Source organism: Pantoea sp. y20, from assembly GCF_054903455.1.
Genome location: NZ_CM142816.1, coordinates 461,373 through 519,043, shown reverse-complemented (window position 1 = coordinate 519,043; position 57,671 = coordinate 461,373). Strand labels below are relative to the sequence as shown.

53 protein-coding genes, 1 tRNA gene and 1 pseudogene (2 of these 55 cut by a window edge) are annotated in these 57,671 nt (G+C 55.0%); 31 read left to right on the top strand and 24 right to left on the bottom strand.

All coding sequences use genetic code 11. From position 1 onward, the window contains the following. From ACYAC5_RS02315 to ACYAC5_RS02295, 5 genes are all read left to right on the top strand, one after another. Positions 1 to 487 carry the end of an anaerobic C4-dicarboxylate transporter gene (locus ACYAC5_RS02315; protein ID WP_101762301.1) on the top strand. 815 nt of this gene lie to the left of the window's left edge, so only the last 487 of its 1,302 coding nucleotides appear in the window; its start codon lies beyond the left edge, outside the window; it ends in the stop codon at positions 485 to 487. Between the two features lie 83 nt (positions 488 to 570). Beyond that, entirely contained in the window at positions 571 to 2,271 is a 1,701-nt protein-coding gene (locus tag ACYAC5_RS02310; RefSeq protein ID WP_462062356.1) for a protein-disulfide reductase DsbD, read from the top strand. 66 nt (positions 2,272 to 2,337) lie between these two features. Further along, positions 2,338 to 2,916: a division control transcriptional repressor DicD gene (dicD, locus tag ACYAC5_RS02305; RefSeq protein WP_101762303.1), complete on the top strand. Its 579-nt coding sequence runs from the start codon at positions 2,338 to 2,340 to the stop codon at positions 2,914 to 2,916. Between the two features lie 108 nt (positions 2,917 to 3,024). Then, a tRNA-Phe gene (locus ACYAC5_RS02300) sits at positions 3,025 to 3,100 on the top strand. A 441-nt stretch (positions 3,101 to 3,541) separates the two neighbouring features. Beyond that, positions 3,542 to 4,237 (top strand): RraA family protein, encoded by a 696-nt coding sequence (locus tag ACYAC5_RS02295; protein ID WP_101762304.1) that lies wholly within the window; start codon positions 3,542 to 3,544, stop codon positions 4,235 to 4,237. 134 nt (positions 4,238 to 4,371) lie between these two features. On the opposite strand, the gene ACYAC5_RS02290 is transcribed toward ACYAC5_RS02295, so the two are convergent. Then, positions 4,372 to 5,292 (bottom strand): DMT family transporter, encoded by a 921-nt coding sequence (locus ACYAC5_RS02290; RefSeq protein WP_462062355.1) that lies wholly within the window; start codon positions 5,290 to 5,292, stop codon positions 4,372 to 4,374. 270 nt (positions 5,293 to 5,562) lie between these two features. Between ACYAC5_RS02290 and ACYAC5_RS02285 the strand changes: the two genes are divergently transcribed. The 9 genes from ACYAC5_RS02285 to ACYAC5_RS02245 all read left to right on the top strand — a co-directional run bounded on the left by ACYAC5_RS02285 (position 5,563) and on the right by ACYAC5_RS02245 (position 15,067). Next, complete coding sequence (locus ACYAC5_RS02285) at positions 5,563 to 6,402, top strand: transporter substrate-binding domain-containing protein (protein WP_309836147.1); 840 nt, start codon at positions 5,563 to 5,565, stop codon at positions 6,400 to 6,402. 2 nt (positions 6,403 to 6,404) lie between these two features. Further along, a complete protein-coding gene (pxpB, locus tag ACYAC5_RS02280) occupies positions 6,405 to 7,115 on the top strand; it encodes a 5-oxoprolinase subunit PxpB (RefSeq protein WP_192412580.1) in 711 nt (236 codons plus the stop codon). After that, entirely contained in the window at positions 7,112 to 8,098 is a 987-nt protein-coding gene (locus ACYAC5_RS02275; RefSeq protein WP_462062354.1) for a 5-oxoprolinase subunit C family protein, read from the top strand. The genes pxpB and ACYAC5_RS02275 overlap by 4 nt, the downstream gene beginning before the upstream one ends. A gap of 20 nt (positions 8,099 to 8,118) precedes the next feature. Beyond that, on the top strand, positions 8,119 to 8,889 hold the full coding sequence (locus ACYAC5_RS02270) for a 5-oxoprolinase subunit PxpA (protein WP_462062352.1): 771 nt from the start codon (positions 8,119 to 8,121) through the stop codon (positions 8,887 to 8,889). 205 nt (positions 8,890 to 9,094) lie between these two features. Then, a complete protein-coding gene (locus tag ACYAC5_RS02265; RefSeq protein WP_462062351.1) occupies positions 9,095 to 11,545 on the top strand; it encodes a type VI secretion system Vgr family protein in 2,451 nt (816 codons plus the stop codon). Then, complete coding sequence (locus ACYAC5_RS02260; RefSeq protein ID WP_462062350.1) at positions 11,545 to 12,408, top strand: DUF6402 family protein; 864 nt, start codon at positions 11,545 to 11,547, stop codon at positions 12,406 to 12,408. The genes ACYAC5_RS02265 and ACYAC5_RS02260 overlap by 1 nt, the downstream gene beginning before the upstream one ends. Further along, positions 12,405 to 12,773: a DUF6201 family protein gene (locus ACYAC5_RS02255; RefSeq protein ID WP_271461516.1), complete on the top strand. Its 369-nt coding sequence runs from the start codon at positions 12,405 to 12,407 to the stop codon at positions 12,771 to 12,773. The genes ACYAC5_RS02260 and ACYAC5_RS02255 overlap by 4 nt, the downstream gene beginning before the upstream one ends. A gap of 48 nt (positions 12,774 to 12,821) precedes the next feature. Next, positions 12,822 to 13,883 carry a phospholipase D-like domain-containing protein gene (locus tag ACYAC5_RS02250; RefSeq protein ID WP_462062349.1) on the top strand — a complete coding sequence of 354 codons (1,062 nt, stop codon included), beginning with the start codon at positions 12,822 to 12,824 and terminating at the stop codon, positions 13,881 to 13,883. Beyond that, positions 13,880 to 15,067, top strand: a complete 1,188-nt coding sequence (locus ACYAC5_RS02245; protein ID WP_462062347.1) for a T6SS immunity protein Tli4 family protein — start codon at positions 13,880 to 13,882, stop codon at positions 15,065 to 15,067. The genes ACYAC5_RS02250 and ACYAC5_RS02245 overlap by 4 nt, the downstream gene beginning before the upstream one ends. 71 nt (positions 15,068 to 15,138) lie before the next feature. On the opposite strand, the gene ACYAC5_RS02240 is transcribed toward ACYAC5_RS02245, so the two are convergent. After that, positions 15,139 to 16,341: a pyridoxal phosphate-dependent aminotransferase gene (locus ACYAC5_RS02240; protein WP_309836152.1), complete on the bottom strand. Its 1,203-nt coding sequence runs from the start codon at positions 16,339 to 16,341 to the stop codon at positions 15,139 to 15,141. A 486-nt stretch (positions 16,342 to 16,827) separates the two neighbouring features. On the opposite strand from ACYAC5_RS02240, the gene nac reads away from it, so the two are divergent. The 7 genes from nac to ACYAC5_RS02205 all read left to right on the top strand — a co-directional run bounded on the left by nac (position 16,828) and on the right by ACYAC5_RS02205 (position 21,741). After that, on the top strand, positions 16,828 to 17,751 hold the full coding sequence (gene nac / locus ACYAC5_RS02235; RefSeq protein ID WP_049851333.1) for a nitrogen assimilation transcriptional regulator NAC: 924 nt from the start codon (positions 16,828 to 16,830) through the stop codon (positions 17,749 to 17,751). A gap of 109 nt (positions 17,752 to 17,860) precedes the next feature. Continuing rightward, positions 17,861 to 18,286, top strand: coding sequence for an acetyl-CoA carboxylase biotin carboxyl carrier protein (locus ACYAC5_RS02230; protein WP_277974431.1), 426 nt, complete (start codon positions 17,861 to 17,863; stop codon positions 18,284 to 18,286). Between the two features lie 112 nt (positions 18,287 to 18,398). Next, positions 18,399 to 19,151 carry an SDR family oxidoreductase gene (locus ACYAC5_RS02225; RefSeq protein WP_137385023.1) on the top strand — a complete coding sequence of 251 codons (753 nt, stop codon included), beginning with the start codon at positions 18,399 to 18,401 and terminating at the stop codon, positions 19,149 to 19,151. A gap of 22 nt (positions 19,152 to 19,173) precedes the next feature. Then, a complete protein-coding gene (locus tag ACYAC5_RS02220; RefSeq protein WP_061718311.1) occupies positions 19,174 to 19,869 on the top strand; it encodes an amino acid ABC transporter permease in 696 nt (231 codons plus the stop codon). A 5-nt stretch (positions 19,870 to 19,874) separates the two neighbouring features. After that, entirely contained in the window at positions 19,875 to 20,630 is a 756-nt protein-coding gene (locus ACYAC5_RS02215; protein ID WP_137385021.1) for an amino acid ABC transporter permease, read from the top strand. A 9-nt stretch (positions 20,631 to 20,639) separates the two neighbouring features. Beyond that, positions 20,640 to 21,377 carry an amino acid ABC transporter ATP-binding protein gene (locus tag ACYAC5_RS02210; RefSeq protein ID WP_101762314.1) on the top strand — a complete coding sequence of 246 codons (738 nt, stop codon included), beginning with the start codon at positions 20,640 to 20,642 and terminating at the stop codon, positions 21,375 to 21,377. Between the two features lie 88 nt (positions 21,378 to 21,465). Further along, positions 21,466 to 21,741: a fimbrial protein gene (locus ACYAC5_RS02205; protein ID WP_101762315.1), complete on the top strand. Its 276-nt coding sequence runs from the start codon at positions 21,466 to 21,468 to the stop codon at positions 21,739 to 21,741. 40 nt (positions 21,742 to 21,781) lie between these two features. On the opposite strand, the gene ACYAC5_RS02200 is transcribed toward ACYAC5_RS02205, so the two are convergent. The 7 genes from ACYAC5_RS02200 to ACYAC5_RS02170 form a co-directional block, all read right to left on the bottom strand. Continuing rightward, positions 21,782 to 22,792, bottom strand: coding sequence for a fimbrial protein (locus tag ACYAC5_RS02200; RefSeq protein ID WP_462062346.1), 1,011 nt, complete (start codon positions 22,790 to 22,792; stop codon positions 21,782 to 21,784). An 11-nt stretch (positions 22,793 to 22,803) separates the two neighbouring features. Then, a complete protein-coding gene (locus ACYAC5_RS02195) occupies positions 22,804 to 25,362 on the bottom strand; it encodes a fimbria/pilus outer membrane usher protein (RefSeq protein WP_462062345.1) in 2,559 nt (852 codons plus the stop codon). Positions 25,363 to 25,373: 11 nt separating this feature from the next. Then, positions 25,374 to 26,060 (bottom strand): fimbrial biogenesis chaperone, encoded by a 687-nt coding sequence (locus ACYAC5_RS02190; protein ID WP_462062343.1) that lies wholly within the window; start codon positions 26,058 to 26,060, stop codon positions 25,374 to 25,376. Between the two features lie 53 nt (positions 26,061 to 26,113). Further along, positions 26,114 to 26,638, bottom strand: a complete 525-nt coding sequence (locus ACYAC5_RS02185) for a fimbrial protein (RefSeq protein WP_101762319.1) — start codon at positions 26,636 to 26,638, stop codon at positions 26,114 to 26,116. Between the two features lie 692 nt (positions 26,639 to 27,330). Continuing rightward, complete coding sequence (locus ACYAC5_RS02180) at positions 27,331 to 28,500, bottom strand: Gfo/Idh/MocA family protein (protein ID WP_462062342.1); 1,170 nt, start codon at positions 28,498 to 28,500, stop codon at positions 27,331 to 27,333. A gap of 10 nt (positions 28,501 to 28,510) precedes the next feature. Beyond that, positions 28,511 to 29,434, bottom strand: a complete 924-nt coding sequence (locus ACYAC5_RS02175; RefSeq protein WP_110868105.1) for a TIM barrel protein — start codon at positions 29,432 to 29,434, stop codon at positions 28,511 to 28,513. Between the two features lie 147 nt (positions 29,435 to 29,581). After that, positions 29,582 to 30,610: a LacI family DNA-binding transcriptional regulator gene (locus tag ACYAC5_RS02170; protein ID WP_101762324.1), complete on the bottom strand. Its 1,029-nt coding sequence runs from the start codon at positions 30,608 to 30,610 to the stop codon at positions 29,582 to 29,584. A 317-nt stretch (positions 30,611 to 30,927) separates the two neighbouring features. On the opposite strand from ACYAC5_RS02170, the gene ACYAC5_RS02165 reads away from it, so the two are divergent. The 4 genes from ACYAC5_RS02165 to ACYAC5_RS02150 all read left to right on the top strand — a co-directional run bounded on the left by ACYAC5_RS02165 (position 30,928) and on the right by ACYAC5_RS02150 (position 34,243). Beyond that, positions 30,928 to 31,809, top strand: a complete 882-nt coding sequence (locus tag ACYAC5_RS02165) for a sugar phosphate isomerase/epimerase family protein (protein WP_007888450.1) — start codon at positions 30,928 to 30,930, stop codon at positions 31,807 to 31,809. A gap of 141 nt (positions 31,810 to 31,950) precedes the next feature. Further along, the gene (locus ACYAC5_RS02160; RefSeq protein ID WP_280172379.1) at positions 31,951 to 32,970 is read left to right on the top strand and encodes a LacI family DNA-binding transcriptional regulator; all 1,020 of its coding nucleotides are present in this window, start codon (positions 31,951 to 31,953) and stop codon (positions 32,968 to 32,970) included. A gap of 101 nt (positions 32,971 to 33,071) precedes the next feature. Then, the gene (gene yghU, locus ACYAC5_RS02155; protein ID WP_462062341.1) at positions 33,072 to 33,953 is read left to right on the top strand and encodes a glutathione-dependent disulfide-bond oxidoreductase; all 882 of its coding nucleotides are present in this window, start codon (positions 33,072 to 33,074) and stop codon (positions 33,951 to 33,953) included. Further along, positions 33,953 to 34,243: a DUF1330 domain-containing protein gene (locus tag ACYAC5_RS02150; RefSeq protein WP_309836177.1), complete on the top strand. Its 291-nt coding sequence runs from the start codon at positions 33,953 to 33,955 to the stop codon at positions 34,241 to 34,243. Before yghU ends, ACYAC5_RS02150 begins: the two co-directional genes overlap by 1 nt. 45 nt (positions 34,244 to 34,288) lie before the next feature. On the opposite strand, the gene ACYAC5_RS02145 is transcribed toward ACYAC5_RS02150, so the two are convergent. Then, a complete protein-coding gene (locus ACYAC5_RS02145; protein WP_462062340.1) occupies positions 34,289 to 35,740 on the bottom strand; it encodes a methyl-accepting chemotaxis protein in 1,452 nt (483 codons plus the stop codon). Positions 35,741 to 35,973: 233 nt separating this feature from the next. On the opposite strand from ACYAC5_RS02145, the gene ACYAC5_RS02140 reads away from it, so the two are divergent. After that, on the top strand, positions 35,974 to 36,909 hold the full coding sequence (locus ACYAC5_RS02140) for a glycosyltransferase family 2 protein (RefSeq protein ID WP_312464383.1): 936 nt from the start codon (positions 35,974 to 35,976) through the stop codon (positions 36,907 to 36,909). 44 nt (positions 36,910 to 36,953) lie between these two features. Here ACYAC5_RS02140 and ACYAC5_RS02135 read toward each other — a convergent pair whose 3' ends face one another. From ACYAC5_RS02135 to ACYAC5_RS02115, 5 genes are all read right to left on the bottom strand, one after another. Further along, positions 36,954 to 38,201: an O-antigen ligase family protein gene (locus ACYAC5_RS02135; protein ID WP_280172376.1), complete on the bottom strand. Its 1,248-nt coding sequence runs from the start codon at positions 38,199 to 38,201 to the stop codon at positions 36,954 to 36,956. Further along, entirely contained in the window at positions 38,202 to 39,170 is a 969-nt protein-coding gene (locus ACYAC5_RS02130) for a glycosyltransferase family 8 protein (RefSeq protein WP_462062339.1), read from the bottom strand. A gap of 197 nt (positions 39,171 to 39,367) precedes the next feature. After that, a complete protein-coding gene (locus ACYAC5_RS02125; RefSeq protein WP_101762333.1) occupies positions 39,368 to 40,282 on the bottom strand; it encodes a substrate-binding domain-containing protein in 915 nt (304 codons plus the stop codon). A gap of 85 nt (positions 40,283 to 40,367) precedes the next feature. Further along, entirely contained in the window at positions 40,368 to 41,147 is a 780-nt protein-coding gene (locus ACYAC5_RS02120; protein ID WP_309836188.1) for a TIM barrel protein, read from the bottom strand. Then, positions 41,147 to 42,166 (bottom strand): Gfo/Idh/MocA family oxidoreductase, encoded by a 1,020-nt coding sequence (locus ACYAC5_RS02115; RefSeq protein ID WP_309836190.1) that lies wholly within the window; start codon positions 42,164 to 42,166, stop codon positions 41,147 to 41,149. The genes ACYAC5_RS02120 and ACYAC5_RS02115 overlap by 1 nt, the downstream gene beginning before the upstream one ends. A 197-nt stretch (positions 42,167 to 42,363) precedes the next feature. Here ACYAC5_RS02115 and ACYAC5_RS02110 point away from each other — a divergent pair, with 197 nt between their 5' ends. Beyond that, on the top strand, positions 42,364 to 44,319 hold the full coding sequence (locus tag ACYAC5_RS02110) for a sigma-54-dependent Fis family transcriptional regulator (RefSeq protein WP_462062338.1): 1,956 nt from the start codon (positions 42,364 to 42,366) through the stop codon (positions 44,317 to 44,319). A 154-nt stretch (positions 44,320 to 44,473) separates the two neighbouring features. Here the strand turns inward: ACYAC5_RS02110 and ACYAC5_RS02105 are convergent, their stop codons facing one another. The 3 genes from ACYAC5_RS02105 to ACYAC5_RS02095 are packed head-to-tail and all read right to left on the bottom strand — an operon-like array spanning position 44,474 to position 47,764. Beyond that, complete coding sequence (locus tag ACYAC5_RS02105; protein ID WP_192412616.1) at positions 44,474 to 45,157, bottom strand: SDR family NAD(P)-dependent oxidoreductase; 684 nt, start codon at positions 45,155 to 45,157, stop codon at positions 44,474 to 44,476. Beyond that, positions 45,154 to 46,341 (bottom strand): sialidase family protein, encoded by a 1,188-nt coding sequence (locus tag ACYAC5_RS02100; protein ID WP_309836195.1) that lies wholly within the window; start codon positions 46,339 to 46,341, stop codon positions 45,154 to 45,156. Before ACYAC5_RS02100 ends, ACYAC5_RS02105 begins: the two co-directional genes overlap by 4 nt. A 1-nt stretch (position 46,342) precedes the next feature. Further along, on the bottom strand, positions 46,343 to 47,764 hold the full coding sequence (locus ACYAC5_RS02095; protein ID WP_101762339.1) for a sodium:solute symporter family protein: 1,422 nt from the start codon (positions 47,762 to 47,764) through the stop codon (positions 46,343 to 46,345). Positions 47,765 to 48,033: 269 nt separating this feature from the next. On the opposite strand from ACYAC5_RS02095, the pseudogene ACYAC5_RS02090 reads away from it, so the two are divergent. Continuing rightward, positions 48,034 to 48,249 (top strand): annotated as a pseudogene (locus ACYAC5_RS02090) (isocitrate/isopropylmalate family dehydrogenase); the annotation flags it as partial. 14 nt (positions 48,250 to 48,263) lie between these two features. Here the strand turns inward: ACYAC5_RS02090 and ACYAC5_RS02085 are convergent. From ACYAC5_RS02085 to ACYAC5_RS02070, 4 genes are all read right to left on the bottom strand, one after another. Continuing rightward, positions 48,264 to 49,592: a glycoside hydrolase family 28 protein gene (locus tag ACYAC5_RS02085; protein ID WP_462062337.1), complete on the bottom strand. Its 1,329-nt coding sequence runs from the start codon at positions 49,590 to 49,592 to the stop codon at positions 48,264 to 48,266. A gap of 79 nt (positions 49,593 to 49,671) precedes the next feature. Beyond that, entirely contained in the window at positions 49,672 to 50,487 is an 816-nt protein-coding gene (locus ACYAC5_RS02080) for a carbohydrate ABC transporter permease (RefSeq protein WP_462062944.1), read from the bottom strand. Then, positions 50,487 to 51,359, bottom strand: a complete 873-nt coding sequence (locus tag ACYAC5_RS02075; protein ID WP_101762375.1) for a carbohydrate ABC transporter permease — start codon at positions 51,357 to 51,359, stop codon at positions 50,487 to 50,489. Before ACYAC5_RS02075 ends, ACYAC5_RS02080 begins: the two co-directional genes overlap by 1 nt. Positions 51,360 to 51,418: 59 nt before the next feature. Further along, a complete protein-coding gene (locus ACYAC5_RS02070) occupies positions 51,419 to 52,762 on the bottom strand; it encodes an ABC transporter substrate-binding protein (protein WP_192412622.1) in 1,344 nt (447 codons plus the stop codon). Positions 52,763 to 53,290: 528 nt separating this feature from the next. On the opposite strand from ACYAC5_RS02070, the gene ACYAC5_RS02065 reads away from it, so the two are divergent. Then, positions 53,291 to 53,890, top strand: coding sequence for a GNAT family N-acetyltransferase (locus tag ACYAC5_RS02065; protein WP_192412624.1), 600 nt, complete (start codon positions 53,291 to 53,293; stop codon positions 53,888 to 53,890). A gap of 13 nt (positions 53,891 to 53,903) precedes the next feature. Then, positions 53,904 to 54,995 (top strand): ABC transporter ATP-binding protein, encoded by a 1,092-nt coding sequence (locus tag ACYAC5_RS02060; RefSeq protein ID WP_192412626.1) that lies wholly within the window; start codon positions 53,904 to 53,906, stop codon positions 54,993 to 54,995. 78 nt (positions 54,996 to 55,073) lie between these two features. Here ACYAC5_RS02060 and ACYAC5_RS02055 read toward each other — a convergent pair whose 3' ends face one another. Beyond that, positions 55,074 to 56,198, bottom strand: coding sequence for an ROK family transcriptional regulator (locus tag ACYAC5_RS02055; protein ID WP_280172364.1), 1,125 nt, complete (start codon positions 56,196 to 56,198; stop codon positions 55,074 to 55,076). Between the two features lie 18 nt (positions 56,199 to 56,216). After that, the gene (locus tag ACYAC5_RS02050) at positions 56,217 to 57,095 is read right to left on the bottom strand and encodes a glucosamine kinase nucleotide-binding domain-containing protein (protein ID WP_280172363.1); all 879 of its coding nucleotides are present in this window, start codon (positions 57,093 to 57,095) and stop codon (positions 56,217 to 56,219) included. Between the two features lie 267 nt (positions 57,096 to 57,362). Here ACYAC5_RS02050 and ACYAC5_RS02045 point away from each other — a divergent pair, with 267 nt between their 5' ends. Beyond that, positions 57,363 to 57,671: the 5' end (the start) of a Gfo/Idh/MocA family protein gene (locus ACYAC5_RS02045; protein ID WP_280172362.1), read on the top strand. The gene runs 852 nt beyond the window's last position; 309 of the gene's 1,161 nt are visible here — the first part of the coding sequence; it begins with the start codon at positions 57,363 to 57,365; its stop codon lies beyond the right edge, outside the window.

The window sequence follows — 57,671 nt, the reverse complement described above, 5'->3', positions numbered from 1 at the left end:
GATCTGCCTGACCTGTAAAGTCGATACCGGTGAAATCCTCAGCGCCAGCACCTTTAAATCGGGCATGAGCGCCTGTATCTGCGTGATGGGCGTAGCGTGGCTGGGCGATACCTTTGTCAAAGCGCACCTCAACGATATCCAGGCGTTAGCCGGTGACATGCTGCAAGGTTATCCGTGGATGCTGGCGCTGGTGCTGTTCTTCGCCGCCACGCTGCTCTATTCGCAAGCCGCCACCACCAAAGCGTTGATGCCTGCCGCGTTGATGCTGGGCGTCTCGCCGCTGGCCGCCGTGGCGTCCTTTGCGGCGGTTTCCGCGCTGTTTGTGCTGCCAACCTATCCTACGCTGCTGGCCGCGGTGGAAATGGATGACACCGGATCAACCCGTATCGGCAAGTTTGTGTTTAATCACTCCTTTATTATTCCCGGCGTGTTAGCGATTGCCTTCTCGGTGGCGTTTGGCTTCCTGTTTGGCAGCCTGATTCTGTAGCGCGTTTACATCCTGAAAACCTCGTGGCGAAGCGGTCGTGCTATTATCGCGGCCTATTCGCCACCGGAGCTCACTCATTCGCTATGGCTGCACGACTCTTTCGCCTTGCCGGCTTTTGCCTGGCGCTGGTTTTCTGCCTTTCGGCACAAGCCTCACTCTTCTCCCCGAACAACAACAGCCGCTTTGTGCCGGTTGATCAGGCGTTTGGCTTCGATTTCACTCAGCAAGGCAATCAGCTGACGTTCAGCTGGAAAGTGAAGGATGGCTACTATCTCTATCGCCAGCAAATCCACGTCACGCCGCAAAAAGCGCAAATTGCTCCACTCACGCTGCCGCCGGGCCAGCCGCACGAAGATGAGTTCTACGGCAAAAGTGAAATCTATCCGCAGGATCTGCAACTGCCGATCACGCTGCGCCAGGCCGCTGCCGGCGCGACCGTCACCGTGACCTATCAGGGCTGTGCGGCTGCGGGCTTCTGCTATCCGCCGGAAACCCGCGCGGTGCCGCTGAGCGCGGTTGCCGCCAATCAGGCTGCGCCTGCGGTCAGCGCGCAGCCCACCAATCACAGCACGCCGCTGCCGTTTTCACCGCTTTGGGCGCTGCTGATTGGTATTGGCGTCGCTTTCACGCCGTGTGTGCTGCCGATGTATCCGCTGATCTCCAGCATCATTTTAGGAGGCCCGCGCCGCTATTCGATGGGGCGATTGTTCGCGCTGGCGATGGTGTATGTGCAAGGTATGGCATTGACTTACACCGTGCTCGGCATGGTTGTGGCAGCGGCCGGATTACGCTTCCAGGCGGCGCTGCAGCATCCTTACGTGCTGATTGGCTTGTCGGCGCTGTTTATCGTGCTGGCGCTGTCGATGTTTGGCCTGTTCTCGCTGCAATTGCCTGCCAGCCTGCAAACGCGCCTCACGCTGTGGAGCAATCGCCAGCAAGGTGGCTCGCTGCCGGGCGTATTTATGATGGGCGCACTGGCCGGATTGATCTGCTCGCCCTGCACCACCGCACCGCTCAGCGCCATTCTGCTGTACATCGCGCAGAGCGGTAATCTGTGGGCCGGAGCAGGTACGCTGTGGCTCTATGCCTTCGGCATGGGCCTGCCGCTGATTGCCGTGACGATGTTTGGCAACAAGCTGCTGCCAAAAAGTGGGCCGTGGATGCAAACCGTCAAAGAGGGTTTTGGCTTTGTGATTCTGGCGCTGCCGGTATTCCTGCTGGAGCGCGTGATTGGCGATCTGTGGGGCATCCGTCTGTGGAGCCTGCTCGGCGTGGCGTTTTTTGCCTGGGCATTCAGCCTCAGCCTGCGCGCCAGCGGCAAATGGCGCGTGCTGCAAATCATCATGCTCGCCGCCGCGCTGGTCAGTGCGCGCCCGCTACAGGATTGGGCGTTTGGCAGCAGCAACAGTGCGCAAGCCGTGGCGCATCTGCCGTTCCACACCATCACCAGCAGCGAGCAGCTCGACAGCGCGCTGCAGCAGGCGCAAGGCCGTATCACCATGGTTGATCTCTACGCCGACTGGTGTGTGGCCTGCAAAGAGTTCGAGAAATACACTTTTAGCGATGAGGGCGTGCGTAACGCCCTAAGTCAGGTACAACTGCTGCAAGCCAATGTCACCGCCAATAATGCGCAGGACAACGCGCTGTTGCAGCATCTGCAGGTTTTAGGTTTGCCCACCATTCTGTTCTTCGATACGCAAGGCAAAGAGATCCCCGATTCGCGCGTCACCGGCTTCCTCAACGCCGCCGATTTCCGCGCGCATTTGCAGAATGTGTCACGTTAAACGACACTGTCAGCAGGACACTGCCCGTTCGTCCGCGAGCGGGCCCGCATTCCAGAGGAGAGTCACTTGCAACGTGAACAAATACTCGAGCATGCGTTGAATGTGCTCGAACAAAGTGGCCTGGCCGCCACCACTTCCCTAACTCAGCTGGCTGGCGCAACCGGTCTTGAAGCCGAACAACTCACGCGTTTCTGGCCCGATCGTGATGCTTTGCTGTATGACGCGCTGCGCTATCACGGCCAGCAGATTGACAGCTGGCGTCGTCAGGTGCAGCTTGATGAACACCTCAGCGCCGAACAAAAGCTGTTAGCCCGCTACGAAGTGCTGAGTGAGCACGTCAGCAAAGGTCGTTTTCCCGGCTGCCTGTTTATCGCCGCCTGCAGCTTCTATCCGCAACCCGATCAGCCGGTGCATCAGCTAGCCGAACAGCAAAAGCGCAGTTCCTGGCAATTCACCCATGAAATTCTGGTCGATTTAGCGCTGGATAATCCCAGCATGGTGGCCGATCAGATGGAGCTGATTCTGGAAGGTTGCCTGAGCAAACTGCTGGTGAAACGCAACGTACAGGATGTCGCGACGGCGCGCCGTCTGGCGGAAGATGTACTCGGTATCGCGCTGTGCCGCAAAAATGGTGCGCTAGCGTAGCCTTTTTGTTCACCTTGTCTGAAAAGCAAGCAATCAATCACGATTGCACCGCTTTTTTGACGAAAGCCGTTGACGGCTGTAAGCCATTAGGGTTTAATGCGCCCCGTTGCCCGGATAGCTCAGTCGGTAGAGCAGGGGATTGAAAATCCCCGTGTCCGTGGTTCGATTCCGCGTCCGGGCACCAACATTCTGAAAACCCAGCTTATGGCTGGGTTTTTGCTTTTCTGCGTTTGCTCATCTCAGCTACTGCCTCCCTTCCCTCTATACATGCTGATTATCCAGCATTGATCGATGCCAATATATTTATCTCCAGCTAATACTATTAATCTATCTCCCCATAATAAAATCCAATAAAATTAATTATCAGTGAGTTAAATTCATCCGGAATAGTAATTCGTGATCCTGTCTCGGTTAGCCGTAACATCCTCTGCGTAACATCTGCGTAATCGCGTAAGCTTAATCACGTTCCAGTAATCATCCGATGATTCAGCTTGTTAGCTGAACACCCTATTCAATGAAGTAATGACTCATCACAACCAAAAATAAAAACGCTTACTTTTACATTTAATTATTTATCCAGGAACACAACGCGATTAATTAAATCACTCCCTACAGGAAAATAACCATGAGCGCAGGAAACCGAATCTATTTACGTCGTCCCGCCGATGCCGAACCGCTGTTGGAAGCTTTTCGCCGGTTACCGGCTGCGGTGGTGGCGGATTGCATGAGCCGTTTGCCCGCCTTGTCGGCCGAGATCAGCCTGAAAACCGCGCCGCGTCAGCCGATCATGTGCGGCCTGGCGGTGACGGTTAAAGCGCGTTCCGGTGACAACCTGATGTTGCACAAAGCGCTGGATATGGCGGGCCGAAACGATGTAATTATTCTGTCGAACGAGGGCGATCGCAGTCAGTCGCTGATGGGCGAAGTGATGGCGACCTATGCCAGACAGCGCGGTATGGAAGGCATTGTGCTGGACGGACCGGTCCGCGATATCGAAGGGTTGTCACGCATGGACTTCCCCATCTACGCCGCCGGTCACACGCCGGGCGGCCCGTTCAAGGATGGTCCGGGCGAGATCAACGTGCCAATTGCCTGCGGTAAAATTCACGTTTCACCGGGCGATATCGTGCTGGGCGATGCGGATGGTGTGATTGTGATTCCTCGCCAGGATGCAGCGCGCATTCTCGAAGCGGCGCAGGCGTATTTAATCGTTGATGAACACAACTTCGAGCTGGCGAAAACCGGCTCACTCGAACGCAGCTGGCTGGATGAAACACTGCGCACCAAGCAGGTTGAAATCATTGATGATGTGTTTCGTTAGAAACAAAACTGCGCGATAAATCGCGCCGCTACCGATGCGTGCACCTATGTGTAGCGGCGCAATTCATTGCGCGATAAATCGCGCCGCTACGGATGCGTGCACCTATTTGTCGCAGCGCTAATTACTGCGCAACGCTAAGGCGTACTGCTCACCATCGCCAGTTTGCGCTGGCGATTCTCACGCCACACCGCAAATATCCCGGCCAGCGCTACAATCGATGCGCCCAGCAAGGTGGTGCTGCCCGGCAGGCTGTTCAGGAACAGATAACCAATCAGCATCGACCACACCAGCGTGGTGTAATCGAACGGTGCCAGCAGTGATGCATCGGCGTAACGCAGGCTCAGCGTCACCAGAATCTGCGCCAGCCCCCCAAACAGGCCGCAGCCCACCAGCAACAGCAGCTGTATCGCGCTGGGTTTGCTCCAGCCAAACAGCGCCGTTGCCAGGCCAATTACGGTAGTCATCAGTGAGAAATAAAACACGATCGCGCCCGGCTTCTCGATGCCGTTGAGGAAGCGAATTTGCACGTTAGAGGTTGCGGAGCACAGCGCCGCCAGCAACGCACATGCCACACCAATGCTCGTCATCGCGTTGCTGGCCCCATGGGAAAACAGCGCGCCGCTGGTGCTCAGGCTGGAAGAGAGCATGATCAAAATGCCGGATAATCCCACCACCACCGCGACCCAACGCGAAACCCGCACCCGCTCTTTCAACAACATCGCCGCCAGGATTACGGTAAACAGCGGCGCCGCATAGCTCAGCGCGGTGGCATCGGCCAGCGAAATATAGACCAGCGCCAGATAGTTAAAATACATGCCGCCAGTGCCGGAGAAGCCGCGAATAAAGTGACCAAACAGGTTACGCGTCTTGAGATTGTCCAGCACGTTGCCCTGCATTTTCAGCCAAATCAGCAGCGGCAACAGCGCGATAAAACTGCGGAAAAAAATCACTTCGCCGGTGGGAATGGCGCCGTTCAGCCCCTTCACACACGCCAGCATCAAGGTGGCGCACAGCGCGGCCAGTATCTTCAGTAACACGCCTAATCGGGCATTCATGCTTTTTCACTTCTCTCTACCACATGCAATCGGCGGGATTGCCGAGAGGACTTGCAATCAGCCTGGCGAGAAAAGTGTGCGCTGGATAACACTTTTTTGCTCTGCCCGAATAGAAAGAACTTATGCGCCGCTTAGCCATATTTTTTTGCTATTGCACGACAGGGTTTCCCTCTTTTTCGCCTGAAAACAAAGCCGATATAGTCCAGAAAAGCGAGAACGCAGGCGCTCCGTCCCGGTGACGCCGTGGTATTCATCATTGAGGAAGTTCACATGACCATGAAAAGACTTACCACCATCGGGCTGGCACTGCTGCCGCTGCTGGCTATTTCGGCTGCGCATGCCGACATGATGGCCAACATCAAATCCAGCGGCGAGCTAAAGTGCGCGGTCTATTCGGACGTGCCGCCCTTCTCTTCTCCGGATCCGAAAACACGTCAGTTGGCGGGCATGGATATCGATCTATGTAACGCGCTGGCGAAGCAGATGAACGTCAAACTGACGCTGGTGCCCACCTCGGTGGAAGCGCGTATTGCGGTGATTGCTACCGGCCGCGCCGACGTGCTGATCGCCAATCTGGCCTACACCAAAACGCGCGGCAACCAGATTCAATTCAGCGATCCCTATTACGTCGCCAAAGAGATGCTGCTGGTCAAAGCACCGCTGGCTGACAAGCCGCTGAGCTATTTCCAGGGCAAACGCATCAGCGCCACCAAAGGCACCACTTCTGAGCAATCAATCCATATCAAAGGCGGCAAAGCGGTGACCTTCCAGGATTCAGCCTCCGCGTTCCTCGCGCTGGAGCAGAACAAATCGGTGGGCTTCGTCACCAACACCATGACCGGCATCAAAACCATTTCGCAGGCAAAAAAAGACGGCATCAATCTGGCGATGATCAAAGAACCGATGGCGCTGGAGCCGATTGGTGTCGGCATGAAGCGTGATGAACCGGCGTTGCTGGCCAGCGTCAACAGCAGCCTGAAGGCGATGGACGATGACGGCACCATCGACAAAATCTGGGATACGTGGATTGGGCCCAACACCGAATACAAAATGGTGCGCGAAGAGCGCGTACAGCCGCTCTCCAGTCTGAAATTTGAACCGCTGGAATAACCATGCCCGTGACGTCGCACTCTGCTCTCCAGCCTGCCAGCGTTCCCGCGCTGGCTTGCTCCTCTGCTATCAAGCTCTCCACCATCGGCGCACGCGCGTGGCTGGTGGAAGCGCCAGGCGGTTTCGATCTCCCGGCGCAGCGCCGCATCTGGTCGCTGGCGCGCCTGCTGCATGCCGATGAAGCGATTGAAGCGCTGATTCCCGGCGTCACCAATCTGCTGGTACTGTTCCGCCATATTCCAGCTGATGAAATCGCCGTGCGTATGCAGCTGCATGCCGCATGGGATCAGGCGCAGGCGATCAGTCCGCAGGGCAAACTGATTGAAATTCCGGTGCATTACGGCGGTGAACACGCCACCGATCTCGAGGCGGTGTGCCGCCATACCGGTTTGAGCCCACGCGAGGTGGTGCGTCTGCACCATCAAAGCGAATACACGGTGTTTGCATTGGGCAGCGCGCCGGGCTTCGGCTATCTGCACGGCTTGGATCCGCTGCTGGCGACACCGCGCAAGAAAGTGCCGTCGCTTAGCATGTTGAAAGGCACCGTCACCATCGGTGGCGCGCAGGCGGGCGTTTCGGCGCTGACCGGCCCGAACGGCTGGAATGCGATTGGTTTTGCCGAGCTGGTGGTGTTTGACCCGCTGGCCGCATCGCCCGCGCTGATGGCACCGGGCGATCGCATCCGTTTTCTGCCGCAGAGGATTGAGCTGTGATTGAGATCGAACAGAGCGGTGCGCTCAACACGGTGCAGGATTTAGGTCGCTTCAACTATCGCCACATCGGCGTGTCGGTGAGCGGCGCGATGGATCCGCTGGCGCTGCGTGCCGGTAATTTACTCCTCGGCAACGACGAAAATGCGGCGGCAATTGAAGTGCAGCTGTTCCCGTTCCGCGTACGTTTTCTGCAAAACAGCAGCATCGCGGTGACCGGCGCGGATTGCCGCGCCACGCTGGATGGCACGCCGCTGCCGCCGTGGTGGGGCTGCAGCGTGCGTGCCGGGCAAGTGCTGGAGCTGCGTTACCCGCGCAGCGGCGCGCGTGGCTATCTGTGTGTTGCTGGCGGCATTGATGTGCCGCTGGTGCTTGGCTCGCGCAGTACCGCGCTGCGCGGTGGCTTCGGCGGCGTTGAAGGACGTCCGCTGCAGCGTGGCGATCGGCTGGCACTCGGCGAAAATCGCGGCCCGGCACTTCCGCGCAGCGGCATCGGTATTGAACCGCCAGACAGCGCATTACACGCCAGTTTTCCCCGCAACAGCGCCGGAGACATTCAGCTGCGCGCCATTCCCTCCGGCGAATACCCACTGTTTGCCGCCGATGCCGCGCGCTTCTGGCAGCAATCCTGGCAGGTATCAAATCAAAGCAATCGCACCGGCTATCGGCTATCAGGCGATCCTATCTTCCCGTCAGAAACCGTTGAGATGCGATCGTACGGGCTGATCCCCGGCATTGTGCAGGTGCCGCCGGGTGGTGAACCGATCATCCAGCTAAGCGATGCCAATACCGCCGGCGGTTATCCGAAGATCGCTGGCGTGATCGAGCAGGATCTGTGGCGGCTTGGGCAAGTGCTGCCGGGCCAATCGATCCAGCTGATTCACAGCGATGTGCGTGAAGCGATCGCCATCGAACAGGAAGTGGCGCGCTGGCTGAGCCGTCTGCGCTTCAGCTGCCAGCCACTGCGTAAAGCGCTTACCGTTTAATCCGCACAAGGAAACCAGACATGAAGATTGATGTGAATTCCGATATGGGCGAAGGCTTCGGCATTTACCAGCTGTGCGATGACGCCGCGCTAATGAAAGTGGTGTCATCCGCCAATATCGCCTGTGGTTTCCACGCTGGCGATCCGGCGATCATGACCAACATGGTGCGGCTGGCGAAGGCACATGGCGTGGGCATTGGCGCGCATCCCGGCTTGCCGGATCGCCAGGGTTTTGGCCGCCGCGAACTGCCGTTTAGCGCCGAAGAGATTTGTCAGCAGGTGGCCTATCAACTCGGCGCGCTGACGGCGATTGCCCGCGCGGAAGGCACCCACGTTTCCCACTTCAGTTTCCACGCCGCGATGGGCAACATCGTCAACCGCGATGCCGACCTGGCGCAACAGGTGATGGAGTTAGTGGCGCGCATCAATAGCGAGCTGATCATCTTCGCCCAGCCCGATACGATCATTGAAGTCGCGGCGCAGGCGGCTGGCCTGAAAACGCTGACGCTGTTCCTGGCCGACCGCGCCTATGACGCGCAAGGCCGTCTGGTGCCGCGCGGCATTGCCGGTGCGGTGATCAACGAGGAAAGCGCGCTGCGCGCCCGCGTGCGCCAGTTTTTGCAGCACGGCACGGTGACGACGATTGAAAGTGAAGAGATAGCGGTGCGTGCGCGCTCGATTCTGGTTCACAGCGACACGCCAGGTTCCCTGGCGCTCGCCACCATTGTGCGCAGCGAAATCGAAGCCAGCGGTCATCAGGTCGCCCCGGCAGCAGAGGTTGTCGCGCAATAAAACTTTTTCACTCTCAATCGCACCGTTTAATCGCAGTGCGATTGAGCGTTTATCTGGCTATAAAGCAACTATTTACGCCATCACATTGTGCATAAAAGACACAATAAAGTAGTTGCCCATCCTGATTATTTACCACAGAATCACCCTTCTCAATTTGTGGATTAACCGTCATCTGACGGCTAAACGGAACCAGGAAGGTGCCACGTTGAAAGATTTCATTGCCACTGCTTCACTTTCCCTTTACACCCTCACTATCAACAACACGTCAGTGCGCCCCGACGTGCTGCGTTTTCGCGGTCGCGAGGCGCTAAGTGAGCCGTTCCGCTGGGACATCGAGTTCACCACCAATTTGCCGGTTAAAGACGAGCTGCTGAACAAATTTGCCAGCCTGAGGATGCGCAGCGGCAAGGTGGTGCACGGCGTCATCACCCGCATGGAGTGGCTGAGCCAGAGCGCCGACCAGACGCACTACCGCGTCTTTCTTGAATCGCGCCTTGCGCTGATGAAGCTAACCTGCGAGAGCCGGATATTCCAGAACCTCAGCGCGCCGGAGCTGGCGGAACAGCTGCTGCGCCAGCACGGTTTTGAAGGGCCGGATTTTGATTTCCGCCTGACGCGTGAATACCCGGCGCGCGAGCTGATTACCCAGTGGCAGGAGAGTGATTTGCAATTCCTGCAGCGCATTCTGGCGGAGGTCGGCATCTGGTTCCGTTCCGAGATGAATGCGGTTACCGAACAGGAAACGCTGATTTTTGCTGATTCGCAGCAGGGCTATCAGTTTGACATGGCGCTGCCGTACGCCGAGCTTTCGGGCCTGCACGATGGAGCTCGTGAGTCGGTGTGGGGCGTGCGCACCTGGCACAACGTGGTGACCGGCAGCGTGCGCGTGCGCGACTACAACTATCGCCAGGCTGGCGAACCGGGCGATGCCGATGCGGCTGTAGGTAGCGATGCCACTACCACCGGCGGGCACTATCGCTATATCGGCCCATATCGGAATCCCGGTGAAGAGGACGAAACCGAGTCAGGACGGTTTTACGCGCGCATCGCCCACGAGCGCGAGCTGAAGCGTGCCGACTACGTGCACCTGTTCAGCAACGCCTCGCACCTGACGCCGGGCGCGGTGCTGGAGCCGCAGGGCAACGTCATCCGCGCGCTGCAAAACGGCGTGGTGATGACGCTGGTGACCTTCATCGCTTCGCGCGATTCGCGCCTGCACGTCTCCGTCTGGGGCATGCCGTATAGCGAGGCGTTCTGCTTTCGGCCAGCTACGGTGCCACGTCCGGAAGTCGTCGGCACCCATCCGGCGCGCATTGAAAGCCGCAACGCCGATGATATCTATGCCCATCTCGACGAGCTGGGCCGCTATCGGGTGAAGCTCGACGTGGACCGCCTGTTCAGCGAATCCGGCTACAGCTATTTGTGGGTGCGGCTGGCAAAACCATACGCTGGCAGAGATTACGGCTTTCACGCGCCGCTGATTCAGGGCACTGAAGTCGGTATCGCCTTTGACGGCGGCGACCCGGACCGCCCGTACATCGCGCACGCCTTCCACGACTCTGAACATCCCGACGTCGTCAGCCGCGACAACCGCAGCCAGAACATCCTGCGCACGTCGGCGGGAAATGAAATGCGCATGGAAGACAAGCGCGGGAAAGAACACATCGCGCTTTCCACCGAATACGGTAAAACGCAGCTCAATCAGGGCCACATCACCGACCAGCAGGACAAGCCGCGCGGTAGCGGCTTTGAGCTGCACACCGATGAGCACGGCGTGATACGCGTGGCGAAAGGCCTGTTCGTCACCGCCGACGGTCAGACCAAAGGCGCGGGCGAGGTGCTGGACATGGCAACCACGCTGCACGAAATCGAGATTGCGATTAAACAAATCGAGCAGCTGAAGCTGGTGCAGGAGCAGGTTGACGCGCTGATTGTCGATATCAACGTGCAGCGCGAGGCCTTCCGCAAACGCCTGCAGCCGCTGAACGAGCTGATTCACTTCTCCGCGCCCGATGGCGTGGCTTTCACCAGCGGCGAGCATCTGCAGATGACGGCGGCGGAGAATATCCACCTCAACGCGGGCGGCGACATCAGCGCCGGTGCAATGGGCAACGTCAACCTGATGGCGGGCGAAAAGGTCGGGCTGTTTGCACACAAAGACAAGCTGAGCCTGATTGCCGGTCAGGGGCCGGTGAAAGTTGAGGCGCAGAACGCGGCGATGAAAATCACGGCTGCGAAGAAGCTGAGCATGAGCGCGGAGCAGGACATCCTGTTCGCCGGTAAGAAACGCATCGTGCTGATAGGCGGCGGCAGTTACCTGAAGCTGGAAGCCGGGCGAATTGAGTACGGCACCGAGGCAAAGTATGCGCGCAAGACTATGCGGACGCACAAGGCGGTGGCACGGGAGATGGAAGTAAACATTCCAGCGATGCAGTCTGCATTACCAGTTCTCTCATGTGGACTGAATTCGGCGTGCTTCAGAGTGACTGACAGCAATACAAGTGCCGATAATATTTACTATGCATGGAGAATAACTACACAGACAGGAAGTATTAATGGAATGAGCTGTCAGGCATTGACGCATGAAGTTAAAACAGACGTGGAAGAAATAATAACTCTCGATTATGTGTATCAAATAAGAGCAGGAGTAAGATAATGAATTTAGCCACTACGACCACTTCAACTTTGATGAATAAAAAAACTAAAGAAGTTGAGGTGGAATTTTTTCATATCGATATGATTCCTGACGCGATGGATAAAATGAATTGGAGTGTAGCCGCAAAACTTATGCGGCATTGGTTTAGCATAAGTCCAGCATACGCTTTTACTGAACAATCAAAACGAGCAGCTTTGAAAAATGATGCAACAAACTTACCCGATACACAAGTTAATAGCGATATTATTAAAATGTCTTGGGCAATGCAAAATGACCAAGTTAAAAAAGGAGTAAATGAACTTCGCAGCACATGGAAAAGTGTTCGAGGAATTGAGAGGCTGAAGTTTCAAATATCCAAAGGAAATATAAATAAAAACAATGAAAAAAAACTAGGTTATTCGGATAGCATTCGAGAACTTGATGCTAATGCCCAAGTGAACATTATGAAAATTGGAAATAAACTTGACACAATAAATGAATGGTATGGCGCAATGGGTAACACAACATTAAAGGTTTGTATTAGAGGTAGAACAAACATAATTGATAATACATTTATAGTCGACAAAATAGGTTTCTATTTAAAAGATTCATACGATTTCGTGGATGATGACGGAAATTCCGAACCTCTAGGAATTTGGAGTAAAGAGCGCATCTTAGATAAAAAGACTTCAGCATTCTATATGTCAACATACCTTTCTGGAGTATGGGGATTACTAGTTCGAAATTACTCAGGATTCGTACCCATATTTAACTCTGACTTTCGTCGCTGGCAAGAAAAACATAACACTGGCGGGGACTTCATTGTTTTATCAGATGTACTATGGATGGAACCTCTTCCAAAAGATAAGGTAATAAAGTTATGAGGGCGTTAACTGAAATAAAAATCATTGCAGCGCTATTATTTATTGCATGGATTTTCTTTCCGTCAACAATAATAAGGCCAACATATACTAAAATATTTCAAGAAATCAGCCCTGATATGAAATATAAAGTTGTCGTGTACCGCATAAAAATACTCTCCCCTATGTCATTATTCAAATACATCAAAGATGAAGACTATTTTTTCATTATTTATGACAGTAGAGGTAATAAAGTATTCAAACCTTCCCCATACTATGGAACATCTGAGATTTTAGCATATGACTCTATCAGATTTTTTTATGGGGAAAAACACTCTCTTTTTTATCCTGGTAACGAAGGATATGACTCTTTTGAATTATCAAAATGAACCAAAGGCTAATTTTTGCTTTTCAAATTATCCTATCCGGAATTCCTCATGCTGAGAACGGAAATGGACATGCTACCGGTATACCCGGAAGGCCGGCTCGACGATCCGACCATCGTGTCGCAAATCCACCTGACGCGGCAGTCACTGGTATTCGGCTCGCACAGCCTACTCAACCGCATCCGCCGCAGCCTGTGGGTGAAACAACAACTGGAAGAAAAACAGGTGCAGCGCAAAGAGTGGCATCGCCGCATTCCGGAACTAGAGAAAGACTGCGGCGACAGCTATCTAAGGATCGATATTGAGGCCTGCTACACCTACGTCACACTGCTGAACCTGCGCGACTACGGCGAGCTCAACGGCCAGCCAGTTACTGAGCAGATTTATGTGCACAGCAAGCTAATGATCGTTGACGATCGCTGGGTGTTGGTAGGCAGCGCCAATATCAATGATCGTAGCCTGCTGGGCAGCGGTGACTCTGAGCTGGCAGTAACCATCGCCGACACGGCGTACAGCTTCAACGATCTTGACGGAACGGGCACGCCTGCGCCGTGTCGTAACTTCGCACGTGAACTGCGCCAGAATGCCTGGCGTAAATGGATGGGTAGCGCGGCGGAGGAATGTGCAGAAGCATTAGATAAACCGGCGCTAAAAGCGAGCTGGGAGAAAATTCAGTCGTTAGCAGAAAATAACACCAAGATATATGAATCCATATTTAATTTTACACCTAGAAACTCCCCAAAAGTTAATAGCGAGGAAAGATACGACATTTCAGAAGATGACCTCCAGGATAGTGAAATCAGTAGGCGCTCTCCCGCGTCCATTTGGCCTTTATTAAAATCAAACCAAGAAAACAGGCTTTCAGACATTGAGAGCATGCCATTCTCTGACGTATTCTGGAGCAAGTACGAAAAAATGAAGTTCAATAACAAGACTCAAGCAACAAATATAAAAGGATACTTTACCACACTGGCAATCAACTGGACATCAGGCGAAGACAATCTGTTACCTTACAACATGAGACTTATCGCAAACACCGAATCTCATAGTAGTGAAGACTATAAAATCACTAAAAATCATAAAAAGAAAAACAACAATGAGGGAACATCATGAAGTTAATTCTTCCTGCTACTATTTTAATAAGCCTCGTAACTATAAAACATGCTCACAGTGAAGAATGGAAGCATGAGTGTGTGGGATATTACAATATTGAACTACCGCCAAAACTCGAAGTGGCATTATATGTAGTTAAGAATGTAACTCATCCTCCCATGGAGCCAATTAGTGAAAACAAAATTCTTATTCAGAAGACGAGAAAAGCAGTTATAACATTTGGTGATGCTATCTATGAAAATGGGAATGATCGCATCCAGGCACAGTTTACAAAATTCAACTACGGAAAATATAAAATTGGCATCTCGTCAAAAGATGCAAAAAAAATCGACTTCTCTAAATATGTTAAAAAAATTGAAGGTGACTATAAGTTCAAAGCGAACACTATAAAGCTACTAGAAAAACAGGACTTTGAGGCACTTAATGAACCTTTAACACCTGAGGAAGAATTTAACCGCCGATATGGATTTCTTATTAAAGAATATAACAATTCATTTGCCGTTTACGGCTTCAGAGGATATGAAGCCCACTTTAATAGCGGCAATCGCCTTTATCAGTTTTGGGCAAAAAGGGATGCCTATCTTTCTGATAAATCACAAACAGCAGAGAATCAGTGGCAAAAGAAAGAGGCTGAAGTTAAATCACTGCTAAGTCGCTTTCGTCCCCGCGAATTATATGAAGTTCCTAATGAGCAGGGATTCTGCATTCCTTATGGTTTTATCGCCAATGACTCCGGACAGGAACCACATAATATGGCGGTGACATACCGTCTGAAAGAGCATCCGGATGTCACTATATTCATACAGGATCTGGGACAGGAACCCAGCGATGGATTCCAGCGCCCAGAAAATGAGAGTGAAAAAGATTTCATTACATACCTTTGGGAGCGCAAATATCAGTGGGGTTCAGTCTATAAGGATTTGATTAGTCCAAAGTGGCGCACTATTGAAATGGATGGGCGTAAAGGTTTAGGGACTTTCGCGATGGCGGAATTCAGTGATGGCCGCGTTGATTATGGCTACGCAGCGTATGTGCGTGGCAATCACAACGCCAGAAACGTGCAGCCTGACCTGTTGGTTTACGTTATGCAGTACAGCGTACAGGCAAAAGACCGTCCACCAATGGATAAGAAAGAGCTGGAGAAAATGGCTGAACGCATCGTGGCCTCAGTGAAACGGCGCTAACTTTGAGCAATACATTGCGCCGTTGCAGTAAGCGTATCAACCTGCAACGGCGCAATGATTCTGAAAATGAATTAAACGCATCCACCACAAAACGCCGCAATGCGATCGCATCCCGTCTCTAACCGCTCCATGCTCGTGGCATACGACAACCTGATAAACGGGCTCATGCCGTACGCCGCGCCCTGCACCGTCACCACGTGCTGCTCCTCAATCAGCGCCAGCACAAAATCGGCATCGTTGGTGATCAGCCGGCCACCGGCGCTGGTTTTACCGATGTAGCCCGCGATATTCACAAACAGATAAAATGCGCCCTGCGGTTTGTGGCAGCGCAGGCCATCAATCGACGTCAGGCGCTCCAGCACGTAATCGCGGCGCTGGCGATAGATGCGCGCGCGCTCCTGCAGCAGATCCTGCGGGCCCTCCAGCACCGCCACCGCCGCGGCCTGCGTTAAGGTGCAAACACCGCCGCTGTTCTGGGTATTCACGTTGCTCATCGCTTTGATCAATGGCGCCGGGCCGCCGCAGAAGCCCAATCGCCAGCCGGTCATGGACCAGGCTTTCGACACGCCGTTCACCGTCAGCACGCGGTCAACCAGGCGCGGCTCAACCTGCGCCAGCGTGTAAAAACGCACATCGTCATAAATCAGGTGTTCATAGATATCGTCGGTCATGATCCACACCTGCGGATGGCGCAGTAGCACCTCGCCCAGCGCGTGCAGCTCCGCTTGGCTCGCCACCGAACCGGTGGGATTGCTCGGGTAGTTGAGCAACAACCATTTGGTTTTGTCGGTGATGGCGGCGTCTAAATCGGCCGGCAGCGGTTTGAAGCCGTTCTCCTGCGTGCAGGGTAGCGCCACCGGTACGCCACCAGCGAATCTGACGATATCGGCATAGCTGATCCACGATGGCGTAGGGATCACCACTTCATCGCCTGGATTGATGGTCGCGAGGATCGCGTTAAAAATGATCTGCTTAGCGCCGCCGGCGGTGAGGATCTGGCTGACGTCGTAATCGAGCTGATTATCGCGTTTGAACTTCAGCTGGATCGCTTTGCGCAGCGCCGGCGTGCCGTCGGTGGGCGGATAACGCGTATCCCCGGCGCGCGCAGCGGCATAAGCGGCTTCAATCGCGTGAGGTGGCGTAGGGAAATCGGGTTCACCGGTAGAAAGCGCCACCACATCAATGCCCTGCGCCGCGAGATCGCGGGCCTTTTGGGTCATGGCAACGGAGGCAGAAACGGTCACATTCTTTAATCGATCGGCTATCTCGGGCATGGGTTAATCCTGGCTCAGTGTCAGCATGAAAGGCTTGCAGCAAGCTGCAAACACGACGTTTACCAGAGGATAGGTTTTTGCCCGAAGCGGCGGTTAATAGTGCTTTGTTGTGGTGATATAACACAAAGCGATGACTGAACCGACCGCACACTTTCGCCATAAAGGTGGCGAGCCTGATGTGGAAATGCGCGGCAGGTCACGCGCCAGCGCCTGACGCAATGTTAATAGAGTGTTACTTTGAGTGCCGGTTAGCAGCGCGCACCGCCGGTTTACTCACTCCCATCATCGCCAAATCTAATGAGTGAATCGCACCATACCAGTGCAAAGGTCGCTGTTTTACCCTCGCCGTCTCGGCAACTGTCCAACTCAGCACCTGCCGTAGGAGGCACTGTGGCTCTACCCTCCTGTCTGAGTTCATTCGCGAAAGCCTATTTTGGCATCAACTTTGCTTGATACCCGCTATGCGTTCTGTTGGAGGAAGCGTTCATGAATCTTCGTCGCCTGAAGTACTTTGTTAAAATTGTTGATGTGGGCAGCCTGACCCAGGCCGCCGATATTTTGCATATTGCCCAGCCCGCGCTGAGCCAGCAGCTGGCTACGCTGGAAGGGGAAGTGAATCAGCAACTGCTCATTCGTACCAAGCGCGGCGTGACGCCGACCGAAGCCGGGAAAACGCTCTATTCCCACGCACAGGCGATTTTACGCCAGTGCGAGCAGGCACAAAGCGCCATCGAGCTGGTCGGCGCGTCACTGAGCGGCAGCGTCTCGGTTGGCTTAGCGCCGGGCACCGCGGCACAAAACCTCGCATTACCGCTGATGATGGAAGTGCAGCAGCAACATCCCGGCATCGTGCTCTATTTCAATGAGAACTTCGGCACTACGCTGAGCGAACTGATCATGAATGGTCGCATGGATATGGCGGTAATTTACGATCACCGCACCATTCACGGTCTGCGCTTTATGCCGCTGATGAAAGAGGATCTCTACTTCGTCTGTCCGTTCAGCCTCGCGCAACCGGTGAAAGAGATCCCGCTGGCGCAGGTGGCGCAATACGATCTGTTCCTGCCGCGCGTCTACAACATCATGCGCAAAGTGCTCGACGATGCCTTCGTACACAACAATCTGCAGTACCGCGTGAAATGCGAGATCGAGTCACAAACCACGCTGAATGCCGCCCTGAGCGCCGGTCTCGGCACCACCATCATGCCGGAATCCGCCGCGCGCGCGATGCTGAAAAGCGGCGATGCGTGGATGGCGAAGATCGTCGATCCGGATGTGCAGGTGTCGCTGTCGTTCTGCATGTCGGATCACCTGCCGCTGTCACAGCCGGCCGAAGCGGTGAAATCGATCCTGCTGTCGCTGATGTCGCGCCGCAACGTTGAGAATCATCCTTTGACGTTGGTGGGATAAGTCCCGCTTATTGCCGCAAAGCGAAACCCTCTTACTGCCCGTATTGCGAACGCGCTAGATTACGATTTTGCCCGCTCAGGCGGGCGTGTTTCGCTTTGACGGGAATTCCATGGATAAAACCGCAATACCGCTGCCGACGCTGCGTGCGCTGGCGCGCAAGATGCAATCCTCCGGGCTGAACAGCCTGGCGCTCGATGGCAAGCAATGGTCAGTGCGGTTGACCTTCGCCGCTACGCCAGCCGCGCCAGCCACGCCCGCGCCTGTCACGTTTCCCGCCGCAGAAATCCCCCCCATCACGCAACGCATCGGCGCACCGATGCCCGGCACGCTGCTGCGCCGCCATCCGCATAGTCCGCAGGATTTTGTCGCGCCCGGCCAGCACATCGAGGCCGGTGCGGTGGTGGCGCTGGTGCAGGTTGGCCCGCTGTATGTGCCGGTGATCAGCCCGGATAGCGGCACGGTGCAGTCGTTCGCGGCAGAGCATTTGTCTGCGGTGGAGTATGGCGAGGACGTGTTGATGTTTCAGTCGCCATGAATGGCAGCCCTGCGGGGTTATAAGGGGCGCTTATTGCCTCAAAATTTTTATGTCTTATGCCCTTGCGGCATAACTGCATACAGTCAAAAGACGCCATAACGAGGAGAGGCAGATGCCATTTTCAGATTACAAAACCGCGCTGGTGACCGGCGCATCGGCGGGAATGGGCGAAGCGATTGTTGAGCGCTTGTGCCAGGAGGGCATCACCGTGCACGCGGTGGCGCGCCGGAAAGAGCAGCTGGCAGCGCTGGCCGATCGCACCGGCTGTATTCCGCACGCGGTGGATGTCAGTGACATAAAGGCGCTGACCGCGCTGTGCCAGGATCTCGAAATCGACATTCTGGTGAATAACGCTGGCCTGTCGCATCCGGGCTCGATCCTCGATGCCGATGAGAACGTAATTGAAACCCAGGTGGACGTCAATCTGCGCGCGGTGCTGCATCTGTGTCGTTTGCTGGTGCCGGGCATGGTGGCGCGCGATCGTGGCCACGTTTTCAATATCACCTCGATTGCTGCCATCTACAACTTCAACGGTAACTCGGTGTATCACGCCACCAAAGCCGGCGTGCATGCCCTTTCGCGCCAGCTACGCGTCGATTGCTACGGCGCGCGCGTGCGCATCACCGAAATCTGTCCGGGCCGCGTCGCCACCGATATCTTCGGCAACGTGTCAGGCGATCACGAAGAGGCGCGCCGCCGCTTCATTGATGGCTTTGAATTGCCGCAGGCCAAAGATATCGCCGACTGCGTTGCTTTCGCGCTCGCGGCACCGCTGGCGGTAAATATCGGCAACATCGAAATCACCCCGACATTACAGGTGCCGGGCGGTCTTTCCACCATGCGACCGGGCGACCACAGCGCGTAGCAGGCGATGATGAGGTAACAGAATGGCTCTCGATTTCAGCAGTGTGATAACCGGCCAATACGGCCAGATGATCGTTGACGGAACGGTGATCACCCTTGAACTGGCGTTGGGTGCCTGGCTGCTGGCGATGGTGCTGGCGCTGCTGCTGGTGGTGATTCGCCTGACTGAAAACCGCATCGCGGTTGGGCTTGTCAAAGCCTATGTCTCTTATCACCGCAATGTGCCGACGCTGATCCAGTTGATGATGTGGTACTTCGCCATTCCCACGCTGCTGCCGGAAGCGCTGCAGATGTGGATCAACAACTACAACGCCGAGTTCCTGTTCTCCCTCACCGCGCTGGGTCTGTGTCAGGCGGCGTACTTCTCCGAAGATATCCGCAGCGGCCTGCGCGCCATTCCCGACGGGCAGAACGAAGCTGCGCGCGCACTCGGCATGAGCTACGTGCGCGCCATGCACGGCGTGATTCTGCCGCAGGGCATTCGCAATGCGATGCCCGCGATGATCAACCACACGGTGCTGCTGTTTAAAAACACCAGCCTGGCGATGGTGATTGGTGTGGCGGATCTCACCTATGTAACGCGCGATATTGAGAACCAAACGTTCCGTACCTTCGAATCTTACATCGTGGCGACCGTGGGCTATCTGTTCTTCTCCCTGCTGCTGATGGGCCTTGGCGCACTGCTGGCCCGCCGCTTCCAGCGCGTCTATGCGAGGTAATGGCGATGTTTGAGATGTTCACCATTTTGCATGACAACGGCATGCTGCTGTTGATGGGGCAATACCCGAACGGTCCGATTGGCGGCGTGCTCTGTACGCTGCTGATCTCGGTGCTGGCGGTGCTGCTGGCGTTTCCGATTGGTGTGCTGCTGGGCCTGGCGCGCCTGTCGCCGTGGCGCTGGCTGAGCTGGCCCGCCACCGGCTGGGTTTATCTGCTGCGCGGCATCCCGCTGATGATGGTGGTGTTCTGGACCTACTTCTGTGTGCCGCTGCTGATCGGCCACAACATCAGCGGCTTCGCCACCATGCTGTGTACGCTGGTGATTTATGAGAGTGCCTATATCGCCGAGATCGTGCGCGGTGGCATTCAGGCGCTGCCGCACGGCCAATACGAAGCCTCACGCGCGCTCGGCATGAGCCACCTGAAAACTTTGCGTCTGGTGATCCTGCCTCAAGCGCTGTTCAACACCTTGCCCAGCCTGGTCAGCCAGCTGGTGTCGATCATCAAAGACAGTACGCTGGGTTACGTGATTAACGTGCCGGAGCTGACCTTTGCCGCCAATCAGGTTAGCAATCAGCTGCTGACCAAACCGTTTCAGGTGTTCGCCATTGTGGCGCTGAGCTATTACCTCATCTGCTTCAGCCTCACCTGGCTGGCCAATAAACTCGAAGCGCACATTGCGCAGAAACGTCGTCAAGCACCGCAGCCAACGCCCAGCGTGGCGCCCGCGGTGATGCTGACTAAAACCTCCTCGCAATAAGGAAACCGCATGGGACCGATGATCATGTTTAATCAGGTTAATAAATGGTACGGCGCGTATCAGGCGCTGACCAACCTGAGCGCCGAGATTAATCCCGGCGAAGTGGTGGTAGTGTGCGGCCCTTCCGGCTCGGGCAAATCGACGCTGATCCGCACCGTTAACCGTTTAGAACCGATCGATGACGGCCAGATTGTGTTTGATGGCACCGATATTCACGGCAGCAGCACGCGCCTCAATCAGCTGCGCACGCGCATCGGCTTTGTGTTTCAGAGCTTCAACCTGTTCCCGCATGTGACGGTGGCCGAGAACATCATGATGTCGCCGATGAAAGTGCTGGGCGTGAAGCGCAGCGAAGCGCGTCGTCAGGCGGGTGAATTGCTGGAGCGTGTGGGCTTAGCGCATAAAGCCGATGCTTATCCGGCGCAGCTTTCCGGCGGCCAGCAGCAGCGCGTGGCGATTGCCCGCGCGCTGGCGATGAAGCCGCCGGTGATGCTGTTCGATGAACCGACCTCGGCGCTCGATCCGGAGATGGTCGGCGAAGTATTGTCGGTGATGCGCGGTCTGGCGCAGGAAGGGATGACGATGATGTGCGTGACCCACGAAATGAACTTTGCCCGTGAGGTGGCGGATACCATCTGGTTTATGGACCAGGGACAGATTCTGGAGAAATCACAACCAGAACAGTTCTTCACCCAGCCGCAGCACCCGCGCGCGCAGCGCTTTCTAAGCGACCTGCGATCGCATTAAGGGGGATATTTTTTCACTATCGCCATTTTTAATTAAAGTTTGGTCCTAACTTGTCGTTCTTCTTTATGCCACCACCAGGAGAAGACCGATGAAAACAGCATTCGTATTATTTTCTGGTTTGCTATTTGCCCAAGCCGTTCTGGCTGAGGGCGGTACCGTTTCTTTTACCGGTGCGATAGTTGAGCCTGCCTGTACGACGACGACCAATAGCCAGCATGCCGCAGTGCAATGTAGCCAGAATGGTGTCGATAAAGTGCGTCAGATTAGATTCAATAAGCAACAGCAGACGCTGCCGTTTCAACTCGGCAATGTCAGCGTGCAATCATCGGGCCATATTAAAGCTGTTGAAGTGATCTATCGGTGAGTCATCACTGACAATTTTCCCCCGCCAGGGGGAAAATTATTTATTGATAGGTCAGAGTGAAAGTCGCGGAACTGTTAGCTGTGCCAGGTGTAATGGTGGCGGTCGTTTGGTAATAACGCGCCTGAAGCGGAATGCTATAATTCCCCGCGCTGGCCGAGGTTCCGGCAACAATATTGGCGCCCAGTTGCACAGGCGCATTATTAAACAGCAGCTGCACGCCCACTCCACTTGCCGTATTGGCACCTGATGTCAGATTTAATACCCCATTGGTGGAGTTTTGGGCATTTCCATCAATTTTCACATTGATGCGGGTGCCGGCATTACAGTTAAGCGGAATGGTAAAATTACGCGTAAAGCTGGCATCGGGTGAACTGCCTGTCCCACTGAACGCACGCTTATCCACGTTGCCCATATTCACGGCGATGGCAGTATTACTGACTGAACACGCCAGCGTTGTGACACTAAAACCGTTCATAAGAATAGTCGATTCCGGTGAATGCCAGAGCGCCTGGTTGTTGCGCAAAATAAACGATCCTGCCTGCTGCGCGGTGACCATCCCCGATCCGGTTGGACCGGTTTTATAGAACTGTAGCAACGCTTGCTCGCGCAGAGGTTGTCCCCCCATTAATCCATTGACCGAACACAGCAACCTATTGTTCGCATTACCATCTCCCGTTTCGGTTCCATCAACCCAGCCACTTGAGTTACTGCAATTGTTCACTGAGATGGCACCGATAGCAAAGCCAATCCCCGCAATATTGGTGCTGTAAATTCGCCGGCCCCCAATGGTCGTGACATAGCTACCGGTGCCTTTTACGCCCACACTTTGAAAAGTCAACGCGGGGGCTGTGTTAGTACAAGTATATGTGTTCACCGCACCCGAGGTGATCTGGCTGCCAATTAACGATCCCACCGGTAAATCGCGTTGAATCACTATCGCAGGTGGAGAAACTGTCGTCGCGGCTGTGGTGGTGGTACAGGTATAAGCCTGCGCAAAGTTAACGTACAACCCAATGAAAAAAATGCTCGGTAATAAAAGAAATAAACGCATAAATGCTTCCTTTAGCGGCACTGTGCCGTCACAGAATTGACACCAAACTGAGCCTTTCCTAACGTAAACGGAGCCTGACATTCGCCGCCCTTCCAGTTCACCTTAACCACGCCCGCTGCGGGCACGCCGCTGAGGTAAACATGTTGTTTGTCATCAACGATGCCATGCGAAAGGGTTTCGCCGTTGGCAACGCTGGCACGTGCGCCGAACGGTACTTGACGCCCACGCAAGGTGACGACCATTTTTGCCCCCGATACCGTGGGATAATTGGCTAATGCTACGGCCCCCTGCGTAGGCACCACTGTTTGGCTGTCACTCAGCAGATCGACGTTATCGCCGAGCGAATTGGCATCAAGCGAAAGCGAGGTGCGGCGATAAGGTGTTACGTTGGGTACGACGGCATAACCTCTGCCATCAGTCAGCACGCCGGTTTGGTTGAGCACGCGAACCGCTTCCGCGTCTTCAGCACGCACTAAGGCCATGGTGTCACCCAACGGCTGGCTCAGAGTCACACCATAGGGATGCACCACGATGCCGCCCGTTGCGCCGTAATTCAGTTGTCGGGTATTACGCGAGTAGTTATAGCCAGCCTGGTATTCGCCAAAGCGTGCTTTATAGTTGACTGACGCATTGCCATTGGCGCCAACCCCTTGATTGGTGTAACCCTGCTGCACGCTATAGCTCAGGTTATTGTCTGCCAGTGCAGTGCCTGACAACCCCACCGCGCCAGTAGTTTTATCGTGATTGTCGGTGCTGCCCGAGAAGTTCAGCCAGCTTTTGGGTAAAAATCGGTCGAAGGGAATCTGCACCGCCAGCGAAAAAATTTGATCGTGGTTGGTGTAGAACGGCGTCTGTGAATAGCTGTAATTAAAGGAGTAATTGATGGCGTTGAAGCTGGTGTTATAGCCCAGCGTCAAACTGCGCTCCTTGTCTGTCACGCCCCAATATTGTTGCTGGTAAGCGGAGAGAAAAAGGCTGCCATAATCACCCAACGATTGATTAACGTTGAGTTGAGATTTACTGCGTCTGTTATGGCTATAACGCCAGTTTCGCCATTCGCGTCGGGCTTGTTCAACTTCATTGCGGTTGTTGGGATTACCCCGGAAACCCGGCGGTAGTGTATTCGCGTAATAGCCATTAGCTTCATTAAAATCGTAATAACCAGAGGTGGAATAACGGTAGCCCGCCAGAGTAAAAGTGGTGCCGCTCATTGCGACATCTTTTGCATATTGAAAACGAAATGAGCCACCGCGATGAGTTTCTTCCATTAAACGGGCATTGGCGAATGTCCCGTCCAGCGAAATCGAACCCAATAACCCCAGACCTTTCCCCACACCAACCGATGCTGACGTGTAATCCCCCGACAGAATAGATCCACCATAAACGGTCGAGCTATAAGGCAAACCATAGATACCAGTGCCTTGTATAAAGCCCGGTTTTTTTGCCGATCCCCCGGTTGAACGATATTGCCCGGCCGTGAAAGCATATTTGAAACGCCCTTCACGCTGCATGATAGGCACCGCAGAAAATGGCTGAACAAACTGTCGGACGCTGCCATTCGCTTCTTTTATTACCACCTCAAGATCGCCACTGGCAGAGGTAGGATAAAGATCGTTTATGGCGAAAGGTCCGGGTGGCACATAGGCTTGCCAAATGATGTTACCGTCCTGACGAATGGTAACTTGCGCATTGCTCTGCGCAATGCCTCGTACAACGGGTGCGAATCCTCGTAAGCTCTCGGGCTGCATATTGTCGTCTGAGTAGAGCTGAGCTCCGCGAAAGGGGAAGCTATCGAATACCTCTGATGGCGTATAGCTCTCTCCCAATACCAGCTGGCTTTTCCAGGGTTTGATGTCACGCTGAACGTAGGTATTAATACTGTTCCACTTATCATTACCCTGACTATGGCTATAGGTGGTGTAGTTGCGCGCGCGCCAGGCCCCGAGATTGATACCGCTACGCAAATTGAGATACGCGTTGTTATCACTTCCCTGACGATAATCACTCCAGTTATTGGCACCTGAATAGCCATAATTCATAAATAGCGCGTTGACACCATCGTCCCACTCCTCTGGGCCAACATACCCTTGTGCGTTATGTCGTACATATTCTTGTGGAATGGAGACGTTTAAGCGTTGCTGGCTTAAATCAAAGCGGGTTTGCGCCTGCGGGATGATGGCAGCGATATTCGTCACTTCCTGCGCAGGTGAGATTTTCACGAAAGCGGGTGTGGCATTCTCTTTCACGCCCCACCGCATAAAATCGGCTTTCATTAATAGGGGCTGCAGACCCTTCGCACCGGGTTCAAAGCGTATACTTTTTGATCCAACAAAATTGTCGTTCAGGTAAACGTCGGCGTTGTAAACGCCCGCCGCCTGGCCTCCACTGTGGCTAAAAGTGGAAAGATCCAGATTTGCACGCTGGCCGCTGTGTCGTTCCACCGTGTCAGGATCAAAATAATCCTCTGCAACCACATCATTAATGGATATTGCAGCCAGTATTAACATGTTAAGTAAGGTGCGCTGAAAAGCAGGCCTCAGCGTTAAAGGTATATTTTGTCTCATCGACATGGCCCTCTCCTTTAATCGGTGCCCACTTTTAATGTTTGTTCTGCTGTAATGCCGCCGAAATCATTAATCGCTCGCCAGCTCACCGGATTGCCAACATGCACTTTTTGGCCCAGAACGATTTCCTGTGAAGGCAACACCATCGGCGGTTTGGTCAAAGTTGAACCGTTTACGGTCAGGTCGTAGAGCGAAACGCTGTAAGGCGTGGGATTAAACACGGCGAGTTTGCCCTCACGCTGGCGAAATTTGAGCCTGGTAAAAGCCAATGTGGGATCGCCGCTTAACTCTGCGGGCCGGTAAAATAACTTCATCTTGTTTTTAATAGTGATAACGAGATCGTTAGTGGCCTGACGATTGACCGTGGGGATAATCTTGATATTCAACCAGTGCACGGATTCCTGATCGTCTGGCAACGTGTGACCACTGTAGATAACGCGCACCGAATTCTGGCTATGAGGCTCAAGGCGGAAGAGCGGGGGCGTGGTGATGAAAGTGTCATCAGCGGTATCACTCTCTTCCTGACTGCTAACCCAGGATTGAATCAAATAGGGACGATCGTCTGGATTAGTCACACTTATCGCGGCCAGCTTGTTTTTACCGTCATAAACCAGACGTGTGCCGCCAATCTGCACACCAGACTGAGCCATAGGCGACAGGCACAAAAGTGCCATGGCCAATGGCCAAAGACTTTTTTTAAACATCCATCTCTCTCCGTGACGAAAGAAAGAGCCGCATGACGCGGCTCTGAAACTACTTAGTTGTAAGCAATGGTGAAGGTCGCCGTGGAGTTTGCTGTACCCGCAGTAACTGGCGTGGCCGTAGCGTAATATTTCGCTATATAGGTCAGTACATTAGGGCCGGCTGCCGTGATTGGACGATCAGCCGATTTGCTGGCGATAGGGATGAGAGTGGAACTGTCTTGCTCATATAGCGCGACACCCACATTGGTGGCAGTTTGCCCTGAGTTCAGAGCGAGGATTTGGTTATTTCCCGCAGAGGTTGCGCCATCGAAACGTACGCTGGCCGAGGTTACCGCAGCAGGACAACTTGTCAGATTAATGTTGAAGCGAGTCGGTGCCGCGGTGACACCGGCTCCGGTGAAGGTTTTGCTCGAAACGGTGCCCAGATTCACGGTTTGGTTGGCAGAGCCAGTATCTACCGTGCAAGCGTTATCGGTAATTGTACCCGTAAAATTAATCGTGCCATCAGCAGCAGTTGTCGTGCCAATAAATCCAAGAGAAGCCGTAATTGCAACTAATACTGCGAACTTGCTTTTCATGATTAAGCCTCAAAAATCGTCATTAAAAATGTCTCTGCTAAAGCAATGAACTTTCATTTCCATAGCAGAAAAAAACATTAATCGAAGTAATGTTGGAGCCCTTCGACCGCTTTAAGTAAATGACAACTTTCAACCTATTGAAAGTTTTTTTGATTATTCGTGCTCAATTTGAAATATAACCCTAAAAAAATTAGCGCGAGGGTAAATTTACAGATCTTTGATCTTTTTTAAGATCTTTTTTTAGAATAAAAAACTTAACATTTGTATTTTAACGATCTAAAGATCTAAAAAAACACCTAAGACAGTATTTTGTTCGATCAAGACAAAACTCAGTATCCTCAAGATATGTCTGCAATTGCCGCCGGAAAGGCTAAAAAACGCGAGATGATGTTTACACCATCAAAACAAAGACGGTTATTATTTATACGCTTCTTATAACGCCGGCTTAACTATTACAGAAATAAAACTGTTATATTACGTTGCGTTAATTGCACGTTTAGTGATTATTTAATCTGGGGAGAATGAATTTGCGCTCTTGATAAAGAGCGCGTAGAGGGGTGAAAAATCATTCAAAAAATCGAGTTAACTTTTATTTAAATTGGCAGTGAATTCTGCAATTTCGAGGGTCTAAAAGCGACCGCGGAAGATTGAGTCATTAACGCCCTCTTGCTCCGCACATGAGCAAGGCCCATTCAACACGCTATCCATATGGCTCCCGCATCCGCAGACTTCACGCACTGCTCCACCCAACGCACGCCCATCAAACCGGCATGCGCGCCCGGATACCAGAAGTCTTTCAGGAATGCCTGATCGCCACGATCGGTGGCATCCATTGCCAGCGCAAAACGGCGATAGAGATTGGACCAGGCTTCAAACAATCCTTCCGGATGTCCGCCGCCAATACGGTCGTCAGCCAGCGCACTCGGATGCAGATAACCCATGCCGCGCTCGAGAATCTGCACCGGCTCGCCCTGCACTTCATAGCGCAGCTGATTCGGCTGCTCATCCCACCACTCCAGGCTGGCTTTCTCGCCGATCACCCGCACCTTCTGACCGTGCATCGAACCGCAGTTCACCGCCGATGCCCACATGGTGCCGACTGCGCCGTTGTCGTACTCCATCATCACGAAGGCGTTATCCTCCAGCGGCGCGCGGGTTTTGACAAAGCTCTGGCGGCTGCACAGCAGGCGTTTGATCTGCAGATGCGGCACCATGGTTTCGGCGATAAACAGCGGATGCGTCGCCAAATCGCCCAGCACATAGCTCGGCCCGACGAAGCGCGGATCGACGCGCCACTTGGTGCTTTCGTTCTGCAATTCAACCGCTTCGTTATGGAAGCCGTGCGCGAACTGCATGTTGATGATGCGGATCTCACCCAGTAAACCTGCGGCAATCATTTCACGTGCCTGATGAATCAGCTGATGTCCGGCGTAACCATAAGTCACACCGATGATTTTCTTCTTCTCAGCACACAGCTGTTCCAGCTCATCGGCCTCGGCAGCGGTGAAGCACAGCGGCTTCTCACACACCACATGGAGACCCGCATTCAGTGCGGCGCGGCAGATGGCGAAGTGCGTGTTATTGGGTGTGGCGATCGACACCGCTTCGATGCCGTCGGCGCGCGCCGCTTCTGCCGCAAACAGGGTTTCGTAATCTGCGTAGCAGCGATCGGCTTCGATACCTAGCGAAGTGCCAAAGGCGCGGCCGCGCTCGGCGTTGATATCGAATGCGCCTGCCAGCAGCGTGAAGTTGTTATCACGCGTGGCCGCCGAACGGTGAATGTAACCAATCTGGCTGGTGCCGCCACCGCCAACCATGCCCCAGCGCAGCGAGCGATTCAGAGCCTTAATGCCGTTGATCATGTTGTTCTCCTCAGAATCCGACCGATTGCAAATAGTGCAGGCTGGCGGTGACGTCACGCAGGCTGGTGTCGGCATCACGCGGATCGCGCTCCTGCTCGACGGTGATCCAGCCCTGATAATTGCGCTCCGCCAGGAAGGCGCGCACCGCCGGATAATCAATTGCCCCTTTGCCAATCGGGCACATCACGCCTTCTGCGCAGGCGGCAAAGAAATCGACGCCGCGCGCAATCACGTCGCGCCATACCGCATCGTTAACGTCTTTGAAGTGCAGATAATCGATGCGATCCCAGTAGCGGCTGAGGTAAGGAATCGGATCCATGCCGGAGTAGTACAGATGGCCGGTATCGAGGCACAAACCAGCGACTTCATGCGGAATGTCTTCCACCAGCTGTTGCAGCTCGTCGGCGAACTCAATGCAGCCACCGGCATGCGGATGGATCACCGCACGCACACCGTATTCGTTCCAGGCAATCTGGCTCAGCGTGGTGATGTGCTGCATCATGCGCTGCCACGCTTCAGCTGACAGGCGCGGCGCCTTGGCGGATTGACCAGCGTATTTGGCGCGTTCTGGATTACCGAAGTCGATAATCACCAGATAAGGTGCGGGTTTGTTGTCCGCATGGGTTTTGGTCGCGGTCGGTACCAGAGACAGGTTGCGACAGATGTTGTGCGTCAGCTCAACCATCGCCGGAAAATTGGCTTCACTCACCAAATCATCAAAAATGGTGCCCGCCACCAGCGACAAGTCGTGCGCTTCCAGCTGCTGACGCAGTTCGGCAGGCTCAACCGGCAGATAGCTCCATGGGCCCAGCTCAATGCTTTTATAACCGGCCTGCGACGCTTCACTCAGGACTTTCTGCCACGGCGGCAGGAAGGGATTTTTCGGGTCATCAACGCCCCAGCTACAGGGCGCGTTAGCAATATGGATAGTCATGATCGTTCCTTGCGATAGTGGATAGCGCAAGTATCAAATAAATATTTCATCATCAACAACCATGAAACATTCATTTTTTGATAGCGATCATAGTATTTCGCATCATTAAAATGATAGAAAATATATCAAATACAGCAACGACGCGGCCTACAGGTTTTCACGCGTGACGATATCAAACGGCAGGATGATCTGGGAGAAATGATCGCCCGGCTGCGCATGATGCTGCTGCACCATCTGCGCCAGGCGCATGGCCATTTCGTCGATGCGGTTGCGGATCATCACCGTAATGGTGCCATCAATCAGCGCCAGCTCGCCCTCTTTCACCGGACCATGACATATCAACGCCACCTTACGCTGCGGCTGCTGGCGCAACGCATGAATCACGCCCTCAATGCCGCCGCAAGGCGCGAAGATCAGTGCCAAATCGGCATGTTCTTCCAGTAACTGACGCGTGGAACGGTAGCCGCCATCAATCGATTCATTGGTTTTCAGCGGCTCCAGCACGCGTCGCGCGCTGTCCTGCTCACGCAGATAGGAGCGGAAACTGATCTCATTGCTCTCCTGACAGATAAAGCGATGGTCGCCCACCAGCACGCCGACCGAACCCGGCTGATGCAACAGATGCGTGGCAATCCACGCGGCGGTGCGTCCGGCTTTCTGGTTATCCAGACCGACATAACCGGCGTGACCGCACGGCGAAAAGTTGGAAAACAGCGCATAAACCCGCACGCCCTGACGCGATATGTTTTCTATCGCATGGCGAATCAGCGGGTGGTCCAGCGCGACTAAGCCAATCGCATCCACCTGCCCGGCCAGCGCATACAGCGAGGCCACCACCGCTTCCACATCATCAATGTCGTGCCAGGTAAAAAGCGGTTCGCTGCCTGCCGGATGAAACGGCTGCGTATGCTGGCGCAGCGCATCAGTGAGGGAATGATAGAACGAGTAGGATTTTGACAGCAGGATAAAGCCCATGCGCAGCGTCACGCTGGCGGCAGGCGCGGTGCCGCTCAGCAGCGGCACATTGCCGATGCGATAACCGAGGCGATTAGCGGCTTCCAGCACCTTCTGCTCCGTTGCAGCGCGCACCGGTGCACGACGATTTAACACGCGATCGACGGTCGCCACGCCAACCCCGGCGGCGGCGGCAATCGCGGTCATGGTGATTTTACTCATGCGCAACTTCCTGAATGATATGATAATAAATTATCAAAAATAATGCCTTAACCTGCGGTAAATCACCAATCATCCCGCACAGAAATCATCAGTAATTGGCTTCGAGTGATAGAGAATCTCTCATTATTTTGATCGCTCTCGCAAAAATGAAATAACTCATTTCATCTTAATACCATTCAGAATAAATGTTTGATATTCATGTGCGTATTCAAAGCGGTCCGGCTGATGGTTTCACATCAGAATACGTGATGAAGCGCGTAAAAAGATCAGTATGGTCATCATCAAAGTCCGCACCGCTTAACGCTCAGGAGAAAACAATGAAAATCGCTTTTGATGTGGATGTAATCAGGGATCTCGGCATCACGCGCATGGTGCATCAGGTGGCGGAATGGGGCTACAAGTACATCGAGCAGTCGCCGCACCCGCAGATCAACCCGTTTTATAAACATCCGAAAGCCAGCCGTGAAATCATGCGCGAATACAAAAACGCGCTGAATGCCACCGGGCTGGAGATCTCCTCGTTCATTACCGTATATCGCTGGTCCGGCCCGGATGAACTGCGTCGTCAGGCGGCGGTGAAGAACTGGAAACGCATGATCGAGATTGCCGTCGAAATGGGTGTGCAGGTGATCAACACCGAGCTGTCGGGCAATCCCAACGAGCCAGAAATTTGTGAAGAGATGTTCTATCGTTCGATGGAAGAGCTGCTGCCGATCATCGAACGTGAAGGCATCCGCGTCGAGATTCAGGCGCATCCGTGGGATTTCTGCGAGCAGAGCAACGAAACTGCAGACATTGTGAAGTCATTCCGCAGCGAAAACGTGAAGTACATCTACAGCGCACCGCACACCTTCTATTACGACAAAGGTGTGGGCGATGTGAAGAACATGCTGCATTACGCCGGCGATGATCTTTCACATATGCTGATCGCCGATACCATGAACCACACCAAACACTGCCGTTATATCGTCAACCCGCCAGGCGTGGATGCCACCATCCACCAGCACGTGGCGGTCGGTGAAGGCGAAGTGAATTTCGATGCGCTGTTTGAAGCACTGCGCGAGATGAATTTTGCCAACCGCACCTTTAAGGTTGGCGGCGAGTCGATTATCTCGGCGGCGCTGTTCGGTTATCCGGAGAAGATGAAGTATCAGGCGGTGGAAACCCGCGAGCTGATTGAGCGTGAGCTGTTGGGATAGTTGAGTGCGCGCTGATGCCCTCACCCTAACCCTCTCCCACCGGGAGAGGGAACGGGATGGTGCGGCTTGCTCGATCGGTCCCTTCTCCCGCTGGCGGGAGAAGGTTAGGATGAGGGCCCGCTCTATTGGAATGCACGCAACATGAAAGCAGTGACGCTGGCCGAGCTGGCAAAACAACTGGGCGTCGGTGTCGCCACGGTTGACCGGGTACTCAACGATCGCGGTGGCGTATCGCCCGCCATGAGCAAAAAAATCCTGCAGGCCGCGCGTGACGCCGGTTTAAAACGCATTTTGCCCGAGGAACATCGCCATCCGTGGCAGATCGAAGTGCTGCTCAGCGGCAACGCCTCCTTCTTCTTTCAGCAATTAGCGCAAGACTTTGCCAAACTCGCCGACCAGCTCGGTTATCGCCGCCTGCGTCTGCATCGCACGCTGATCCCGGAAAATGCACCGGAAAAACTCGCCGCACACATCACCGCCAGCAGTAAAAAGATGGATGCGCTGATCGTCTTCGCCCATCAAAACCCGCTAATCTACGATGCGCTCGCCGCCTGTAAAGCGCGCGGCGTGCCGGTGATCACGCTGGTCGCCGATCTGCCCGATGCCGCGCGGCTGTGCCACGTCGGTATCGATCAATACAAAGCCGGGCGCACCGCCGGTTTGATGCTCGGCAGCATGCTGTCGCAGCCGGGTGAAGTGGTGTTGATGAGCGGACGCGCGGATTACGCAGCCCACCGCCTGCGCATTGAGGGCTTTCAGGCGGTGCTGGCCGAACGCTTTCCGCGGCTGCGCCTGCGCGAGATTCTTGCCGGTCAGGATGAGCGCGAACGCATTAGCCGCCTGTTAGAAAAAACGCTGGCCGCCTCGCCGCCGATTGTCGGGCTGTATAACACCGGCATTGGCAACACACAGGTGCACGAAGCGCTGGCGCGTCATCGTCTCGACGGTAAAGTGCTGTACGTCACGCACGAGTTGTACAGCACTACACGCCGACTGTTGCAGGATCGCGTGCTGAACCTCACCCTCGATCAAAACACCCTGCGCCATGCTCAGCTCGCCTTAACGCTGATGCTGCGGCATCTGGAAGAGGGCGACATTCCCGACACCTATCAGCCTGGTAGAGTGGACTTTATGCTGTTTACGCAAGAGAACTTTACATAATCGGACTTTGCGTCCCACCGCCAGCGCGGTTAAATCGCCTGTATCACGCGCTGCTACACTCAGTAGCAGCAAAAATACAATCACAACAAGGCGAAACCACTATGTCGGAACATCAGTATCAGCCCGCGAAAGTCTGGACCTGGGACCCGGAAGCCAAAGGTAACGGCGCGAAAACCAACCGTCCAACCGCCGGGCCGACGCATGACAAAACCTTGCCGATCGGCAAACATCCGCTGCAGCTATACTCGCTCGGCACGCCAAACGGCCAGAAAATTACTATCCTGCTGGAAGAGTTACTGGCGGTGGGTGCCAAAGACGCCGAGTACGATGCCTGGCTGATCCGTATCGGCGATGGCGATCAGTTCTCCAGCGGTTTTGTCGATGTAAACCCGAACTCGAAAATCCCGGCGCTGAGCGACCATTCCGTCACGCCACCGCAGCGCGTGTTTGAATCCGGCAATATCCTGCTCTATCTGGCCGAGAAGTTCGGTCACTTCCTGCCGACCTCGCTGGCAGGCCGCACCGAAACCCTGAACTGGCTGTTCTGGCTGCAAGGTTCTGCGCCGTACCTCGGCGGCGGCTTTGGCCACTTCTATCACTACGCGCCAGAAAAAATCGAATACGCCATCAACCGCTTTACGCTGGAAGCTAAACGTCAGCTGGACGTGCTGGATCGTCAACTGGCCGACCATCGCTTCCTCGCCGGTGACGAATACACCATCGCCGATATCGCCACCTGGCCGTGGTACGGCAATCTGGTGCTGAACAACCAATATGGCGGCAGCGAATTCCTTGATGTGCAGTCGTACAAAAATGTGGTGCGCTGGGCAAAAGAGATTGCCGAGCGTCCGGCGGTGATTCGCGGGCGTAAAGTGAATCGCGCCTTTGGTGCCGAGCCGCAGGATCAGCTGCTGGAGCGCCATGATGCCGCCGATTTCGATAACAACACTGAAGACAAACGCCAGGCGCGAGGAGAGAAATAATGGCTGCATATGTGGTGTTTATTAAGGACGAAACCTTAGACCAGGACGAGCTGACGACGTATGCCGAGAAAGCCGGACAGGCGCGCGGCGACCATCCCATCAACCCGTTGGCGTTTTATGGCGCCCTGGAAACGCTGGAAGGCCCGGAAGCGGAAGGCGTGGTGGTGCTCGAATTCCCGGATGCTGAGGCGGCGAAAGGCTGGTATTTCAGCCCGGCGTATCAGGAAGCCAAAGCGCATCGCCTGAAAGGCGCGAAATACCGCGTGCTGCTGGTTAATGGCGTAGAGTAACTAACGTAAGGTCGCCATTCATGGCGACCTTTGCAAAGGTCACGCTTACCCCAACTTAAATAACGAAATCGCCTGCTTCAGCGCATTGGCCTGCTGCTGTTGCTGCTGCGCCACTTGCAGCGTTTCGGCCACGTGCTGCACGTTATGATGCACGCTGTGATCAATGCTATTGATGCTCTGCTGAATCTGCTCAATGCTCAAATTCTGCTGCTCACTCATCGCCGACAGTTCCGTCACCAGCTGCGATAACCCGCTAATACTGCTGTGAATCTCGCGCATGGTTTGCGCCGCATGCTCCACCTGCACGGTGCCGTGTTCGGTGCTGGTGGAACTGGCATCCATCAGTTGACGGATTTCGCGTGCCGCACTTTCGCTGCGCATCGCCAGATTACGCACTTCGCTGGCGACCACGGCAAAACCGCGTCCCTGATTACCGGCACGCGCCGCTTCCACCGAGGCGTTCAGCGACAGAATGTTGGTTTGAAACGCAATACCGTCGATCAGCTCCAGGATGATCTTCACCCTTCTCGACTCTTCGCTGATTTTCTCCATCGAGCGAATCGCCGACTGGATATTCTCTTCACCACGCGTCGCCACCGCGCGGGTTTCACTCGCCAGCTCGCACGCGCTTTGCGCTTTGTCCCGGGTTAAGCTGGCAGCGATACTGATTTCGCTCATAGCGCTGGCCGCCACTTCCAGCGCTTGCGCCTGCTCGTCGGTACGCGTCGAGAGCGCGGCGTTGCGCTCCAGAATGCTGTCGGATTCCGCCAGCAGTTGACCGACGCCGTCGCTGACCTGATGCAAAGTGCCGTGTAGGGTCCCAAGCGTAGTACTGAAGGTGCGCGCGAACGGCGTTTCACTCCGCTGAGTATCGGCACGCAGCGTGAGATAACCGGCTTGCTGATTAATGTGTGCCGCCAGTTGCGCCACTTCGCTGGCCGAGCGCGCATCCGCTGCCATCTGGCGTGCAATCACCAGCAGCATCGCGGTTTGCACCACGACAAACAGCGCGTGGAAAAACACCATGTCCCAGCCGGGATGATGAAACACCACCACGCCAAACAGATCATTTTCCTGCAGATAATTGAATAACACATGATGCGTGGCTGCCGCCGCAGCGCCCATCACTAACGGGCGCACATCTCGCCACGCCAGCAGCGCCGACATCAACACAAACACCGAGAAGTGGTATTCGGTTGCGCCACCACCAACCTGAATAAGCAGCCCAGCCCAGCCGATTAACAGCGCGGATAAGACCAGCCGCGACGTGAGCGTACCGCGCAGCGCGGTGCCGAAAAACGTCGCCAGCAGCGCCAATACCAAACCCGCTATTAGCGCCACCAGCACGCTGTCATTTAGCCAGCCAACGCCAAGTGCAATCGGCAACAGCGCCCAACTGAGGATCACCGCCAGGCTATCCGCGCGCTGTGCGATACGTTTGAGCGAAACCATCTCCACCGGCGAAGCCGCCGGGCCTGACAAGGGCGTTGCGATCATGACATTTTTCCACACCAGAAGTTGATCGTAGAGCCCCAAAATCGTGGGGCAAAGCGCACGGACTCAGTGGTAAAAAACATCGGCAAGGCGGGAGGAAAGTTTAGTTGTGCTCACTAGCGACGTGCAGAGCTGTGAGTATGATCACCTAAACCATGCAACACAATTTCATTCCCTTCAGCGTAGAAAGCGATAGACTTGTTAGCAATGAATGCTCTCAGAACATTAACGGATAGATGCTAACTATGGATTCACCTTGCACTCTCAGCGTCCTGGTCACGGCTCACAATTGCGAAAAATACATTGTTGAGACGTTAAACAGCCTCAAAAAGGCCTGCTCTGGCGTTGAGGATGCGGTCGAGGTTGTGTTGGTGAATGACGCATCCACAGATAACACCAGCGCGTTGCTGCACAGCTTTGCCGCTTCATTCAGCCAGGTGAAAATCTTTGACGTGATGTTCCGTAACATCGGCAAAGTGAGAAATTTCGGCGTCAGCAAATGCAGCGGCCATTTTGTCACGATGCTGGATGGTGACGATCAGCTTTTGCCGAACTCTTTTGCTGACATCGTGCAGTTTTTGCAGGCGCAACAACCCGATATTCTGCTGGCGCCGCTGAATGAAATTTATGAAAAGAAGACCAAACTACAACAGTGGAAAGGTTTGCAGGTTAACGCCTTGTCGCAACATCAGGTGATTGAAAAATTCCTCATCCATCGTGATATTCAGGCGCATTTTATCGGTCAGTTTATTAAACGCTCGCTGTTGGAAGATAACCATTTCCCTGACTTCAGTTGCTACGAAGATGCGTATTTATTCCCCTCGATTCTGAAAGCCAGTCAGACGATATTTTTAGCGAAGCAGAGCCCGTATCTCTATTTCAAACGAGAAAAAAGTCTCTCCAGCGCGCTGGATGCCGATAAAATATCGATGCTGATCAAAGCCACGCAACAGATGGATAATGTGCTCGGTGAAAGCTACCGCAACCTGCTCGCTTGTCACTGGATCAATCTGGCGCATAAGTTTTATCCGCTGATTAACGATGAACATGAGAAACAGGTGGTGAAGCAGGCGATTGAAAACGTCTCTTTCGTTTCATTTTTGCTGGACAGTAAAGTCAGATTTAGTTTGAAGAAAAAATATCTGAGAATGAAATTGCGGAGAATGAGCTGAAGCGTTGAGAAAATCGGTCGCCTTCAATGGCGACCTGACAAATATTAGATATGCGTTCGGGGCTTATGCTGCATCAGCGCATAGCTCATAATAATCGATGCCATCAGAATAAACACTGAACTGCTTTGAATCCATACGGTATCGGTCAAACCGAATATAAAAATGGAAACAGGAAGCAGCGCGACATCCCATGCCCGACGACGCATTGCCGCCACAATTAAACCCACATAAAAAAGAATCAGGGTGACAGCACCCGCGATACCTTGCAGCGAAAGCGTTTCTAAAAAATCATCGTGCAAGTGATACATCACATTTTTATAAGCCTCAGGATTAGCGCGTTCATAGGTTTTAATATAAACGCGCGCTTTATCCGTTCTGTCATCCGGACTTTGCCCCAGCAGCGACCAGGAAACGCTGTGATAGCCACTTTTCCAGATCGAGAAGCGCGCACCAATTGAGGTATCATTATTTTTCTGATAGCTGTCTATTTCGTTCTGGATGTTGTCCAACCGATGCATAATGGAGCTGGGCATGAAGAACAGCCCCCCCGCAATGCAAAGAACTAAAATCACCAGCGAATATTTTCCTGCCCAGCGATGAACCAGATAAAAACAGAGCAAGTATAAAACGGGCAGCACCAACACCGCCGCACGTGACTCAGTGAGGAACATCAGCAGCATATTCACCACAAAGATAGCGGTGAACAGCAGAATTTGATTAAGGCGGCGAACTATCACCTTATTCACAATAAACAGGGCAGTTAATGCTAACGCCGTCATCAGGTATGAAACGGTACCGGCTGAATCTGTGAGTAATTTGATGCGTTGCTGCGTCTGAGCATGTTCGTACCAGCCGGCGCCCAGCGTCAGCAGCAAGCCAAAAATTAACAAGCACACGCTAATGCGCAGGACTTTCGCTGACAAACAGTGACGCCACGCAATGAAAAAATAGCTGACAAAAGCGGAGATAATGAAAAGTTTACCGCCCTGAAAATAGTTATCCACTACATCGCTAAAATAGGCATCGGCATAAATACGCGACCATATTACCCTGACTATGCCCAATAATAGAATGGGAACGGCGACGATGAAAGCACTCTTATCGATAATGAATTTTCTTTTTATTCCCTTGGCCAGCAGAAAGAATAGCGTTAAATAACCCACCAGATAGAATGTTTTCTTAGGATATGCGGGGATAACTAACGAGGTCGCAAATGCCAGGGTTAACAGCAGAAAGCACAGCTGATAAATATTGCTTTCGGTTAACAGCGGCTTTAAACGTAAAGTCTGCACTCAAAAATACCTCATTTTAAAATACTTAATGCGCCAATAGAGTGCCGGCATCCATTGATGACTACGGAACAAAAATTTGTACATTCTCTTTGCTTGTTGCGCGTTTTTCGGTGTTTCAAAAGAGACGTCGGCTAATGGTGAAATCTGATAAAGATCGCGATAGTAATGGCCAACGTGCTGTTGATTCCACCGCTGCCAGGGTTTATCGGCACCCGCATAATGCAATAAGCAGGTATTTTTCGGCACATCCTGTGTATAACCGCTATCATCGTGTGAGAGCATATTGATGGTATTAAAGCGCGTTTCCGTAAATATCACACGGTCCTCAAGCAACGTATTCAACGCATCCTGATCAAGATACTGGAATTGTTTTCCCTTTTCGTTAAGCAAATTAAAAGCGCGTTCACTGATCTGCTCGCGGTTCCACTTTTGAACATCAATCAGCATCATGCCGGCATTAAAATAGCGCTTTCCACGCAAGCCCACCTTTTCAGCCAACTGCGGTTGCAATGCCTGAATCTCGCCAACCACCAAGGCAATAACGTCAGCTGGCATGGCAATCTGCCATAATTCATCAAGAGGATTCAGACACACCATATCGGCATCGAGATAAAGCAATTTAGCGGCATGCGGCAAGATAAGCGGAGCGAGAAAACGATAATAGGTCGCGCGAGTGAACAACTCTGTGGTAGGGAACGCGCTAAACAAACTATCCTGAATATGATGCAGCGTTAACCCATGTGACGATCCAGCGAATATTTTTTCCAGACGCGCAGTATCAACTGCAGATATTTCCGAAGAGATAAGATGAAAGTGATAACGAACATCATTGGCATGCTTGATTATCGACATGATGGTAATCAGCGAGTGGCCAATGAATTTACCATCAACACCAAAAAAAATATGCCGGTCGCTGTGCGAGGGAAAAAGGTGCTGAGAATTTATGGTGTTGAGAATCTCTTTATCCATCCTGCACTTCTCTCCGGTCGAAAGCATGCGTTCTGTTAATGCATCATGCCTGAGCAATCATTAACCAGAGACAATTCTGGTTGCAGCCGGAGTTTATCAGTCAGAGTTAGGCAAATAAAGCGAAGTGGAGGAGGAATAAATCGGGTTTCCAGCGTAAAACTCTCCTGCGAGCAGGAGAGTTTTGGTAAATAAAAATGTTATTTCGCCGCGAACTGCGCATAGTTCTCAGGCGTGATGGTTTGATACGGAATCCAGTTGAACTCCTGCACTTTCTGCTTCTCCAGCAGCGCTTTAGTCACCTGCACCGCGCCGGTCGCCTGCCCTTTCGCGTCCTGGAAAATGGTCAGCGTCATTTTGCCGTTCTTCACGAACTGCTGACCATCCGGCGTGCCGTCGATACCGGCGACCAAAATCTTCTCATTTTTCGCCTGGTTGAGCGCCATGATGGCACCAATCGCCATTTCATCATTATTCGCCGCGATAGCGTCAATCGGGCGCTGATTCAGCAGCCAGCTCGATACCACATCCACCGCTTCGTTGCGCTGCCATTTGGCGCTCTGCTTTTCAATCACCTTCATATCTTTGTATTTGGCAATCACGGCTTCCACCGCGCGGGTGCGTTCACGCGCTTCCTCATTCGACAGCGCGCCCATCAAAATCGCCACGTTACCTTTGTAATTCATCTTCTTCGCCAGCGCTTCCATCTGCATTTCTCCGCCCAACGCCGAGTCTGAACCAACATACGCCATGTCGGTTGGCAGTTTCACTTCTGGCTTACGATTGACGAAGATCAGCGGAATGCCGGCATTTTTCGCCGCGGTAATCATTGGCAATACGCCTTGAGTGTCCACCGGATTGAGGATGATGGCATCGACACCCTGATTAACAAAATCATCCACCTGCTGCACTTGCAGCGCGACATCGCCTTTGGCATCCACAAACTGGCTATTGAGCTGGTTAGCTTTCAGCTCTGCCTGCATCTGGGTGCGCAGAATCGAGACGAAGTTGAGATCGAAGTTCGCCAGCGCGACGCCGACGGTGAAGGTTTTAGCGCTCACGCTCAGGCTGAGCAGCAGCGCGCAGAGGCACAGCATCACATTTCTGATGTTCATGGGTTAGTCCTGTAGGGTTGAGATATTGTTATATATTTCATCGAGTTAATGCCGGATAACAGGCAAATACCCGGCGGTGAAATCGTCAAAGCGTGAAATGATCGCGGAACTGCTGCAGCGCGGCGCCACTTTCGCCGCTGGCCCAGCCTTCCAGCGCCACGGTGCCCTGATAGCCAACATCGTGTAGCGCACGGGCGATGGTGCGATAGCTAATCTCGCCGGTGCCCGGCTGCTGACGCCCCGGCACATCGGCCACCTGAATCTCACCTATCGCCGAACCACAGCGGCGAATCAGTTCGATCAAATTGCCTTCGCCAATCTGCGCGTGATACAGGTCGAGGTTCATCTTCAGCGCCGGGCTGTTAACCGCTTCCACCAGCGCCAGCGTGTCGGCCGCCAGCGCGAACGGTGTACCGGGATGATCAACCGGCAAGTTAAGGTTCTCCAGCGTGAAGACGCGTCCGGCGCGCTCGCCCAGCTGCGCCACTTTGCGCAGCGTGTCGGCCGCTTTCAGCCACATCGCGCCGGTCACCACCTCAACCGGTCTAACCGGCAAACCTTTGTCATCCAGTCCGGTACCGTGCAGGTTCAACGCCGGACAGTTGAGCCGCTCGGCCACCGCCAGCGACGCTTCAGCACTTTGCAGCAGTTGCTGAATCTCATCATCATCGGTCAGGTTGCCGCTGAGGTAGCCGGTCATCGAGGTGAAACGCGCGCCGGTCGCCGCCAGCGCATCGATATCTTTGTTGGCCCAGCCCCAGATTTCGACGCCAAAGCCCAGTTCATGAATGCGTTTCACGCGCTCGACAAAAGGCAGATCGAGAAACACCATTTCGGCACACACCGACAGCTGATAACTGGCCATTAGCGACCTCCCAATTTGATGGGTTGCTGCTGCTGCACCGAGTCGATACAGGCCAGCGCAATCTCCAGCGCGTTTCGTGCATCTTCACCGGTAGCGCGCGGCGTTTCGCCACTGCGAATGCAGCGGGCAAACTCGGCCATCTCCGCCACATAGGCTTCGCGCAGCAGGTCTGAATCCATGCGTGAGGTTTCAATCGCGATGCCATCCTGGTGATAGCGCACACAGTTGTTAACGTTGATGTGGCCCGCCTGCAGCATGCCTTTGCTGCCGAACACTTCGCCGCGCACATCGTAGCCGTATACCGCCTGGAAGTTGGCTTCAGCGGTGGCGATCGCGCCGTTATCAAAGCGGATGGTAACCACCGATGTGTCGAGCAAGCCTTTGTCTTTGAAATCCGGACGCACCAGCGCATCGGCCAGCGCATAGACTTCCACCGGCTTCGCGCCAGGGTTAAAGTGCAGCAGCGTGTCGAAATCGTGGATCAGCGTTTCAAGGAAGATCGTCCACTGCGGGATGCGCGAAGGATCGTGCAGGCCCGGATCGCGCGTCAGCGATCGGCTCAGCTGCGTGGTGCCATTTTCACCCGCTTTCACCGCCGCGATCGCTGCAGCAAAGCCGGAATCAAAGCGGCGGTTAAAACCGACCTGCAACACGACGCCGGCCGCTTTCGCGGCAGCAATCGCGCGATCCGCCTCTTCCAGCGTCACCGCCATCGGCTTCTCACAGAACACATGTTTGCCCGCCTCAGCGGCAGCGATCACCCATTCGGCGTGCGTGCGCGCTGGTGCGGCAATCGCCACCGCCTCAATTTCGGGATCCTGCAGCAGCGCATGCAGATCGCTATAGGCTTTAGCGACGCCGAGCTTATTGGTCAGCGCGTCGGCCGCGCCCGGTTGCGGATCGGCCACCGCTGCGAGGATCGCACCCGGCACGCGCCAGGCCAGGTTTTCCGCGTGGAAGCTGCCCATGCGTCCGGCGCCAATCAGGCCGACGCGTACTGGCTTAAGATGAAATGTCATGACCTATTCCTTATTGTTTTGGATATGCTCATTCGAGCGCAGGGATGTGCAATCGGTAGTGCAAAGGCGATGCCAACTGCAATTCGCCGCTTTATGTGAGGCATGACACAGATATTGCTCACAATTTGGCAACAAAACTTACATGTCAACTTCACATGTCAATAAAATGTACATTCCATCTTGTTAAGGAGTGTCACATGCGTGCCAGTGAGCGTTTGCCGTTTAAAGATGAGAGCGATCCAATCTTCAGCTTGCCGGACAGCGCGGAGGTGGGCGAATGGGATACGTTGTTGTGGCAGGGCTGGCACAGCTTTGAACGCGGTGAACAGCCCGGCTGGATGCGGCACAGCATTTTGCAGTCGTGGCAGCGATCGCAGCAGCGCGCGATCGATCCCGCCACCTTTGCCTATGTTTCGCCACCCGCTGCGGAACTGACGGCGATCCTTGAGCACAATGCCGAGTTGATCCTCGCGGCGCGCAGCATCATGGAAAACCTGCTGGCGTATAACCCGGATGGCCACATCAATCTGACCGATGCGCAAGGCGTGACGCTGCACTTCTGCGGCGCGGATCTGACGCCGGTCGGCAGCATCCTGCGCGAAGAGGTGCTCGGCACCAACTGCACCGCGCGCTGCCTGATTGAGCAGCGGCTGGTGTACGTGTTGAGTGGCGAAAACTGGAAGCTGGATCTGCGCAAACGCCATCGCCAATGTGCTGCCGCACCGGTGCGCGATGCCAGCGGCCAGCTGCTTGGCGTGCTCACGCTGACCGCCACGCCTGACAACTTTAATGCGCATACGCTCGGCACGGTGCAGGCGGCAGCGGAAGCGGTTGGTCAGCAGCTGATGCTGCGCCGTTTGCTGGCCGAGCAGCAGTCGATCCTCGAAACCCTGAACGAAGGCGTAATCGTCTGCGATCGTCACGGTCGCATCAAAACGCTGAATCGCTATGCGCGCCAGATCTTTAGCGGCCTCGATCCCAGCGCCGGACCGATCGACGTGCTGCTGCAACCGCAAGGCGGATCGCTGCTCACCATGCCGTTCTGCAATGACCGCGAGCTGCAATTTATGCCGGATGGCGTGCATCCCCTTTCCTGCCTTATTTCGCTGATGCCCGCGCCAGACGGTGGCCGCGTGCTGTCGCTGCGCGAGAATCAACGTATCCGCGCCATTACGCGCCGCGTGATGGGCGTCGGCGCCAGCTACACCTTTGAGATGATTCGCGGGCACGCGCCGCGCGTGCTGCAAGCGATTCAGAAAGCGCGCGCCAGCAGCCGCAGCGACAGCACGGTATTATTAACCGGCGAAAGCGGCACCGGTAAAGAGCTGTTCGCACAGGCGATTCACAACGCCAGCCCGCGCCAGCAGGAAGCCTTTATCGCGCTGAACTGCGGCGCATTGCCACGTGATTTAGTGCAGAGCGAACTATTTGGCTATGTCGACGGCGCTTTTACTGGATCGCGACGCGGCGGCTCGGCGGGCAAATTTGAGCTGGCTGATGGCGGCACCTTGTTCCTTGATGAGATTGGCGAGATGCCGCTCGAGGCGCAAACCAGCCTGCTGCGCGTGCTGCAGGAGGGCGAAGTGGTGCGAATCGGCGCAGCCCATCCTATCAAGGTCAACGTGCGCATCATCGCCGCTACCCACTGCAATCTGCTGGATGCGGTGGAAAAAGGCGCGTTCCGCCGCGACCTCTACTATCGCCTGAATGTGATTTCGCTGGAGATCCCGCCGCTGCGCGAGCGTCAGGAGGATATTCCCGGCCTGGTGAATACCTTCATTCAGGCGCTCTGCACCCGGCTGAAGCGCATCGCGCCGCAGCTCTCCGCCGAGGCAATGTGCTGTTTGCAGGCGTGGCACTGGCCCGGCAACGTGCGCGAGCTGGAGAATCTGGTCGAGCGCATGGTGAATTTGTGTGAAGGGCTGGAGATAGATCGTCACGATCTGCCGGAAGAGATGGTGCAGCGTAACGCGCCTGTCGCCAGCGAATTGAGCTCGCTGCAGAAGAATGAACGCCAGCATGTGATGCAGGTGGTGCGCGAGCAGAAAGGCAACCTGCGCCAGTCCGCGCAGCTGCTGGGGATTTCACGCACCGCGCTGTATAACAAGCTGCATCAGTGGCAGGTGGATGTGGCGGGATTGCGGCGCGGGTAGGTGCGACTTGTTGCCCTCACCCCAACCCTCTCCCACTGGGAGAGGGAGCTAGTCGGTGCACTATTCCATTCCTTCTCCCACTGGGAGAGGGAGTTAGTCGGTGCACTATTCAATTCCCTCTCCCTGTGGGAGAGGGTTAGGGTGAGTGAAAAAACTACAACGACGCCCCACCACAGATCACCAACTCCTGCCCGGTAATCGCATCGGCGGCAGGCGACAGCACAAACCCTGCCAGCGCCGCCACTTCCTGTGGCTTGATATAGCGCCCCATCGGCGGCAGCTTTGGGGGTGAACTGGCGCGGCCGGGCTGCAGCAGCATGGGCGTCTCCGTCGCCCCCGGCGCAATCACATTCACCGTGATGCCTTTGGGTGCCAGTTCCGCCGCCCAGCTGCGTGCCATGCCCACCATGGCCGCCTTGGTGCTCACGTACTGGCTGCGATTCGCCGCGCCGCGTGACGTGCGGCTGCCAACCAGCAAGATACGATCGCCCTGCGCCATCTGCGGCTGCAAGACATTTGCCATTATCTCCGCCACCTGCACGTGCAGGTACCACAAACGCGCGCTCTGCTCCTCATCCAGCTCACCGAGCGGCGCAGCCGCCATCATGCCTGCGGCATGCACCAGCGCATCCACCTTCGGCAGCGCCAATAGCGCCTGCTTCAGCAGATTGGCATCCAACAGATCCACGCTGACCGAGGTGAACGCTGGATGATCGTTCTGCACCGACGTGCGGCTAAAACCGGTCACCTGCCAACCTTGTTGCAACAGATGATCGGCGATGGCGGCGCCTATGCCAGAGCTGACGCCCGTCACCAGCGCGTGTCGCTGCCTGCTCATCCTTTCACCCAGCTTTCATCGACGCGCACATATTTAATCGCCTGACGAAAATAGGTGTAAGCCACATGCAGCGCGCCATCGTCACTTTGTTTGATGCTCGGATAGGAGAACTCGCGGTTAAGCTTTTGCTGCGAATTATTGGTCATGCAGTAGCCGTCGCCCTCGTCGAGATTACGCTGCCATGGCCAGCTTTTGCCGCCATCGGCGGAAATCGCCAGCGTCATTGGCGCGCGGGGTGCGCCCCAAAACGCGCTGCGTCCGCTGTGCACCAGCGGCTCTGCCGCCACCGCCACATCGCTGTCATCCTCTTCATCTTCAATTTCGTCATATAGCGATAAGCGGCGCTCGCTGGCATCTCTGGCGCTCATGGCATTAAACACCAGCGCCAGATGGCCGTTGTGCAATGTCGTGACCTGAATCGACGAGTTGTTGTTTGGCAAGTCAGTCGCCAGCGGCGCACTCCAGCTTTCGCCGCCGTCGATCGAACGACTTTGATAGATGAAATCGGCCCAGCGGCTGCGATACAGCGCCAGTAAGCTGCCATCCTGCAGCAACGTGATGTTCATATGCACGCAGCCCAGGCTGTCTGGCACCGCCACATCGCGCCAGCTTTGGCCTTTATCACTGGAGATTTTCACCGCGCTGATATCGTTGTTACCCACCCATTTCACGCCAGGCTGCGTTCGGCAATAAAACACCGGCAGCAGCCAGTTACCGTTTGGCAGCACCACAATCGGCTGGCGAATAAAGGTGCCGGGCTGATCGAGCAAAGTGTCGATTGCCCCCCAGCTGCGGCCAAAATCGCGTGACTGACGATAGCGCACAATCGCGGTGTCCTGATTGCCGGATTTTTGCGCCGTCCACAGCAGCCAAAGCACCTGTTCGGGATCGAGGAACAGCAGCGGATTTTGCTCCGATCGCGTGGGATCGTCAGAGAGTTTTTCCGCCTCGCTCCACTGTGTGCTGCCGCTTTTCAGCCGCGAGCACCACACAGAAATATCGGCGATCCCTTCCTGCGTGCCGCCAAACCACACACACAGCAAGTCGCCATTGGGTAGCGGCAGCAGATTCGCCGCATGGTTCTGCGGGCAGACCGAAGGCAGCATCGCCGTGAGCTGTTGCGCATCCTGCGCGTGCGGATGGAGGTTACCGCTGCGTTCAACGGTAAGGGTTAAATCACTCATTTCAGGCTCCACTGTTTTGCATTGAAGATTTCGGGGCTTTTTTCACATGGGTTTGGCTTGAAGGGATCAGGCGGTCAATCACCATGATGACCGCCGGCGTGATCAACGCCACGTACATGTTGTTGATACCTAATGGATCGCCGAGCAGATACCACACTGACGTCATGACGCACGCACCAATCAGGCCTGCATTGGCGCCGCGCGTGCTTTTAAAGAACGGCAGATAAAAGGCAATGATTGCCACCACTGAAATCGACAGCCGAATAGCGCGGGTGAAGAAGGAGAGCTTCAACACTTCCGGCACGAACAGCACGAAAATCAGCGGCAGGAAACCGATCAGCAGCGACAGCCAGCGCGTCATGCGGAACTCGCGCTCCGGTGTCGGATTGCGATAGGGCACGTAGAAATCTTTTACCACCAGCGAGGCAATCGCCAGCGCTACGGTGCTGACGCTGACAAAGATCGACGCCACGAGTGAGGTGGTGACAATCCCCGCCAGCCAGGGACTCATGTCCTGCAGGAACACCGGCAGCGCATAGAGACTTTTAATATCGGGATGCAGGTATTTCGCCGCCACGCCAATCAGCGCGATAGCAATGGCAATCGGCATGCAGAAGAAGAACGCCACCCAGGTTGCACGTTTGGCGGACTCGGCACTTTTGGTCGAGGCAATCGCCTGAATCACAAACTGAGTACAGAAGATCGAGCCGATAGTACCAATCATCCAGGCGAAAATAGTGCTGCCGCCAACGTTGCCGTCCCACGTCCAGTAGAAATGCGGCATCTCTTTGATCATTGGGCTGACGCCGCCGGTCATGTGCAGGGCCACGCCGAGAATGATCAGAATACCGATATATTTCAGTCCGCTGTGCAGCAGCGTGACCCAGGCGATGCCTTTCATGCCACCGAACATAAAATAGAACGTACTGACGATCGCGGTGATCACCGCAGCGGTAGTGAGATCGAGGTTGAGCACCGTTGAGATCGCCGCCGCACCGCTAACGTAGTTACCGACGTTAACCAGCAATAGCGCATAGATCATGATTAGCGAGATGATGTTTTTGGTGGAGTTGCCATAACGTTCAGCGATCGCCGCAGAGATGGTGATTTTGCCGGTATTGTAGATGCGCTTTACCAGCAAAAAACCAAACAGCGGGAAACCGATAGCGGCACCAATCACCGACCATGAAGCGGCAAAGCCATCTTCGAAAGCTGCCTGAGCCGTACCGATGGTGGATTTGGCGCCGATGTATTCCGACATCAGCATCACGCCCACCACAAATGCCGGCATCACATTGGAGCCAGCCATAAAGTCGCCGCTGTTTTTACTGCGCAGACGCCAGGTGAGCCAGGTGGTGAACAGGATGTACGCAATGACAATCCCGACAATAATCACCATCCCTTCTGTAGAGAATTGTTTCATTTCAGCCTCATCGATAACGTAGGGTCGTGGAACGCGCTGGGCTTCACGCGTCCCGTTGATGAGGTGGCCGATGTTGTTATTCACCGTGTCTACGCACTTCGCCACCCCACTTATGCTTATGATTCATTTCGCTCAAATAAGAATGAATTTACGCATATTAGAGGCGTTTTATAGGCTAAACAGGGCTTAATTTGTTTGAGGTTGCTCACAAAGCATCAAATATGATTACAAATAATCAAAATCAACGCATTAATTACAGCACCTTTGAATCGGCACCTGACATCGCCGGTAAAGGCGTGAACAACCTGATTGGTCAGATTTGGAGTGGCGCGATGATGCTGGAGCACCTCGATTACGCCGAAGCGGGCGCAGCGGTGTTGGATGCCATCGAGCTTACGCTGGCGGCGGGCAACAGCCTGACGCGCGAGCTCGACGGCCGCGCGTCAACCGAGGAACTGGGCGCGGCTATCGCTGCTGCGTTGTAACCTCCAGGCGTGCCCTAAAGAATCTGCACTGTTTCCGCATGCCAGCCGTGGGGCAACGGCTGCGGGCGCGTAATCACCACGTTATGCAACTGTAGATTCTCCACGCCGCGCGCAAACACGCCCGGCAAGCCATCCGGATAAGCAGCGACGCCGTATGCTAAGCCCGATGTGCTATCCAGTTTGTACGCATTGTCGAGGCCCATGCCGGTCGGCGATTCGGGATTACACGGCGGGCGCACATCGTAATGTCCCTGATCCGCACCTGCTGCTACCACTTGCCGCAGCTGCACATTCGCCAGCATCACATCACGAATCTGTCCCGGTTGTTCCGCATGCAGGTTAATTGCTCCTTCCATCACACCGCTGACGTTGCTGAATTGCAGTTGCTCAATGCTGCCCGGCGCTATCGCCGGATCGCGCGCGCGCACTGAAACAAACAGCGCATCGGCTTTACCCCAATGGCACGGCGGCGCGTGGCGGCAGGCCAGCGTGATATTGCTGAACAGCAAACGGCGGAACTGGCCGCCATCACGCGACAGCAAGCCAATCGCGCGGTTGGAATCAAAGAGGGTGCAGCCGGAGACGGTGACATCTTCCACGTCATCGAAGGTTTCGGTGCCAATTTTGAACGCGCAGCTGTAGGAGCGCAGCAGGCAGTTGCTGATCATGATTTGTCGCGCGGCACGTCGCAAATGCGCGGGTTTTTGGCTGGTTTTGATGCAGATGGCATCATCGGCCACGCTCAGGTAGCTGTTGCTGACAAACACCGCTTCACAGCTGTCGATATCCAGCGCATCGGTGTTCGGCATGCTCATGCTGTTATTGATGGTGAGATGGTCGACATGTACATGGCGGCAACTCACCAGATGTACCGTCCACATCGGCGCCTGGATGATGGTGAAATCTTGCAGCGTCACCTGCTCGCAATCCTCAAACACCACGATGCGCGGGCGCTGCGCACGCGGCAGGCGATAACCCTGCTCGTCCTTTTCCGCAGCAAACCACGCATCGCCGTTACCGTCGATCACCCCTTTGCCACTGATGCTGATATTGCGCTGCCCGACGGCGTACAGCAGCACATGCTGCGACAGTTCAGCCTGGCTCTGTGCCAGCTGCTGCTGATAATCCTCAACGCGTGAGCTGGCGAGCAACGTGGCGCCCGCTTCGAGATGCAGATTAATGTTGGAACCCAGCGTTAGCGTGCCGAGATGATAGCGGCCAGGCGGCACTGATAAGGTGCCGCCGCCGCGCGTTGCCAGATGATTGAGTGCGCGCTGGAAGCAGTGTGTATCCAGCGTTTCGCCATCGGCGATGGGGTAGAAATCAGCCAATGAAACGTGCATGCGGTTCTCCTGAATAGCGGCGATGCGCTATTGCAGCACGCGCCGCATGACCAAAACCTTTTGCTGGTGGACAAGATGGTTATTTCACCGCGCCTTCGGTGACGCCGCTGATAAATTTGCGCTGGAACACCAGGAACACCGCCACCAGCGGCAGGATGACAATCATCGCGCCCGCCATCAGCACCGGAATATCGATGGTGTTTTTGTTCTGGAAAAACATCATGCCGATCGGCAAGGTGCGCAGCTCATCTTTATTCACCAGAATTAGCGGGATAAGGAACTCGTTCCACGTCCAGATAAACAGCAGCAGCGCCAGCGTGGACAGCGTCGGCCAAATCGCCGGCACCAGCAGGCCCCAGAGAATTTTGCGGCGTGAGGCACCATCCATCACTGCCGCTTCCACCAGCTCGCGCGGCACCTGCTGCAACGCGGTGGCAATCATCAGCGTGGTAAACGGCAGCGACAAGGCAATTTGCGGCAGAATCAGCGTCAGATAGGTATTGGTAAGGCCCATCCAGCGTAGCTCGTGATAGAGCGGAATAATAAAGGCTTCACTCGGTAGCACCATGCCAAGGCCCAGCAGCGCGGCAACCACCGTTTTGCCGGGGATCTTCAGCCAGGCAAAACCGAATCCCGCCAGAATGCCGAGCAGGATGCTGCAGATCACCACCGGAATCACCACCAGCACCGAGTTCATGAAGTAGACGTTGAAATGTCCCTGCTGCCACGCGGTGATGTAGTTTTTGAAATTGAGCGACGAGGGCAAGGTAAACACGCCCTGAAATAGCTCCATCTGGGTTTTGAACGAGGTCATCAGCGCCATTAAAAACGGCAGGATGGTCATCAACGCGACAATCCAGATCAGCGCGCGTGAGACAGTTGGCGTGCCGCGCATCAGTGACGCTCCCGTAGACATAGATGAATTAAGCCGTTGATCATTAACACAATCAGCATACTGAACACCGCCACGGCGGAGGCATAGCCGAAGTAGTGCAGGTCAAAGCCCTGCTTATACATAAAGATGTTGGTCACCATAGTGGACGTGCCCGGCCCGCCTTGCGTCATCACGTAAACCAGATCGAAGGCTTTCAAGCTGGCGATCACCGTCAGCAGCAGCGCGATACGCAGTTCCGGACGCAGCGACGGCAGCGTAATGCGCATAAATTTCTGCCGGCGTGATGAACCATCGAGATCGGCCGCTTCCAGCAGCGACGGATCCATGCGTTGCAAGCCCGCCATAAACAGCACCAGGCAGAAACCGAAGAAGTACCAGGTGGCGACAAAGCCGACCGCGGGTAGCGCCCAGGTAAAATCACCCAGCCACGACTTCGCCAGCTGCGGCAAACCCACGGCGCGCAGGAACTGATCGATAGGGCCAAACGCCGGGTTATACAGCCAGCGCCACACCACGCCGAGCACCGCCATCGGCATGATGTACGGCAGGAAGAAGAGGATACGCAGCACGCTGCGCTCTTTGTTATTGCGCGTCTCATACAGGAAGCTGCACAGCAGCAGTCCAACGCCAATCGGAAACAGCGTGTAGAACAGCATCAGCAAGGCATTATTGCCGAGCGCCACCCAGAACACCGGATCCTGGAACATGCGCAGATAGTTACCCATGCCGATGAAAATCGGCCACGAGGTGCCGTCCCATTCGGTGAAGCTGATCCCTAATGAGGCCAACAGCGGCATCAGCAGAAACACCGCATACACCAGCACCGCGGGCAGAAGATAGAGCGCATTGCGCCAGGCAGATTTATTCAGCATAACCGTACTCGCTTGCGGGCCTGTTCGCGGCCCGGCCACTTACGCCGGGCCGTACGTCATCAGTGCTTGAGGGTTTTCAGGTAACGTTGATAGTTGTTATCGAAGTTGATCACCATCTGGTCGGCGGTTTGACGTCCCGCCAGCAGCAGCTGCACATTCTGATTCAGCTCAGCGTTCATGGTTGGCGTGGCCCAGTCGAGATAATGGCCGAGACCATCGTTGTCATTTAGCGTCACCCACACCTGATACGCTTCCGCCAGCAGCGGGTTATCCGCCGGAATCTGCGCATTTTTGCTGGTGCCGGCCGGCAGGAAGCCCACTTTCAGCCAGCGGTTCGCCATCTCATCTGAGACGATGTAATCGATGAACTTCGCTGCGGAATCCTGCTGCGCTTTGTCTTTGGCGGTGCTGGTGATGGAGAACGCCAGATCGGTGCCGCCCACCATCAGTGGATGCTGCACGCCCTCGCCCGCTGGCATCGCGGCGAAGTGCAGATCTTTGTTGTCTTTAAACTGGCCGAGATACCAGGTTCCGCTCACCAGGAACGCTGCCTGACCATTCTGGAACAGGGTCGCGGCATCGTCGTGCCCAATGCCCTGGAAGCCGGGGAACAGATAGCCTTTGTCGTTCCAGCCCTTCATCAGGTTGGCGGCTTTCACCAGCTTGTCGTCTTTGAACGTGCCGCCCACGTCGTAAATCAGATCGTCGAGTTTTTTCCGGTCGCTGCTCTCAATCTGCGCTTCCCACAAGGTGCTGAGCAGCTGCTGGCCCATGTTGCCGTCGAGCAGGCCGAGCATCATCGGCGGTGTACCGGCGGCTTTGAGTTTCTCCATCGCCTGTTCGAGTTCTGGCAGGGTTTTAGGCACCGCGACACCGGCTTTATCCAGCAGCGCTTTGTTGTAGTACAAACCCACCATCTCGCCGAGGCTCGCCACGCCGTAGAGTTTGCCGCTGCCGAAATCTTGTTTATCTGACCAGCGGTTACGTTTCAGGATTGAATCCGGGAAGCGCGTGGTCCAGCCGTAAGTTTTGGCGTAATCATCCAGCGGCCACAGCAGCTTGTCTTTCACCAGCGAGCCCATATCGCCGCCGCCCTGATTCACTTGGGCGATTTGCGGGCCGTCACCGGCGGTTAGCGCCAGCTTAAGCGGAATGCGCGTGTCTTCGAAGGAGTGCACCGAACGCTGAATCACAATGTCCGGATTCTTTTGCTGGAACGCTTTTACCGCTTCATCCACCGCTTCGGTCTGCTGCGGATAGTTGTAAATGTCCCACTCATTCAGGGTAACGGCCTGCGCGGCTGCCATGGTCGCACCGAGCAGAATCCCGGCGGAGACCAGACGCGACACCGTGCGCAGTGAACTTTGCAAACGGGAAGGACGATTGGTTGAATCACACATCATGCTCGGTTTCTCCAACAGATGACTGGCATCCCTTCATCTCGACACCTGCGATTCCCGGCAGGTTGATTCAGCAGCGACAACGCACATAATTCATACTTACTTTATGCACAAAAGAAAGTCAAACATCACCACTGCGGAATTTTTGCTCTGTGATACAGTGCAAAGAGTAAGAAGAAAAGCCGCCAGAACAGCAGAGGATGCTGCGATTCAGCGCGCAAACCGGACAGCGTTGCGCAGTAAAGCCTGAGCATCAGTATAAATCACTCAGCCAGGCAAGCTGCTTTAACATACTGATAGAGCATATGAAAATCCTATAGTTATCATCACTGCGATAGGTGAGCGAAAGGCAATGTGCTTTCAATCAGCGCTCATACCGGCGTTGCGCGTGAGTTTGTCAGCCGCCCAGTCATGCTTTGTGGTTATAGTTCGCATCAGCTTTATGCGCCAGCGCAATTATTACACCTTGAAAACTAAGTCGGCTTTCTTTACCGTAAAATCTGTTCATCTCCTGACCACAGAGGCTCCACCATGACGGCTGAAGGTGTTATTCGTCGCGCCAGCGAGGCAGATTTCCCCGCCTTGTCGCGCATCTGCTTAGAGACCGCCAATGCCGGCACCGATGCCAGCGCGCTCTACTCCGATCCCGCGCTGCCCGGCCTGCGCTTTGTCATTCCCTACGCGCGCTTTGCGCCCGAATTTGCTTATGTGCTGGAACAGCACGGCGAGGTAGTCGGCTACGCGGTCGCCGCGCCCGATACGCGCGCCTTCGAAGCAAAGTTGAATACTGATTGGTGGCCACAGCTGCAACAGCAGTATCGCGATTACGCGCCGCAGGCGCCGCTCGACAGCAAAGTGCTGGAAGCGATTCATCAGCCCGATGCGGCAGCGGATCAGCTGGTGACGCAATGGCCTGCGCATCTGCACATCAATCTGTTACCCGCCGCGCAGCAAGGTGGCTGGGGGCGCAAGCTGATTGAACAGCTGCTACACGATCTGCGTGCCGCGGGCGTGCCGGGCGTTTATCTCGGCGTCAGCCTGCAAAACGAGCAGGTGTGCGGCTTTTATCAGCGCCTTGGCTTCACGCCGATTATGCGCAGCAACGCCATTTATATGGGCCAACTTCTCTGATTCGAGGCATCGCATGACCAGCCTGCATCTGCAAAACGTTAAAAAGTCCTACGAAAATGTAAACGTGATTCATGGCATCGATCTCACCATTAACAGCGGCGAATTCGTGGTGTTTGTCGGCCCTTCCGGCTGCGGGAAATCTACGCTGCTGCGCATGATTGCCGGGCTGGAGGAGATCACCGACGGTAAGTTGCTGATTGAAGGCGCCGATATGACCGATCAGCACGCCACCGAGCGCGGCATCGCCATGGTGTTTCAGTCCTATGCGCTCTACCCGAACATGACGGTGCGCGGCAATCTGGCCTATCCGCTGGAAGTGATGAAGCGCCCGAAAGCGGAAATTGAGCAGGCGATCAAACAGACTGCGGCGCGCCTGCATCTGACAGAATTTCTTGACCGCTTACCGCGCGCGCTGTCCGGCGGACAGCGGCAACGTGTGGCGATTGGCCGCGCGATAATCCGCCACCCGCGCATTTTTCTGTTTGATGAGCCGCTGTCGAACCTCGATGCCGAGCTGCGTTTGCAGATGCGCATTGAGATTGCTCGCCTGCACGCTTCGCTGGGCAACACCATGATCTACGTGACGCACGATCAGCTAGAGGCGATGACGCTGGCGGATCGCATCGTGGTGCTGCGTCAGGGCCGCATTGAGCAGGTCGGCGCGCCGATGGCGCTGTATCGCGATCCCGACAACCTGTTTGTCGCCGGGTTTATTGGCTCGCCGAAGATGAATTTCCTCACTGCCGAAGTGTCCGCGATCGCGCCGGGCGCGGTGCAACTGCGGGTGCCGGCGCTGGGCATTAATCAGCTTACGCTGCCGATCGCCGCGTCGTGCCGCGAAGGGCAGAAAATCACGCTGGGCGTACGTCCAGAGCATTTCCAGCCAGTGAGCAGCAACGATGATGTCCTGAGTTTTAGCGGCGAATTGTCGTTTAGCGAGATGCTGGGACACACCAATTATCTCTATCTCGATATCGGCGAAGAGAAGCTGCTGGTGATTGAGGAGCGTAACGTGGCGGAACACGCGATTGGCGAGCGGCTGAGTTATCAGCTGCGTGCCGAGCACTGTTTATTGTTTGATGAGCAGGGTTTGCGACTCAGATAAGGTAAAAGCCGCATCTTTTCGTCGCGGCGCGATAAATCGCGCCGCGACAGAATGGGCGGGGATTTATCGCGTGATTCATTATTGCGGTGCGATCTCTTCATCGGCCTGTGCGGCCAACAAATCCAGCAGCTTATTCACCGCAAACCCGGCCGCGCCCTGCGCCCACATGCGGTTGGATTCCGTAAGGAACTGCAGCGGCGTCATGTGCGGCGTCAGCTTCAAACGGTAGGTCTGAAAACTCTGCGTAACGTGGTCGAGCAGAATGCGCGAAGCCATTTGCGGCTCCATCGCCAGATATACTACGTCCGGATCGTAGGCCACCGACAGATTCGCCAGCGACATCCCCAGATGCTGCCCGGCCTCGGCCAGCGCGCTCAGCACCTCCGGCGTTGGACGCACATCGAGATCGCGCAGCGTATGCGGCACCTCTTCTTTGGTGGTGGCCGCCACGCGCTGCAGAATCGCCTGCGACGACGCCACATCCTCCAGCAGACGCTCAGAACCATCGCCCAGCAGCGACACGCCAATCTCCCCAGCTTTGCCGTGACGACCACGATAAAGCTGGCGATCGAGCAGAATCCCCGCGCCGATGCCTTTGCCGAACGTAGCTATCACCGCCGACTGCGCATGACCGAGCTGACCAAACACCAGCGCCGCCATCGCCAGCGCGTTGGCATCATTTTCAATAAATACCGGCAGCGAGAAGCGCTCTTCCAGCAGACGGGCAATCGGCACGTTATCCCAGCCCAGCGCGCGTGACAGCACGCAAACGCCATTGCTGGCATCGACCAAACCCGACAGCGCCAGACCAATCGCCCCAACCTTTTTGCCCTCAACGCCACGCAAAAACTTCGCCAGCGCATCGCCGAGCTGTTTGGGCGTCATCGCGCCGGAAGGAATTTGCTGCTCGCCGATGATGTTGCCGCTGAGATCGGTCAGCACCATCAGGTTGCGTTCGGCATTAAGCTGAATCCCCACCACGCTGGCGTGATCCGGATTGAGGCCGAGCAGCGTTTTGGGCCGCCCCATTGAGACGCGACGTAGCCCCAGCTCCTGCACGATGCCGCCGGTCAGCAGACGATTGGTGGCTTGCGACACCGTCGACATGCTCAGGCCGCTGCGCACTTTGAGATCGGATTGACTAATAGGCGCATTTTCGACAATCAGCCGCAGAATGCGCGCGGTTACGTTGGGAGCGCTCATGAGCCTCTTTATCTGAAGTTAAGCGGGAAGTTTCAGGCTGAACTGCATGGCCAGGCGAAGCGCACCGCTTAGGGCATCGCCCTGCGGCGGCACCAGCAGCGCGGCGATATCCGCCGGTAGCCACGCCTGAATGGGCGCGGCTAGTCCGCCCATCAAGGCCAGCTTGCCGTGGCTGCGCGCCAGCAGCGGCTGCACCATCTGCACGATATCCGCGGCGGATTGCTGCACCAGCGCTGTGCCGTGCACATCGCCCTGCTGCGCGGCAGCGAACACCTCAGGCACCACGCGGCCCCAATCAGCGGGTGTCGCCTGTTTCGACCACATCAGCAGCTGTTCCGGGCTGTTTTGATAGCTTGCCATGATGCGCTGCGTTAACGCCGAGGCGGGCACAATCTCTTCGTGCGCCAGCAGCGCCAGCCGTAGCGCGCGTTGGCCGAGAATCGCACCCGAACCGGCATCTGACAGGGCAAAACCCCAGCCGCCGAGCAGCGTGAAGTGCGTGCCATCCCAGGCCGCGCCCTGGCTGCCGGTGCCAATAATAAACACCGCGCCTGGCGCACCGGCGTGCGCACCGGCACAGGCGATTTCGACATCGGTAAACAGATAGCGCGCCTGACAGCGTGGCTGCCAGCTGGCGAGACGGCTTTGCACCGAGGCGACGTTCGCACCCGCCAAACCGGCGACGATCACCGTGCGGTCGCGCGCTTCAACAGGTAAATTCGCCTGCGTAAACAGATCGTCAATGACCTGATCAATGGCCACGATGGCGGCATCAAACTGCGACCAGACGTTAGCGGGACCGCCTTTGGCTTCCGCCAGCAGGCGTCCGGCGCTGTCGGTCAGGCGTCCACGACAGTGCGTACCACCGCCATCAATACCCAGCATTAGTGATTGCACGCGCTTCCTCCTGCCAGCCCGAAACGGTATGACGCTTATAGATGTGCGAAAGATAGGGGAAAAAAACTTAAATCGCAATAATAAATAAATAGGCAATCCGTATAGTTAATTAAAATAGATATAAATCATATAAATAACAATTTTTCACCAATTGAGATCCGCCACACGGATTGACATTAGTTTTTCTGTCGTAATAAGTTAACGGTCAGATTATCAGCAGCCTGACAGGTCGGGCGGCTCAAAGGCAACGGGCTTCAGGGGTACAACATGAAAGTGGGCATTATTGGTCTGGGCTTTCGGCTTTCCCATGTGGTGAAAGAGTTCAACAAAGCCGACACAGCGTTTTCCGTGGTGGGTTATGTCGATCCGGCTCCGGCGGGATTACCGAATCTGCACAGCTTTGGCATCGACGCGGGCACCGCGTTTGCTAGCGTGGATGCGCTGCTGCAACACGGCGGCTTTGATCTGCTGCTGGTGGGTTCGCCGAACTTTATGCACCTTGAACACATTCGTCAGGGCTTAGCGGCGGGCTACACGGTGTTCACCGAGAAGCCGGTGGTGATCAACGAAGAGCAA

Coding starts and splice junctions, on each gene's coding strand:
- ACYAC5_RS02310 (WP_462062356.1), top strand. CDS start 571: ATGGCTGCACGACTCTTTCGCCTTGCCGGCTTTTGCCTGGCGCTGGTT.
- ACYAC5_RS02295 (WP_101762304.1), top strand. CDS start 3,542: ATGAGCGCAGGAAACCGAATCTATTTACGTCGTCCCGCCGATGCCGAA.
- ACYAC5_RS02290 (WP_462062355.1), bottom strand. CDS start 5,292: ATGAATGCCCGATTAGGCGTGTTACTGAAGATACTGGCCGCGCTGTGC.
- ACYAC5_RS02285 (WP_309836147.1), top strand. CDS start 5,563: ATGACCATGAAAAGACTTACCACCATCGGGCTGGCACTGCTGCCGCTG.
- pxpB (WP_192412580.1), top strand. CDS start 6,405: ATGCCCGTGACGTCGCACTCTGCTCTCCAGCCTGCCAGCGTTCCCGCG.
- ACYAC5_RS02270 (WP_462062352.1), top strand. CDS start 8,119: ATGAAGATTGATGTGAATTCCGATATGGGCGAAGGCTTCGGCATTTAC.
- ACYAC5_RS02260 (WP_462062350.1), top strand. CDS start 11,545: ATGAATTTAGCCACTACGACCACTTCAACTTTGATGAATAAAAAAACT.
- ACYAC5_RS02255 (WP_271461516.1), top strand. CDS start 12,405: ATGAGGGCGTTAACTGAAATAAAAATCATTGCAGCGCTATTATTTATT.
- ACYAC5_RS02250 (WP_462062349.1), top strand. CDS start 12,822: ATGCTGAGAACGGAAATGGACATGCTACCGGTATACCCGGAAGGCCGG.
- ACYAC5_RS02245 (WP_462062347.1), top strand. CDS start 13,880: ATGAAGTTAATTCTTCCTGCTACTATTTTAATAAGCCTCGTAACTATA.
- ACYAC5_RS02240 (WP_309836152.1), bottom strand. CDS start 16,341: ATGCCCGAGATAGCCGATCGATTAAAGAATGTGACCGTTTCTGCCTCC.
- nac (WP_049851333.1), top strand. CDS start 16,828: ATGAATCTTCGTCGCCTGAAGTACTTTGTTAAAATTGTTGATGTGGGC.
- ACYAC5_RS02230 (WP_277974431.1), top strand. CDS start 17,861: ATGGATAAAACCGCAATACCGCTGCCGACGCTGCGTGCGCTGGCGCGC.
- ACYAC5_RS02225 (WP_137385023.1), top strand. CDS start 18,399: ATGCCATTTTCAGATTACAAAACCGCGCTGGTGACCGGCGCATCGGCG.
- ACYAC5_RS02220 (WP_061718311.1), top strand. CDS start 19,174: ATGGCTCTCGATTTCAGCAGTGTGATAACCGGCCAATACGGCCAGATG.
- ACYAC5_RS02215 (WP_137385021.1), top strand. CDS start 19,875: ATGTTTGAGATGTTCACCATTTTGCATGACAACGGCATGCTGCTGTTG.
- ACYAC5_RS02210 (WP_101762314.1), top strand. CDS start 20,640: ATGGGACCGATGATCATGTTTAATCAGGTTAATAAATGGTACGGCGCG.
- ACYAC5_RS02205 (WP_101762315.1), top strand. CDS start 21,466: ATGAAAACAGCATTCGTATTATTTTCTGGTTTGCTATTTGCCCAAGCC.
- ACYAC5_RS02200 (WP_462062346.1), bottom strand. CDS start 22,792: ATGCGTTTATTTCTTTTATTACCGAGCATTTTTTTCATTGGGTTGTAC.
- ACYAC5_RS02195 (WP_462062345.1), bottom strand. CDS start 25,362: ATGTCGATGAGACAAAATATACCTTTAACGCTGAGGCCTGCTTTTCAG.
- ACYAC5_RS02190 (WP_462062343.1), bottom strand. CDS start 26,060: ATGTTTAAAAAAAGTCTTTGGCCATTGGCCATGGCACTTTTGTGCCTG.
- ACYAC5_RS02185 (WP_101762319.1), bottom strand. CDS start 26,638: ATGAAAAGCAAGTTCGCAGTATTAGTTGCAATTACGGCTTCTCTTGGA.
- ACYAC5_RS02180 (WP_462062342.1), bottom strand. CDS start 28,500: ATGATCAACGGCATTAAGGCTCTGAATCGCTCGCTGCGCTGGGGCATG.
- ACYAC5_RS02175 (WP_110868105.1), bottom strand. CDS start 29,434: ATGACTATCCATATTGCTAACGCGCCCTGTAGCTGGGGCGTTGATGAC.
- ACYAC5_RS02170 (WP_101762324.1), bottom strand. CDS start 30,610: ATGAGTAAAATCACCATGACCGCGATTGCCGCCGCCGCCGGGGTTGGC.
- ACYAC5_RS02165 (WP_007888450.1), top strand. CDS start 30,928: ATGAAAATCGCTTTTGATGTGGATGTAATCAGGGATCTCGGCATCACG.
- ACYAC5_RS02160 (WP_280172379.1), top strand. CDS start 31,951: ATGAAAGCAGTGACGCTGGCCGAGCTGGCAAAACAACTGGGCGTCGGT.
- yghU (WP_462062341.1), top strand. CDS start 33,072: ATGTCGGAACATCAGTATCAGCCCGCGAAAGTCTGGACCTGGGACCCG.
- ACYAC5_RS02150 (WP_309836177.1), top strand. CDS start 33,953: ATGGCTGCATATGTGGTGTTTATTAAGGACGAAACCTTAGACCAGGAC.
- ACYAC5_RS02145 (WP_462062340.1), bottom strand. CDS start 35,740: ATGATCGCAACGCCCTTGTCAGGCCCGGCGGCTTCGCCGGTGGAGATG.
- ACYAC5_RS02140 (WP_312464383.1), top strand. CDS start 35,974: ATGCTAACTATGGATTCACCTTGCACTCTCAGCGTCCTGGTCACGGCT.
- ACYAC5_RS02130 (WP_462062339.1), bottom strand. CDS start 39,170: ATGGATAAAGAGATTCTCAACACCATAAATTCTCAGCACCTTTTTCCC.
- ACYAC5_RS02125 (WP_101762333.1), bottom strand. CDS start 40,282: ATGAACATCAGAAATGTGATGCTGTGCCTCTGCGCGCTGCTGCTCAGC.
- ACYAC5_RS02120 (WP_309836188.1), bottom strand. CDS start 41,147: ATGGCCAGTTATCAGCTGTCGGTGTGTGCCGAAATGGTGTTTCTCGAT.
- ACYAC5_RS02115 (WP_309836190.1), bottom strand. CDS start 42,166: ATGACATTTCATCTTAAGCCAGTACGCGTCGGCCTGATTGGCGCCGGA.
- ACYAC5_RS02110 (WP_462062338.1), top strand. CDS start 42,364: ATGCGTGCCAGTGAGCGTTTGCCGTTTAAAGATGAGAGCGATCCAATC.
- ACYAC5_RS02105 (WP_192412616.1), bottom strand. CDS start 45,157: ATGAGCAGGCAGCGACACGCGCTGGTGACGGGCGTCAGCTCTGGCATA.
- ACYAC5_RS02100 (WP_309836195.1), bottom strand. CDS start 46,341: ATGAGTGATTTAACCCTTACCGTTGAACGCAGCGGTAACCTCCATCCG.
- ACYAC5_RS02095 (WP_101762339.1), bottom strand. CDS start 47,764: ATGAAACAATTCTCTACAGAAGGGATGGTGATTATTGTCGGGATTGTC.
- ACYAC5_RS02085 (WP_462062337.1), bottom strand. CDS start 49,592: ATGCACGTTTCATTGGCTGATTTCTACCCCATCGCCGATGGCGAAACG.
- ACYAC5_RS02080 (WP_462062944.1), bottom strand. CDS start 50,487: ATGCGCGGCACGCCAACTGTCTCACGCGCGCTGATCTGGATTGTCGCG.
- ACYAC5_RS02075 (WP_101762375.1), bottom strand. CDS start 51,359: ATGCTGAATAAATCTGCCTGGCGCAATGCGCTCTATCTTCTGCCCGCG.
- ACYAC5_RS02070 (WP_192412622.1), bottom strand. CDS start 52,762: ATGATGTGTGATTCAACCAATCGTCCTTCCCGTTTGCAAAGTTCACTG.
- ACYAC5_RS02065 (WP_192412624.1), top strand. CDS start 53,291: ATGACGGCTGAAGGTGTTATTCGTCGCGCCAGCGAGGCAGATTTCCCC.
- ACYAC5_RS02060 (WP_192412626.1), top strand. CDS start 53,904: ATGACCAGCCTGCATCTGCAAAACGTTAAAAAGTCCTACGAAAATGTA.
- ACYAC5_RS02055 (WP_280172364.1), bottom strand. CDS start 56,198: ATGAGCGCTCCCAACGTAACCGCGCGCATTCTGCGGCTGATTGTCGAA.